This window comes from Streptomyces sp. NPDC028928, assembly GCF_055564915.1.
In genome coordinates this window covers 1,099,866-1,156,059 of record NZ_JBVHVI010000001.1, presented here as the reverse complement: position 1 = coordinate 1,156,059, position 56,194 = coordinate 1,099,866, and the positions used below count along the sequence as shown (strand labels likewise).

Annotated in this window: 54 protein-coding genes (1 of these 54 running past the window's edge); 27 read left to right on the top strand and 27 right to left on the bottom strand. The window is 73.5% G+C overall.

All coding sequences use genetic code 11. The features are described from left to right. On the top strand, positions 1 to 285 hold the final stretch of the coding sequence (locus ACZ4U1_RS05055; RefSeq protein WP_467899689.1) for an alpha-mannosidase. 2,736 nt of this gene lie to the left of the window's left edge; the window shows 285 of its 3,021 coding nt (coding positions 2,737-3,021); the start codon falls outside the window, past its left edge; the stop codon is at positions 283 to 285. Here ACZ4U1_RS05055 and ACZ4U1_RS05050 read toward each other — a convergent pair. Continuing rightward, positions 282 to 983 carry a FadR/GntR family transcriptional regulator gene (locus tag ACZ4U1_RS05050; RefSeq protein WP_467899686.1) on the bottom strand — a complete coding sequence of 234 codons (702 nt, stop codon included), beginning with the start codon at positions 981 to 983 and terminating at the stop codon, positions 282 to 284. The two genes, ACZ4U1_RS05055 and ACZ4U1_RS05050, sit on opposite strands and share 4 nt — an antisense overlap. 168 nt (positions 984 to 1,151) lie before the next feature. On the opposite strand from ACZ4U1_RS05050, the gene ACZ4U1_RS05045 reads away from it, so the two are divergent. Genes ACZ4U1_RS05045 through ACZ4U1_RS05030 form a run of 4 tightly spaced genes read left to right on the top strand, consistent with a single transcriptional unit; the run spans position 1,152 to position 5,060 of the window. Continuing rightward, a complete protein-coding gene (locus ACZ4U1_RS05045) occupies positions 1,152 to 2,492 on the top strand; it encodes an L-fuconate dehydratase (RefSeq protein ID WP_467899684.1) in 1,341 nt (446 codons plus the stop codon). After that, positions 2,489 to 3,262 carry an SDR family NAD(P)-dependent oxidoreductase gene (locus ACZ4U1_RS05040; RefSeq protein WP_467899682.1) on the top strand — a complete coding sequence of 258 codons (774 nt, stop codon included), beginning with the start codon at positions 2,489 to 2,491 and terminating at the stop codon, positions 3,260 to 3,262. Before ACZ4U1_RS05045 ends, ACZ4U1_RS05040 begins: the two co-directional genes overlap by 4 nt. Further along, a complete protein-coding gene (locus tag ACZ4U1_RS05035; RefSeq protein WP_467899680.1) occupies positions 3,259 to 4,224 on the top strand; it encodes an aldo/keto reductase in 966 nt (321 codons plus the stop codon). The genes ACZ4U1_RS05040 and ACZ4U1_RS05035 overlap by 4 nt, the downstream gene beginning before the upstream one ends. Continuing rightward, on the top strand, positions 4,221 to 5,060 hold the full coding sequence (locus tag ACZ4U1_RS05030; protein ID WP_467899678.1) for an amidohydrolase family protein: 840 nt from the start codon (positions 4,221 to 4,223) through the stop codon (positions 5,058 to 5,060). The genes ACZ4U1_RS05035 and ACZ4U1_RS05030 overlap by 4 nt, the downstream gene beginning before the upstream one ends. Here the strand turns inward: ACZ4U1_RS05030 and ACZ4U1_RS05025 are convergent. Next, positions 5,048 to 6,469 carry a lipase maturation factor family protein gene (locus ACZ4U1_RS05025; RefSeq protein WP_467899676.1) on the bottom strand — a complete coding sequence of 474 codons (1,422 nt, stop codon included), beginning with the start codon at positions 6,467 to 6,469 and terminating at the stop codon, positions 5,048 to 5,050. The genes ACZ4U1_RS05030 and ACZ4U1_RS05025 overlap by 13 nt on opposite strands. Positions 6,470 to 6,595: 126 nt before the next feature. Here ACZ4U1_RS05025 and ACZ4U1_RS05020 point away from each other — a divergent pair, with 126 nt between their 5' ends. Genes ACZ4U1_RS05020 through ACZ4U1_RS05010 form a run of 3 tightly spaced genes read left to right on the top strand, consistent with a single transcriptional unit; the run spans position 6,596 to position 10,918 of the window. Then, the gene (locus tag ACZ4U1_RS05020; protein WP_467899673.1) at positions 6,596 to 7,900 is read left to right on the top strand and encodes a DUF6777 domain-containing protein; all 1,305 of its coding nucleotides are present in this window, start codon (positions 6,596 to 6,598) and stop codon (positions 7,898 to 7,900) included. Positions 7,901 to 7,928: 28 nt separating this feature from the next. After that, on the top strand, positions 7,929 to 9,998 hold the full coding sequence (locus ACZ4U1_RS05015) for a SpoIIE family protein phosphatase (protein ID WP_467899671.1): 2,070 nt from the start codon (positions 7,929 to 7,931) through the stop codon (positions 9,996 to 9,998). Positions 9,999 to 10,054: 56 nt separating this feature from the next. Next, positions 10,055 to 10,918: an Fpg/Nei family DNA glycosylase gene (locus tag ACZ4U1_RS05010; RefSeq protein WP_467899669.1), complete on the top strand. Its 864-nt coding sequence runs from the start codon at positions 10,055 to 10,057 to the stop codon at positions 10,916 to 10,918. Between the two features lie 8 nt (positions 10,919 to 10,926). Here the strand turns inward: ACZ4U1_RS05010 and ACZ4U1_RS05005 are convergent, their stop codons facing one another. The 4 genes from ACZ4U1_RS05005 to ACZ4U1_RS04990 form a co-directional block, all read right to left on the bottom strand. Continuing rightward, positions 10,927 to 11,505 carry a hypothetical protein gene (locus ACZ4U1_RS05005; RefSeq protein ID WP_467899667.1) on the bottom strand — a complete coding sequence of 193 codons (579 nt, stop codon included), beginning with the start codon at positions 11,503 to 11,505 and terminating at the stop codon, positions 10,927 to 10,929. A 78-nt stretch (positions 11,506 to 11,583) separates the two neighbouring features. Beyond that, positions 11,584 to 12,237, bottom strand: coding sequence for a zf-HC2 domain-containing protein (locus ACZ4U1_RS05000; RefSeq protein ID WP_467899665.1), 654 nt, complete (start codon positions 12,235 to 12,237; stop codon positions 11,584 to 11,586). Between the two features lie 151 nt (positions 12,238 to 12,388). Continuing rightward, positions 12,389 to 12,901 carry a hypothetical protein gene (locus tag ACZ4U1_RS04995; RefSeq protein ID WP_467899663.1) on the bottom strand — a complete coding sequence of 171 codons (513 nt, stop codon included), beginning with the start codon at positions 12,899 to 12,901 and terminating at the stop codon, positions 12,389 to 12,391. A 150-nt stretch (positions 12,902 to 13,051) separates the two neighbouring features. After that, positions 13,052 to 13,600, bottom strand: coding sequence for a sigma-70 family RNA polymerase sigma factor (locus ACZ4U1_RS04990; protein ID WP_467899661.1), 549 nt, complete (start codon positions 13,598 to 13,600; stop codon positions 13,052 to 13,054). A 216-nt stretch (positions 13,601 to 13,816) separates the two neighbouring features. On the opposite strand from ACZ4U1_RS04990, the gene ACZ4U1_RS04985 reads away from it, so the two are divergent. Then, positions 13,817 to 14,965: a CapA family protein gene (locus ACZ4U1_RS04985; RefSeq protein WP_467899659.1), complete on the top strand. Its 1,149-nt coding sequence runs from the start codon at positions 13,817 to 13,819 to the stop codon at positions 14,963 to 14,965. A gap of 12 nt (positions 14,966 to 14,977) precedes the next feature. Here ACZ4U1_RS04985 and ACZ4U1_RS04980 read toward each other — a convergent pair whose 3' ends face one another. Continuing rightward, positions 14,978 to 16,402 carry an amino acid permease gene (locus ACZ4U1_RS04980; RefSeq protein ID WP_467899656.1) on the bottom strand — a complete coding sequence of 475 codons (1,425 nt, stop codon included), beginning with the start codon at positions 16,400 to 16,402 and terminating at the stop codon, positions 14,978 to 14,980. 140 nt (positions 16,403 to 16,542) lie between these two features. Then, positions 16,543 to 17,013 carry a universal stress protein gene (locus ACZ4U1_RS04975; protein ID WP_467899653.1) on the bottom strand — a complete coding sequence of 157 codons (471 nt, stop codon included), beginning with the start codon at positions 17,011 to 17,013 and terminating at the stop codon, positions 16,543 to 16,545. Positions 17,014 to 17,355: 342 nt separating this feature from the next. On the opposite strand from ACZ4U1_RS04975, the gene ACZ4U1_RS04970 reads away from it, so the two are divergent. Beyond that, positions 17,356 to 18,189: a polysaccharide deacetylase family protein gene (locus ACZ4U1_RS04970; RefSeq protein WP_467899651.1), complete on the top strand. Its 834-nt coding sequence runs from the start codon at positions 17,356 to 17,358 to the stop codon at positions 18,187 to 18,189. A gap of 25 nt (positions 18,190 to 18,214) precedes the next feature. Here the strand turns inward: ACZ4U1_RS04970 and ACZ4U1_RS04965 are convergent, their stop codons facing one another. Beyond that, a complete protein-coding gene (locus ACZ4U1_RS04965; RefSeq protein WP_467899648.1) occupies positions 18,215 to 18,886 on the bottom strand; it encodes a class F sortase in 672 nt (223 codons plus the stop codon). Positions 18,887 to 19,218: 332 nt separating this feature from the next. Between ACZ4U1_RS04965 and ACZ4U1_RS04960 the strand changes: the two genes are divergently transcribed. Beyond that, a complete protein-coding gene (locus ACZ4U1_RS04960) occupies positions 19,219 to 20,085 on the top strand; it encodes a hypothetical protein (RefSeq protein ID WP_467899646.1) in 867 nt (288 codons plus the stop codon). A gap of 157 nt (positions 20,086 to 20,242) precedes the next feature. Here ACZ4U1_RS04960 and ACZ4U1_RS04955 read toward each other — a convergent pair whose 3' ends face one another. Both ACZ4U1_RS04955 and ACZ4U1_RS04950 read right to left on the bottom strand, forming a co-directional pair. After that, a complete protein-coding gene (locus tag ACZ4U1_RS04955; protein WP_467899643.1) occupies positions 20,243 to 21,007 on the bottom strand; it encodes a bestrophin-like domain in 765 nt (254 codons plus the stop codon). 31 nt (positions 21,008 to 21,038) lie between these two features. Next, positions 21,039 to 21,167: a hypothetical protein gene (locus ACZ4U1_RS04950; protein WP_467899641.1), complete on the bottom strand. Its 129-nt coding sequence runs from the start codon at positions 21,165 to 21,167 to the stop codon at positions 21,039 to 21,041. 28 nt (positions 21,168 to 21,195) lie between these two features. Here ACZ4U1_RS04950 and ACZ4U1_RS04945 point away from each other — a divergent pair, with 28 nt between their 5' ends. From ACZ4U1_RS04945 to ACZ4U1_RS04930, 4 genes are all read left to right on the top strand, one after another. Continuing rightward, entirely contained in the window at positions 21,196 to 21,510 is a 315-nt protein-coding gene (locus tag ACZ4U1_RS04945) for a hypothetical protein (protein WP_467899639.1), read from the top strand. Positions 21,511 to 21,932: 422 nt separating this feature from the next. After that, entirely contained in the window at positions 21,933 to 22,898 is a 966-nt protein-coding gene (locus tag ACZ4U1_RS04940; RefSeq protein WP_467899637.1) for an SCO0930 family lipoprotein, read from the top strand. Positions 22,899 to 23,173: 275 nt separating this feature from the next. Then, positions 23,174 to 23,986: an SAM-dependent methyltransferase gene (locus tag ACZ4U1_RS04935; RefSeq protein WP_467899634.1), complete on the top strand. Its 813-nt coding sequence runs from the start codon at positions 23,174 to 23,176 to the stop codon at positions 23,984 to 23,986. Continuing rightward, positions 23,983 to 26,127, top strand: coding sequence for a putative bifunctional diguanylate cyclase/phosphodiesterase (locus ACZ4U1_RS04930; protein WP_467899632.1), 2,145 nt, complete (start codon positions 23,983 to 23,985; stop codon positions 26,125 to 26,127). Before ACZ4U1_RS04935 ends, ACZ4U1_RS04930 begins: the two co-directional genes overlap by 4 nt. On the opposite strand, the gene ACZ4U1_RS04925 is transcribed toward ACZ4U1_RS04930, so the two are convergent. Next, positions 26,064 to 26,975, bottom strand: coding sequence for a LysR family transcriptional regulator (locus ACZ4U1_RS04925; RefSeq protein ID WP_467899630.1), 912 nt, complete (start codon positions 26,973 to 26,975; stop codon positions 26,064 to 26,066). The two genes, ACZ4U1_RS04930 and ACZ4U1_RS04925, sit on opposite strands and share 64 nt — an antisense overlap. Positions 26,976 to 27,098: 123 nt before the next feature. Between ACZ4U1_RS04925 and ACZ4U1_RS04920 the strand changes: the two genes are divergently transcribed. Next, positions 27,099 to 27,989, top strand: a complete 891-nt coding sequence (locus tag ACZ4U1_RS04920) for an NAD(P)H-binding protein (RefSeq protein ID WP_467899628.1) — start codon at positions 27,099 to 27,101, stop codon at positions 27,987 to 27,989. A gap of 347 nt (positions 27,990 to 28,336) precedes the next feature. Here ACZ4U1_RS04920 and ACZ4U1_RS04915 read toward each other — a convergent pair whose 3' ends face one another. Beyond that, positions 28,337 to 29,221 (bottom strand): LysR family transcriptional regulator, encoded by an 885-nt coding sequence (locus tag ACZ4U1_RS04915; protein ID WP_467899626.1) that lies wholly within the window; start codon positions 29,219 to 29,221, stop codon positions 28,337 to 28,339. Positions 29,222 to 29,341: 120 nt separating this feature from the next. Here ACZ4U1_RS04915 and ACZ4U1_RS04910 point away from each other — a divergent pair, with 120 nt between their 5' ends. The 6 genes from ACZ4U1_RS04910 (at position 29,342) to ACZ4U1_RS04885 (ending at position 35,654) form a co-directional block, all read left to right on the top strand. Further along, entirely contained in the window at positions 29,342 to 30,013 is a 672-nt protein-coding gene (locus tag ACZ4U1_RS04910; RefSeq protein WP_467900094.1) for a succinate dehydrogenase, read from the top strand. A 1-nt stretch (position 30,014) separates the two neighbouring features. Then, positions 30,015 to 31,964: a fumarate reductase/succinate dehydrogenase flavoprotein subunit gene (locus ACZ4U1_RS04905; RefSeq protein ID WP_467899623.1), complete on the top strand. Its 1,950-nt coding sequence runs from the start codon at positions 30,015 to 30,017 to the stop codon at positions 31,962 to 31,964. Beyond that, a complete protein-coding gene (locus tag ACZ4U1_RS04900) occupies positions 31,961 to 32,710 on the top strand; it encodes a succinate dehydrogenase/fumarate reductase iron-sulfur subunit (protein WP_467899621.1) in 750 nt (249 codons plus the stop codon). Before ACZ4U1_RS04905 ends, ACZ4U1_RS04900 begins: the two co-directional genes overlap by 4 nt. Positions 32,711 to 32,814: 104 nt before the next feature. Continuing rightward, positions 32,815 to 33,843, top strand: coding sequence for a hypothetical protein (locus ACZ4U1_RS04895; protein ID WP_467899619.1), 1,029 nt, complete (start codon positions 32,815 to 32,817; stop codon positions 33,841 to 33,843). 144 nt (positions 33,844 to 33,987) lie between these two features. Further along, positions 33,988 to 34,761, top strand: coding sequence for a GNAT family N-acetyltransferase (locus tag ACZ4U1_RS04890; protein ID WP_467899617.1), 774 nt, complete (start codon positions 33,988 to 33,990; stop codon positions 34,759 to 34,761). Next, entirely contained in the window at positions 34,761 to 35,654 is an 894-nt protein-coding gene (locus ACZ4U1_RS04885; protein WP_467899615.1) for a lysophospholipid acyltransferase family protein, read from the top strand. Before ACZ4U1_RS04890 ends, ACZ4U1_RS04885 begins: the two co-directional genes overlap by 1 nt. Here the strand turns inward: ACZ4U1_RS04885 and ACZ4U1_RS04880 are convergent. From ACZ4U1_RS04880 to ACZ4U1_RS04850, 7 genes are all read right to left on the bottom strand, one after another. Then, on the bottom strand, positions 35,568 to 38,915 hold the full coding sequence (locus ACZ4U1_RS04880; RefSeq protein ID WP_467899612.1) for an SAV_2336 N-terminal domain-related protein: 3,348 nt from the start codon (positions 38,913 to 38,915) through the stop codon (positions 35,568 to 35,570). The genes ACZ4U1_RS04885 and ACZ4U1_RS04880 overlap by 87 nt on opposite strands. Beyond that, on the bottom strand, positions 38,912 to 39,862 hold the full coding sequence (locus tag ACZ4U1_RS04875) for an AAA family ATPase (RefSeq protein WP_467899610.1): 951 nt from the start codon (positions 39,860 to 39,862) through the stop codon (positions 38,912 to 38,914). Before ACZ4U1_RS04875 ends, ACZ4U1_RS04880 begins: the two co-directional genes overlap by 4 nt. Next, positions 39,859 to 42,006: a VMAP-C domain-containing protein gene (locus ACZ4U1_RS04870; RefSeq protein WP_467899608.1), complete on the bottom strand. Its 2,148-nt coding sequence runs from the start codon at positions 42,004 to 42,006 to the stop codon at positions 39,859 to 39,861. The genes ACZ4U1_RS04875 and ACZ4U1_RS04870 overlap by 4 nt, the downstream gene beginning before the upstream one ends. Before the next feature lie 3 nt (positions 42,007 to 42,009). After that, positions 42,010 to 42,417 (bottom strand): CU044_2847 family protein, encoded by a 408-nt coding sequence (locus ACZ4U1_RS04865; protein WP_467899606.1) that lies wholly within the window; start codon positions 42,415 to 42,417, stop codon positions 42,010 to 42,012. A 94-nt stretch (positions 42,418 to 42,511) separates the two neighbouring features. Then, positions 42,512 to 44,842 (bottom strand): ATP-binding cassette domain-containing protein, encoded by a 2,331-nt coding sequence (locus tag ACZ4U1_RS04860; protein WP_467899604.1) that lies wholly within the window; start codon positions 44,840 to 44,842, stop codon positions 42,512 to 42,514. A 30-nt stretch (positions 44,843 to 44,872) separates the two neighbouring features. Continuing rightward, the gene (locus ACZ4U1_RS04855; protein ID WP_467899601.1) at positions 44,873 to 45,067 is read right to left on the bottom strand and encodes an antitoxin; all 195 of its coding nucleotides are present in this window, start codon (positions 45,065 to 45,067) and stop codon (positions 44,873 to 44,875) included. Positions 45,068 to 45,142: 75 nt separating this feature from the next. After that, positions 45,143 to 46,150, bottom strand: coding sequence for an LLM class flavin-dependent oxidoreductase (locus tag ACZ4U1_RS04850; protein ID WP_467899598.1), 1,008 nt, complete (start codon positions 46,148 to 46,150; stop codon positions 45,143 to 45,145). Between the two features lie 159 nt (positions 46,151 to 46,309). Between ACZ4U1_RS04850 and ACZ4U1_RS04845 the strand changes: the two genes are divergently transcribed. Next, positions 46,310 to 46,801 carry a phosphatase domain-containing protein gene (locus tag ACZ4U1_RS04845; RefSeq protein WP_467899596.1) on the top strand — a complete coding sequence of 164 codons (492 nt, stop codon included), beginning with the start codon at positions 46,310 to 46,312 and terminating at the stop codon, positions 46,799 to 46,801. Positions 46,802 to 46,822: 21 nt separating this feature from the next. Here the strand turns inward: ACZ4U1_RS04845 and ACZ4U1_RS04840 are convergent, their stop codons facing one another. After that, complete coding sequence (locus ACZ4U1_RS04840; RefSeq protein WP_467899594.1) at positions 46,823 to 47,038, bottom strand: dodecin; 216 nt, start codon at positions 47,036 to 47,038, stop codon at positions 46,823 to 46,825. Positions 47,039 to 47,264: 226 nt separating this feature from the next. Here ACZ4U1_RS04840 and ACZ4U1_RS04835 point away from each other — a divergent pair, with 226 nt between their 5' ends. Then, positions 47,265 to 48,521, top strand: coding sequence for an extracellular solute-binding protein (locus tag ACZ4U1_RS04835; protein WP_467899591.1), 1,257 nt, complete (start codon positions 47,265 to 47,267; stop codon positions 48,519 to 48,521). Positions 48,522 to 48,535: 14 nt separating this feature from the next. Here the strand turns inward: ACZ4U1_RS04835 and egtD are convergent, their stop codons facing one another. Genes egtD through egtA form a run of 4 tightly spaced genes read right to left on the bottom strand, consistent with a single transcriptional unit; the run spans position 48,536 to position 52,945 of the window. Further along, on the bottom strand, positions 48,536 to 49,498 hold the full coding sequence (gene egtD / locus ACZ4U1_RS04830; RefSeq protein ID WP_467899589.1) for an L-histidine N(alpha)-methyltransferase: 963 nt from the start codon (positions 49,496 to 49,498) through the stop codon (positions 48,536 to 48,538). Beyond that, complete coding sequence (gene egtC, locus ACZ4U1_RS04825; RefSeq protein WP_467899586.1) at positions 49,495 to 50,274, bottom strand: ergothioneine biosynthesis protein EgtC; 780 nt, start codon at positions 50,272 to 50,274, stop codon at positions 49,495 to 49,497. Before egtC ends, egtD begins: the two co-directional genes overlap by 4 nt. Further along, positions 50,274 to 51,605, bottom strand: coding sequence for an ergothioneine biosynthesis protein EgtB (gene egtB, locus ACZ4U1_RS04820; protein WP_467899584.1), 1,332 nt, complete (start codon positions 51,603 to 51,605; stop codon positions 50,274 to 50,276). Before egtB ends, egtC begins: the two co-directional genes overlap by 1 nt. Further along, the gene (gene egtA / locus ACZ4U1_RS04815; RefSeq protein WP_467899582.1) at positions 51,602 to 52,945 is read right to left on the bottom strand and encodes an ergothioneine biosynthesis glutamate--cysteine ligase EgtA; all 1,344 of its coding nucleotides are present in this window, start codon (positions 52,943 to 52,945) and stop codon (positions 51,602 to 51,604) included. Before egtA ends, egtB begins: the two co-directional genes overlap by 4 nt. Positions 52,946 to 53,217: 272 nt before the next feature. Here egtA and ACZ4U1_RS04810 point away from each other — a divergent pair, with 272 nt between their 5' ends. After that, positions 53,218 to 54,030, top strand: coding sequence for a TIGR02452 family protein (locus tag ACZ4U1_RS04810; protein ID WP_467899580.1), 813 nt, complete (start codon positions 53,218 to 53,220; stop codon positions 54,028 to 54,030). Between the two features lie 23 nt (positions 54,031 to 54,053). Here ACZ4U1_RS04810 and ACZ4U1_RS04805 read toward each other — a convergent pair whose 3' ends face one another. Together ACZ4U1_RS04805 and ACZ4U1_RS04800 are read right to left on the bottom strand one after the other, a co-directional pair. Then, complete coding sequence (locus ACZ4U1_RS04805; protein WP_467899578.1) at positions 54,054 to 54,500, bottom strand: type II toxin-antitoxin system PemK/MazF family toxin; 447 nt, start codon at positions 54,498 to 54,500, stop codon at positions 54,054 to 54,056. A gap of 46 nt (positions 54,501 to 54,546) precedes the next feature. Then, positions 54,547 to 54,993: a cupin domain-containing protein gene (locus tag ACZ4U1_RS04800; protein WP_467899576.1), complete on the bottom strand. Its 447-nt coding sequence runs from the start codon at positions 54,991 to 54,993 to the stop codon at positions 54,547 to 54,549. Positions 54,994 to 55,107: 114 nt separating this feature from the next. Between ACZ4U1_RS04800 and ACZ4U1_RS04795 the strand changes: the two genes are divergently transcribed. Then, positions 55,108 to 55,779 carry a helix-turn-helix transcriptional regulator gene (locus tag ACZ4U1_RS04795; protein WP_467899573.1) on the top strand — a complete coding sequence of 224 codons (672 nt, stop codon included), beginning with the start codon at positions 55,108 to 55,110 and terminating at the stop codon, positions 55,777 to 55,779. Between the two features lie 12 nt (positions 55,780 to 55,791). Beyond that, a partial coding sequence (locus ACZ4U1_RS04790; RefSeq protein WP_467900092.1) for a HEAT repeat domain-containing protein occupies positions 55,792 to 56,194 on the top strand: 403 nt, incomplete at its 3' end.

Sequence of the window (56,194 nt, the reverse complement as noted above, 5' to 3'; positions counted from 1 at the left end):
CACGAGGTCGCCCCGCTGGTCACCGTCGACAACGACGCCGTCGTCGTCACCGCCGTGAAACTCGCCGACGACGGCAGCGGGGACGTGGTCGTCCGCTTCCACGAGGCCCACGGCGGCCGGGCCCGGGCCGCCCTGACGGCCGGCTTCCCGGTCGCCGGCGTCACGGTCACCGACCTGCTGGAACGCCCGCTGCCGGACGCCCCGGCGCCGCGGGCCGACGGTGAGCGCATCGGCGTACGGCTGCGGCCGTTCGAGCTGGTGACCCTGCGGCTGAGGAGGCGCTAACCGCCGAGCCGGGACCGCAGCCACTCCTCCACCTCGCCCACGTGGGCCGCTGCCGCCGCCCGCGCCGCCTCCGGGTCGCGGGCGGCGAGGGCGCGGTGGATGGCGGCGTGTTCGCGGCGGGTGCGGGCGAAGGCGCCCTCCTCCTGGTAGCCGCGCCAGACGCGGGCGCGGAAGGTGCGCGAGGACAGGCCGTCCAGAATGGCGGTCATGGTCTCGTTGCCGGCGGCGGACGCGATCTCGCGGTGGAAGGCGAGGTCGTGGGCGAGGATCTCCTCGGGGTCGTCGGTGGCGTTCATGGCTGCCAAGTGCTTTTCGACCGCGGCCAGTCGGTCGTCGGTGATGCGCGCGGCGGCCAGCGCGGTCGCCGTCGACTCCAGGATCCGGCGCACCTCCAGCAGCTCCACCAGACGCGGCCCCCGGGACAGGTCGGCGACCACCCCGAAGGTCTCCAGCAGGTCCCCGGCCTCCAGCGCGGTGACGTAGATCCCCGAGCCGTGCCGCGCCTCCAGGACACCCATGACCGTCAGAGCGCGGATCGCCTCCCGCATCGAGCTGCGGGAGATGCCCAGCCCGGCCGCCAGCTCCCGCTCGGTGGGCAGCCGCTGGCCCGGCTCCAGCCGGCCCTCGGCGATCATCGCCTTGACCTCCTCGACGGCGCGCTGGGTCACCGTGCCCTTCCGCGGGGCTGCCTCGTCCACGCCGCTCCTCCAGTCACCGGGTGCGTCGCAGTCTAGCCAGCCAAGTGGTCCGACCACTGCGGGCAGAATCCCCGATTTCTCGGTACACGGGACTGTCCCGTCGCCCGAGTGGTCTGATAAATATGCGGCGTCACGCTCCGTCAATTCCTTGCAGAGACAAGGGGATCCGTGTCCGACGCCCCAGCCCGCGTCACCGCGGTCGACACCCATGACATCCGCTTCCCCACCTCGCGCGAGCTGGACGGCTCCGACGCGATGAACCCGGACCCCGACTACTCGGCGGCCTACGTCGTGCTGCGCACCGACGCCGCCGACGGACTCCAGGGACACGGCTTCACCTTCACCATCGGGCGGGGCAACGACGTCCAGGTCGCCGCGATCGACGCGCTGCGGGGCCATGTCCTGGGCCGCGACGTCGAGGAACTGTGCGCCGACCCCGGCTCGCTCTTCCGGGACCTGGTCGCCGACAGCCAGCTGCGCTGGCTCGGCCCCGAGAAGGGGGTGATGCACATGGCGGTCGGGGCCGTCGTCAACGCCGCCTGGGACCTCGCCGCCCGGCGGGCCGGCAAGCCGCTGTGGCAGCTGCTCGCCGACGCCGAACCCGAGTGGCTGGTCCGGCAGATCGACTTCCGGTACATCACCGACGCGCTCACCCCCGAGGAGGCCCTGGCCCTGCTTCGGCACGGGCGGGCAGGCGCCGCGGAGCGCCGGGCGCGGCTGCTGGAGCGCGGCTTCCCCGCCTACACCACCTCACCGGGCTGGCTCGGTTACGACGACGACAAGCTCGGCCGGCTCGCCGCGCAGGCCGTCACCGACGGCTTCCGGCAGATCAAACTGAAGGTCGGCGCCGACCTCGCCGACGACATCCGCCGCTGCCGGACGGCCCGCGCCGTCGTCGGACCGGACATGCGCCTGGCGATCGACGCCAACCAGCGCTGGAACGTGGACGAGGCGATCCGCTGGACCAACGCCCTCGCCGAGTTCGGCCCCTACTGGATCGAGGAGCCCACCAGCCCCGACGACGTCCTCGGCCACGCCGCCATCCGCCGCGCGGTCGCCCCCGTGAAGGTGGCCACCGGCGAACACGTCCACAACCGGATCGTCTTCAAGCAGATGCTCCAGGCCGGCGCCCTCGACATCGTGCAGATCGACGCGGCCCGCGTCGGCGGGGTCAACGAGAACCTCGCCATCCTGCTCCTCGCCGCCAAGTTCGGCGTCCCCGTCTGCCCGCACGCCGGCGGGGTCGGCCTGTGCGAACTCGTCCAGCACCTGTCGATGTTCGACTACCTCGCCGTCTCCGGCAGCACCGAGGACCGGGTCATCGAGTACGTCGACCACCTCCACGAGCACTTCCTCGCCCCGGTCGTCATCCGCGACGGCCACTACACGGCCCCCACCGCGCCCGGCTTCTCTGCCGCCCTGCGCCCCGAGTCCATCGCCCGCTACACCTACCCCGGCGGCACCTACTGGGCCGCCGGCCTCGACACCCGGAAGGGACAGGCCCCATGAGCGACTTCACCGGCCTCAGGGCCCTGGTCACCGGCGGCGCGTCCGGCATCGGCCGGGCCACCGCCGGCCTCCTCGCCGAACGCGGCGCCCAGGTCGCCGTCCTCGACCTGGACCCGGCCTCCGTGGACGAACCGCTCCTCGGGCTGCGCGCCGACGTCACCGACGACACCTCGGTCCGCACGGCCGTGACCGAGGCCGCCGAGGCGCTGGGCGGGCTCGACATCCTGGTGAACAACGCGGGCATCGGCGCCCAGGGCACCGTCGAGGACAACGACGACGCCGAGTGGCGGCACGTCTTCGACGTCAACGTCCTCGGCATGGTCCGCACCGCCCGCGCCTGCCTGCCGCACCTGCGCCGCGCTGCCACTGCGCGTCCGGGCACCGCGGCCATCGTCAACACCTGCTCCATCGCGGCCACCGCGGGCCTGCCGCGGCGCGCCCTGTACAGCGCCACCAAGGGCGCCGTGTACTCCCTCACCCTCGCCATGGCCGCCGACCACGTCCGCGAGGGCATCCGCGTCAACTGCGTCAACCCCGGTACGGCGGACACCCCGTGGATCGGCCGGCTGCTGGACGCCGCCGAGGACCCGGCCGCCGAACGCGCCGCCCTGGAGGCTCGCCAGCCCACCGGACGGCTGGTCTCCGCCGCCGAGGTCGCGGGCGCCATCGCCTACCTGGCCGGCCCCCTGTCCGGCGCCACCACCGGTACCGCCCTCGCCGTCGACGGCGGCATGCAGGGCCTGCGGCTGCGGCCGGCGGCGGACCGGTGACCCCTCTGGGACGCAGCGGCGTCGAGGTCACCCCACTGGGCTTCGGCGCCGCTGCCCTCGGCAACCTCTACACCCCGGTGAGCGACGAGCAGGCCCACGCGGCGGTCCGGGCCGCCTGGCAGCGCGGCCTCCGCTACTTCGACACCGCCCTCCACTACGGCCTCGGCCTGTCCGAGCGCCGCCTGGGCGCGGCCCTGCGGGAGTACGACCGCGCCCGGTACACGCTCTCCACCAAGGTCGGCCGCCGCCTGGACCCCGCCGACGGCACCGGCGACGACCTCGCCCACGGCTTCGCCGTACCCGCCACCCACCGCCGCGTCTGGGACTTCACCGCCGACGGCGTCCGCCGCACCCTGGAGGCGAGCCTGGAGCGCCTCGGCCTCGACCGCGTCGACGTCGTCTACCTCCACGACCCCGACGACCACGCGGAACAGGCCTTCCGCGAGGGCTACCCGGCCCTGGAGAAGCTCCGCTCGGAGGGCGTGGTGGGTGCGATCGGCGCGGGCATGAACCAGACGGAGATGCTCACCCGGTTCGTCCGCGACACCGACGTCGACGTGGTGCTCTGCGCGGGCCGGTACACGCTCCTCGACCAGAGCGCGGCGGCACGACTGCTGCCCGAGGCCGCACGCCGGGGCGTGTCGGTGGTCATCGGCGGCCCCTTCAACTCCGGCCTGCTGGCCGATCCGACGCCCCGGTCGACGTACAACTACACGCGGGCGCCGCAGGAGTTGCTCCACCGGGCGCTGCGCATCAAGGGGATCGCCGAACGCCACGGCACCACGCTGCGCGCCGCCGCCCTGGCCTTCTGTTCCGCCCACCCGGCCGTGGCGAGCGTCCTGGCCGGTGCCCGCTCGGCGGCCGAAGTGCACGACTGCGCCGACCAGCTGGAGGCGGCCGTGCCGGACGCCTTCTGGCAGGAACTGCGCGACACCGGCCTGCTGCCCCCGGAGGAACGGTGACCGTGGACGCCCACCACCACGTCTGGGACCTGACCGTCCGCGACCAGGGCTGGATCCGCGGTCCCGAACTCGCGCCGCTGCGGCGGAACTTCAGCCTCGCCGACCTGGAACCGGAGGCCCGGGCCGCCGGGGTCGACCGTACCGTCCTCGTCCAGACCGTCACCGTGTCCGAGGAGACCCCCGAGTTCATCGCCCTCGCCGCCGGGCACGACCTGGTCGCCGGAGTCGTCGGCTGGACCGACCTCACCCGCGCCGACATCGCCGACGAGCTGGCCCGGCTGCGCGCGCTCCCCGGCGGCTCCTACCTCAAGGGCGTCCGGCACCAGGTGCAGGGCGAACCCGACCCCGAGTGGCTGCTGCGGCCCGACGTCCTGCGCGGCCTGGCCGCCGTGGCCGACGCCGGCCTGGTCTACGACCTCGTGGTCCTGCCCCACCAGCTCCCGGCCTGTGCCAGGGCGGCCGCGGCGCTGCCCCGGCTCACCTTCGTCCTCGATCACCTGGGCAAGCCCCCCATCGCCTCCGGGGACCACGCGTCCTGGGCCGCCGGTCTCCGTGCCCTCGCCGCCCTCCCCAACACCGTCGCCAAACTCTCCGGCCTGGTCACCGAGGCCGACCCCGCCTCCTGGACGGCCGACGACCTCCGCCCGTACACCGACACCGCCCTGGAGACCTTCGGCCCCGGCCGTCTGATGTTCGGCTCCGACTGGCCCGTGTGCACCCCGGCCGCCACCTACACGCAGGTGCACGAGGCGGCAGTGGAGGTCACCAGGGCGCTCGGCCCGGCCGAACGCACCGCGCTGTTCGAGACCACCGCGACCCGCGTCTACGACCTCTGAGCCACCCCCGCCAGCCGCGTCGGCGGAAGATACTCCCGCACGAACGTCCGCTCCCAGCACGCCCCCGTCTCCCGCAGCTCCCGCCAGCTCGTGTACCGGTACCGGAACAGCCGGGCCCGGACATAGCGGGGCGGGGTGTCCGGCGGGAACGGGGAGCGGCGCAGCAGCCTGAGCGTGTCCCGGTCGTTCTCCAGCAGGCGTTCCACCAGGGCCCCGAACCATTCCCCCGCATAGCCGGGCGACAGCGCGGCGAACCACATCAGCCAGTCCAGGCGCAGGTGGTAGGGGGCGAACTGGCGCGGCCAGTGCCGGGGATCGCCGGGCTTGCCCTTGAACGCGTACTCCCGCCAGTCCGAGTCCGCGCGCGGGGTGTCGTCCAGCGTGCCCTCGACCACCACCTCGTAGCGGATCCGGCTGACGCTGCCGAACGCGCCGTAGGTGTTCACCAGGTGCAGCGGGTCGAAGGAGCGGTTCATCACCTGGCGGCGGGAGACCATGTTCGCCACCGGGCGGTAGCTCAGGAAGACCAGCAGCGCGGCCACCGCGAGCACCAGCACTTCGTACCACAGCGGCGCCGCCGGCACCGGGGGCGCGGTCGCCGGCAGCCGGAGCGCGGACAGGGCCAGCACGATCGTGATCCAGTTCAGCCAGGAGAAGTTCCCGGAGAGCACCAGCCACAGCTGGGTGACGATCATCACGGCGGCGGCGGCCGAGGCGATCGGCTGCGGCGTGAACAGCAGGACCGGCACGGCCAGCTGGGTGACGTGGTTGGCGGCCACCTCCACCCGGTGCAGCGGCTTCGGCAGATGGTGGAAGAACCAGCTCAGCGGGCCCGGCATCGGCTGGGTCTCGTGGTGGTAGTCGAGGCAGGTCAGCTTCCGCCAGCAGGCGTCGCCCCGCAGCTTGATCAGCCCGGCGCCGAACTCGACCCGGAACAGGATCCAGCGCAGCAGGAACAGCACGACGACCGGCGGCGCCACCTCCCCGTTGCCGAGGAACGCGGCGAGGAAACCCGTCTCCAGCAGCAGTGACTCCCAGCCGAACGAGTACCACGTCTGGCCCACGTTGACGATCGACAGGTACAGCGCCCACGGCACCAGCCACAGCAGGATCCCCGCCCACAGCGGCAGCGCGGAGTCCGCACCGGCCAGCAGGGCCGCCGACACCGCGCAGCCCGCCCAGGCGCAGGCCGCGAAGAAGCGGTCGGAGTAGTGCAGATGGAACAGGCTGGGCGCGTGCCGGAACCGTACCCGGGCGGTGAAGCGGGGGATCGGCAGCATCCCGCGCTCGCCCAGCAGGGCCCGGAACTGCAGGGCCGCCGTCAGGAACGCGACCAGGTACACGGCCGCCAGAGCCCGCTGCAGAACCAGCCGGCTCAGCCAGTAGTCGGGTGCGGTGAACCAGTCCACGGCTGTGCGTGCCTCCTGTGCGGGTACACCGGCGCCGCTGTCGTCACGACGTTCCCCGAGTTGCCAGGCAAACCTGGGCAATGCCAACAATAGGGCGTAATCACCCACAGTGATGCGGAGTGTGCGGTGCGGATACCCACCCGATCCATCGTCACGGCCTGCGCGCTCATGGGGGCGCTGCTGGCCACGGGCTGCGCCGGCACCGGCGTCAAGCAGACCAGGGCGGGGGAGCTGGTCCTGCTGCAGGCCGCCGGCGAGCGAGGGCCCGAGCCCTTCACCGAACCCGCGGACACCGGCACCCCGAAGGCCGAGTCCCCCCGGGTCACCGCCCGGGTCCAGCCCGGTGACGTCGAGGCGCCCCTGCGCGCGACCCGCAGCATGTCCGGCGCGACACCCGGCCTGTACCGGGGCACCGCGCGCGTCGCCGGCTGCGACGTCGAGCGGCACATGAGGTATCTGGCGGCGAACGAGGCCAAGGCCGAGGCCTTCGCCCGGGTGGCCGGGGTCACCCGGGCGGCGCTCCCCGGCTATCTGCGCGGCCTGACCCCGGTCGTGCTCGGCGCCGACACCCGCGTCACCAGCCACGCCTACCGCGACGGCCGGGCGGCCCGCTACCAGGCCGTACTACAGGCCGGGACCGCCGTCCTGGTCGACACCCGGGGCATGCCCCGGGTGCGTTGTGCCTGCGGCAACCCGCTGAAATCGCCCGCGCCCACCCGCGGCGGGGCGGGCGCCCGCGGCACCCCCTGGGCCGGCTACCGGCCGAACCAGGTGGTCGTGGTGACCCCGGCGCCCCGGCCGGTCACCAGCATCACCCTCGTCGACACCGCGACCCGCACCTGGATCGAGCGCCGGGTCGGCCCCGACGTGCGCCGCGACCGGGTCGTACCCCCGCCCGCGTGGGCCACCGCCGGCCCGGCCACCGTCAGCCCCACCCCGTCCGGCCCGGCGGACGCCGGGCCGCCGGTGACCGGACGGCCCAGCCCCGAGGAGAGCACGCCGCCCGTCTCCCCGGGCCGGACCGGCACCCCGCCGTCCCCCAGCGCACCGGACCGCCCCGGTGATCCCCCGGACGGTGCGACCGGCCTCGCGACGGGCAGCACCGCGAGCACCTCACAGCTGCCGCCGCCTCTCGATCCCGCCCTCGATCTCCCTCCCGGCCCGTCCCTGGGCCCCACCGACGAGTTCGGCCCGCCCGGGCTCCCGGACCTCGCCGACGGCGGCGACCCCCTCCCGGCCGATCCGCCCGCCGCCGGATCCGCCATCACCCCCGGCCCGACCGGCACCGGCACCGGCACCACGGCCACCGGCCCGACCGGCACCGCCGCCCCTGGCCGAGTCCGGCGCCCGATGCCGCACCGCCGCCGGGACGACCCGCCGCAGCCCCCACCGCAGCCCCCCGCGGACCAGCGCGCCGATCAGGTCGAATAATCGGCCGGATGCTGGCAATCTGGGCCCCATGGCCCATCAGGGAGCGAGCGCCGCCCTGTCACTCCCGGAGGACTGGCCGGCACACCCGGACCCGATCCTCGCGCTCAACCGCATGGGCAGCTTCGACTGGGACCTGGACGCCGGTCTCTTCCACATGGACGCCCAGGCCTTCGAGGTGTTCGACCTGCGGCCCGAGGAATACGACGGGCGCCCCGAGACCCTGGCCGTCCGGGTGCCGCCGCCGGAGTCCGCCCGGCTGGACGCGGCGGTCGCCCGGGCGATCAAGGACGGCAGCGAGAACTACGGCGCCTACTTCCGCATCCGCTGCCGCGACGGCACCATGCGCTGGACCCACACCCAGGGCTACATCCGGCGCGACGACACCGGCCGCCCGCGCCGCGTCGTGGGCATCGTCCGCGACGCCACCGAGGAACTGGCCGACACCTCGGCCCGCAGCCTGAGGGCCGCCCAGGAGGAGGCCTTCCGGCAGCAGACCGGCGTCGTCCAGGTGATCTCCGCCGCCCTCGCCCACGCCCGCAGCGTCCAAGACGTCATCGACGTCCTCAAGGACACCCACGGCGTCCGCCATCTGGGCGCGGCCAGCCTGGTGATGGGCCTGGTGGAGGCGGGCCGGATCCGGCTGGTGGCCGAGGGGCCCGCGGGTGCCTCCGTCCCCGGCACCAGCGTCACCCGGATCGACGAGCCGTACCCGATGAGCGAGGTCGTCCGCACGCTCACCCCGCGGTTCATCGAGTCACCGGAGGAGTTCGCCGCGGGCTACCCGATCCTCTGGCCGCACATCACCGACCTGCACATCACCTCGGCCGCCTATCTGCCCCTGATCGCCCAGGCCCGGCCGATCGGCGCGATGGGGCTGCTCTACGACGACCGGCGCGGCTTCTCCGCCGAGGAGCGCGCCGTCCTGGTCGCGCTGGGCAGCAGCATCGCGCAGAGCCTGATGCGGGCCATGCTCTACGAACAGGAGAAAGACCTCGCCCAGGGCCTCCAGCAGGCCATGCTGCCCCGCACCATCCCCAGCGTCCGCGGCGCCGACGTCGCGGTCCGCTACCGTTCGGCGGCGCTCGGCCGGGACATCGGGGGCGACTGGTACGACCTGATCCCGCTGCCCGGCGGCCGGGTCGGCGCGGTCATCGGGGACGTCCAGGGCCACGACACGCACGCGGCGGCCGTCATGGGCCAGCTGCGGATCGTGCTGCGCGCCTACGCCGCCGAGGGCCACACCCCGGCCACCGTGATGGCCCGCGCCTCGGTCTTCCTCCACGAACTCGACACCGACCGGTTCGCCACCTGCCTGTACGCCGAGGCCGACCTGTCCACCGGAGTCGTCCAGATGGTCCGCGCCGGCCACATCGACCCGTTGGTCCGGCACGGCGACGGCAACTGCGTCCGGATCCCCGTCGAGGGCGGGCTGCCGCTCGGCCTGTCCGCCGAGTTCGGCCGGCTGGAGTACCCGGTCGCCACCCTCGAACTCGACCCCGGGCACACCCTGCTGCTGTGCACCGACGGGCTCGTCGAGCAGCCCGGGACCGATCTCGACGACGGCATGCGCAGCCTCGCCGCGCTCATCGGGGACGGCCCGGACGACGTGTGCGAGCTGGCCGACCGGCTGATCCAGCGGTCCGAGGAGCAGGGCGGCGACGACGACGTGGCCCTGCTCCTGCTGCGCCGCAGCGCCCCCGGGACCGCGCGCGCCACGGGCCGGCTCCAGCAGCACGTCGCGCCCGGCGACCCCGAGGCCCTCATCCACGCCCGGCACATGATCCGCGCCGCGGTCCGCGCCTGGGGCGCCCGTGACCGCGCCGACGAGATCGAGCTGGCCGCCGACGAGCTGATCACCAACGCGCTGCTGCACACCGAGGGCTCCGCGATCGTCACCCTGCGGTCCCTGGTCGGCAGCGACCGCCGGCTGCGCATCGAGGTCGAGGACTCCTCCAGCGCCCTGCCGCGCCGCCGTGACGCGGGGGAGGACGGCGTCTCCGGCCGCGGTCTGCTCCTCGTGGACCGGCTCGCCGACGTCTGGGGCGTGGAGGCCCGCGGCGGCGGCAAGGCGGTGTGGTGCGAGTTCCGGGTGCCGTAGCCACCGCCCGGGCGGGGCCGCGGGGCGTTGTCGGTGCCGGATGGCACTCTGGACGTATGCCGGAACTGCCCGAGGTAGAAGCGCTGACGGACTTCCTGAGCGAGCACCTGGTCGGACGGCGGCTGGTGCGGGTGCTGCCGGTCGCCGTCAGTGTCCTGAAGACCTACGACCCCCCGGTCACCGCCGTCGAGGGCGGGGAGGTCACGGCCGTGCGCCGGCACGGCAAGTTCCTGGACATCGAGACGGACACCGGGCTGCACTTCGTGGCCCATCTGGCCCGCGCGGGCTGGCTCCAGTGGAAGGACCGGCTGCCGGACGGCCCGCCCAGACCCGGCAAGGGCCCGCTGGCGCTGCGCGTGGCCCTGGAGACCGGTGAGGGCTTCGACCTGACCGAGGCCGGCACCCAGAAACGCCTCGCCGTGTACGTCGTCCGGGACCCGCGGGAGGTCCCGGGCGTCGCCCGCCTCGGTCCCGACCCGCTCGCCGCCGACTTCGACGAGGACCGCTTCGCCGCCCTGCTCCGGGAGGAGCGGCGGCAGCTGAAGGGCGCCCTGCGAGACCAGTCGCTGATCGCGGGCGTCGGCAACGCCTACAGCGACGAGATCCTGCACGCCGCCAGGATGTCCCCGTTCAAGCTCGCCGCCTCCCTGACCCCGGAGGAGACCCACCGGCTGTACACGGCGCTGCGCGACACGCTCGCCGAGGCGGTCGAGCGGTCCCGGGGGGTGGCGGCCGGCCGGCTGAAGGCGGAGAAGAAGAGCGGCCTGCGTGTCCACGGCCGTACCGGCGAGCCCTGCCCGGTGTGCGGCGACACCATCCGCGAGGTCTCCTTCAGCGACTCCTCGCTCCAGTACTGCCCGACCTGCCAGACGGGTGGCAAGCCGCTGGCCGACCGCAGGCTGTCCCGCCTGCTGAAGTGAGCCCGGGCTCAGCGCTGGCTGTTGCGGAACCCGATGAGGACCGCTCCCCACCAGCACACCTGGGACACGACCGCCGTCCCGGCGCCCCGGACCAGCAGCCGCGGCGCCACGGTCCCGTCCTGTCGCGCCCGCATGCGCCGGGCGAGCAGTCCGGCCTGCAGGCCGTTGAGGGTGAGCCCGAGGACGAGGGCGAGCTTGATCCGGGTGAGGGGCGCGTCGAGGTCGGGGTGGAGCAGGACCCCGCTGGCCACCAGTCCGGCGAGCCCGGCCCAGATCGGCACGTGCAGCCGGTGGGTGCCGTCCAGGGCCTCGGCCAGGGAGCAGCGGCCGGTCAGCCAGAGCACGGCGTGGTAGTCGGCGGCCAGTACGGCACCGAAGCCGAGCACCAGGGAGGCGAGGTGGGCGAAGAGCGCCGCGGTGTGCAGGGTGGCGTCCACGCGCAGGTGCGCGGAGACCCAGGCACAGGCCGCGAGGCCCAGACAGACGCCCACCGCCGCCGCGCCGACGGTCCACCAGGTGTCATACAGGCCCAGCCGGGGCGCGGAGCGCGCCCGGGGGGACGGGGAGGGCTCGGGGCGTACGGACACAGACTGCTCCTGGAAGACTCACAGCAAAACTCAGGCAAGGCTTACCTAATGTGAATCTTGGGTCAAGTCCTGGTGTCGTTACCGTGCCCCTACTGTGACCAGCAGCTTTCCCTCCGCCGTCCGGACCTCGTAGCGGGCGATCTGCTCCGGGTGCATCGAGGCGGCGCCCATCGTGGTGGTGGGTCGGGCGCCCTCGCCCGGGTTGGTCCAGCCCGCGACGACCTGCTCCGTGCCGTCGCGGCCGACCGCGACCAGCCGGCAGGTGTGCGCCCCGGAGCCGTCCTTGACCTCCAGGCGCAGATCGCTGCCCCAGTCCTGGTCGGCGGAGGTGACCCGCGCCCACACCCCGGTGTGCGGATCGGTCGCCGCCGTGACCCGGGCGGCCGGCTCCTCATGGCCGGCGAAGGCCACGATCCCGGGACCGGCCACGGCCAGGACCACCGAGGCGGCCAGCCCGTACAGCAGCCGGCGGCGCCGCGCCCGCTGCCGGTGCGCCAGGTCGCCGAGCAGCCGGTCCAGCAGCCGGGGACCGGGCTGTGCCATGGGGTGCACGAAACGCGGCGTGGCCCGGCGGTACAGCATCAACTGCCGGGTCGTGGGCCCGAACTCGGTCACGTGTGCCGCGCACTGAGGGCACTCCATGAGGTGGTCCTCGAAGCGGAAGGCCTCCGCCTCGTCCAGCACGCCGAGCGCGTACGCGCCGACGTCGCGATGCCTTTCCAGGGACCTCATGCCGAATCCTCGTGCCGAAGGGTGGGGGAAGGGTTACTCCTTGCTCCCACCCGTACGCAGCCGACCGCCGAATCACTCAAGCCGCGCACAGAATCACGGACAAGAGATTCGGAGCGGCCCGGCCCGCGGATTGGTGTGAATTCCGGAAGGTTCAGAAGAGGTGGATCGCGAGGTGGCCGAGGGGCAGGCCGAGCCGCCAGGCCGGTGTCCACACCTTCGGCCCGTCGTCCTCCCCGAGCGCCCCGCCGCCCGGCACCGCGTCCAGGTCCGGTGCGAGCAGCTCGGTCTCCTCCAGCCACCGCCAGGCGTCCTCCGCCAGTGCCAGGTCGGGACTGGGCGTGCCCGAGCCGGCCGCCCGATCCGTCAGCTCGGCCATCCGCTCACGGACCCAGTCCCGCCACGGCTGGTCGTAGGCGGTCAGGGACAGCCAGTTCTCCAGCTGGGAGATCACCCGGATGCCGGACAGCTCCCCGTCGGTGTCCGACAGGAACACGGTCAGCGCCAGCGCGTCCCGGCCGGCCCGGAACTCGAAGGACGTCGGCGGCATCAGATCGCCGGTGCGCAGCAGCTCGTCGGCGATGTACTCGGCGTACAACCAGGCCATCGGGACGGCCAGTTCACCGCCGTCGGTGCCGTCCGTGCTCTCGTGACCTCTGTGCAGCATGCCTTCCTGCCCTTCCTCCGGTACCTGCGCGTCGCCCGCCCTGTCGGGTCGCGGCCCCGGCCCCCGACCGGAACGCGGATGAGGACAGCCCATTGCCCGAACGGGGGTGGCAGCAAGGCGCTTTACCGAGGTTTGACCAGGCTTCCGGTTTCACCGCAGGTCGGCCGCGTAACCGGGAAGGACCCGGCGCAGGGCGCGCAGCGCGTAGTACGCGCGCGACTTCACGGTACCGGGTGGAATTCCCAGGGTCTGCGCCGCTTCCGCCACACTGGCCCCGAGGAAATACACGAGTACCAGGACGTCACGGTGTTCCGGCGTGAGTGTCTTCACAGCCTCCCGGACATCGAGCATCGCCGCGGCCCGTTCCGCGTGGTCGGCGGTCACCCGCGCGTTCTCCGGGACCTCGTCGCCGGTCTCGGGCGGCCGCGCCTGCCGGGCCCGCCGGGCGTCGATGGCGAGCCGCCGGGCCACGGTGAGCAGCCAGGGCCGGACGGAGTCGAAGTCGTCGGCGCGCAGTGCCTCGGGATGCTGCCAGGCGCGCACCAGGGTCTCCTGCACGAGGTCCTCGGCACGCTGCCGGTCCCCGTCGCAGAGCCTGAACAGCAGGGCGAACAGGAATCCGCCGTGCTCGCGCTGGAGCGCGGCCAGCTCGTGCTCGGCGGTCGTCTCCTGGCGGGTGAGTGAGGTTCCGGCCGTCATGGCCGTATCGCAGCGCAGGGCGCGGCCGGCGGACAGGGGGCGGGCCCGGCCCTGCGACGGACGGTCGATCGCGTCGGCGAACGGTCGGACAATCGGGACAGCAGGACACCGGACGGGCTAATGACCCCACCCGGTCTGTTTATCCGGCACATCAGCTTCATACCCATATGCCCGTCACGGCTTCGTCTGTATATACGACAATCCTGGGGTGAGTTGATGATCGGACGCAGACAGCAGGTGGCCCTGGCCCTGACCGCCGTTCTCGCGGCCGGGGCGGCCTGCCAGAACCAGCACCGGGACTCCGGCGCCCAGGGACGCTCGGCGCCCACCGCGGCCCGAGGCTTCACCCTCGTCGCCTCCGGAGACGTCCTGCCGCACACCTCCGTCATCGAACGGGCCGCCTACGACGCCGACGGCGGCGGCCACGACTTCCGACCCATGCTGGCCGGCGTCCAACCGGTCGTCTCTCGGGCCGACCTGGCACTGTGTCACATGGAGACCGTCTACGGCGCCGACGGCGACTACGCCGGCTACCCCGTCTTCAAGTCCCCGCCGCAGATCGCCGACGGCCTCGCCGCCACCGGCTACGACGGCTGCTCCACCGCCTCCAACCACGCCCTCGACGACGGCACCGCCGGCATCCGGCGCACCCTCGACGCCATGGACAAGGCCGGCCTCCGGCACGCCGGTACCGCCCGCGACGAGGCGGAGGCCCGCACGGTCACGATCCTGCGGGCCGGCTCGGCCAAGGTCGCCCACCTGTCGTACACCTTCGGCACCAACGGCAACCCGCTGCCCCCCAAACAGCCCTGGGCGGTCAACCTGATCGACGCCGACCGGATGATCGCCGACGCCCGCGCCGCCCGGAAGGCCGGCGCCGACGTGGTCGTGCTCTCCGTGCACTGGGGCACCGAATGGCAGGACCAGCCCGACCGGCTGCAGCTCGGCCTCGCCCAGCGGCTCACCGCCTCGGCCACCGACGGCCACCCGGACATCGACCTCGTCCTCGGCACCCACGCCCACGTCCCGCAGGCGTACGAGAAGGTCAACGGCACCTGGGTGATCTACGGGATGGGCGACCAGATCGCCGGCGAGATGTACAACGGCGAGGGCGCCCAGGACCCGCGGGGCAACGAGTCCACCCTCGGCCGCTTCACCTTCGCCCCGCCCGCCCGGCCCGGCGAGGCCTGGCGGGTCACCAAGGCCGAGTTCGTCCCGCAGCTGTACGACCTCGACGCCGGCCGGGTCGTCAACCTCAACCAGGCCATCGCCCGGGGCGCCGAACTGGAGGCCCGGCGCGACCGGATCAGGGACGTCGTGCTCAGCCGCGGGGCCGCCCAGGACGGCCTGGTGATGGGGGAGTGACCGGTGTCCCGGTCACCCGGCGGGCTGCCGGGCGGCCAGCACCGAGCGCCGGTAGGAGTAGCCGAAGTAGATCAGGCAGCCGATCGCGAACCACACCGCGAACCGCGCCCAGGTCTGCCACTGCAGGAACGTGATCAGCCAGATCGAGAAGACGATGCCCAGCGCGGGCACGACCGGCATCCACGGCGTCCGGAAGGTGCGCGGCAGCTCCGGCTGCTGGTAGCGCAGCACGATCACCGCCGCGCACACCACCACGAACGCCAGGAGGATGCCGATGTTGGTCAGCTGCGCCGCCTCGCCGATCGGGACGAAACCGGCGATGACTGCCGAGGCCACCCCGACGATCCAGGTCACCCGGGTCGGCACGTGCCGCGTCGGGTGCGTCTTGGCGAACCACGGGGGCAGCAGCCCGTCCCGGGACATCGCGAACCACACCCGGGTCACGCCCAGCATGAACGTGAACATCACCGTGAGGATGCCGATGATCGCCCCGACCGCGATCACGTCCGCCAGCGCGTCGAGCCCGACCGACTTGAACGCCGTCGAGAAGCCGCTCTCCTTGTCGATGTCCTTGTAGTTCTGCATGCCCGTCAGCACCAGACAGGCCGCCACGTACAGCACCATGGAGATCACCAGCGAGTAGACGATCGCCTTCGGCATGTGCCGCTGGGCGTCCTTCGACTCCTCGGCCGCCGTCGACATCGCGTCGTAGCCGAACACCGCGAAGAACACCGTCGCGGCGCCGGTGAACGCCCCGCCGATGCCGAACGGGAAGAACGGCTGGTAGTTCCCGCTGTTGATGTGGAACACGCCCACCCCGATCACCAGCAGCACCACCAGCACCTTCAGCCCGACCACGAACGTCTCGAAGCGGGCCGCGCTGCGGATGCCCAGGTTCAGCAGCCAGGCGATCAGCAGACACAGCACGGCCGCGAACAGGTCGACCCGGTGTCCCGGCCCGGTACCGGGCGCGCCCAGCATCCACTGCGGCAGGCCGGCGCCCAGCTCCTCGATCAGGAAGCTGAAGTAGCCGGAGATGCCGATGGCCACCACGGCCACGATCGCCGTGTACTCCAGCAGCAGGTCCCAGCCGATGAACCAGCCCGCGAACTCGCCGAGCACCGCGTACCCGTACGTGTAGGCCGATCCCGCCTTGGGGATCAGCCCCGCGAACTCGGCGTACGACAGCGCCGCGCAGGCGCTCGCGACACCGGCGATCAGGAAGGACACCAGCACCGCGGGCCCGGCCGTACCGTTCGCCACCGTGCCGGCCAGCGTGAAGATGCCCGCCCCGATGATGCCGCCCACGCCGATGGCGGTGAGCTGCCAGAGCCCCAGCGACTTGTCCAGCCGGGTGCCCTCGCCGACCTCGGTCTCCTCGATGTGTTCGATGGGTTTGCGGCGGAGAATTCCCTCACCCGCCCGGATCCTGGCCATGCGTCTCACCTCTTCGCCTGCGGCAACGGCTGACGGCCGATCATGATGTCTCAGGGTCGCCGCCCAGGGAAGACGCCACGCACGGCCGGGGCCGGGGTCCGGGTAGGTGCCGCCGCCCGCCCCGCTGCCGCCGTGGCGCCCTACGGTACGACCGTCACCGGCCAGCGCCCCGCCTTCACCAGCCGGACCGCCACCGAGCCGATGATCCGGTGCCCCGCCTGCTCCGAGGCGCCCACCACCACCGCGTCCGCCTTCAGCTCGTCCGCCGCCTGCACCAGCCCGTTGTAGGGATCCCCGCGGAAGGTGTGGAACTCCCAGCGCACCTCGAAGATCCCCTTGACCCGCTCGGCCGCCTCCCGGATCTGCGCGACCAGGTCCTCGGCGATCTCGTCGGTGGTCTCCGCCACCGGCGCCCCGAGCGCCGCCCCTGCCGCGAGCACCGGCTGCACGTACACCACCGCCAGCAGCGCGTGCTGGCGCCGGGCCAGACCGCTCGCGTAGGCGGCGGCGCGCATCGAGGAGTCGGATCCGTCCACGCCGACCACGATGACCTTCGGCCCGTCCGTGCCCCGTTCGAACCGGTGCGAGTGCTGCTCGTGCTGTTCCGTCACGGCCGTGAGGCTATCGGAACCAGCGGTTCCCGTGGCCGTGCGGGCTCCCCGGACCTGATGCACCGTGACCGGCCCGCTCCGGTCCGGTGAGTTCATGGACGCCGATGGGGCACCCGGAGACCGGACGGCGGCCCGTCACCACGGCGGACCCGCCGTCCGTGCCGGTGTCCGGCCTCGCCGGAGGGGACGGGGCCGGGCCCGCGCGAGGACGGGTCCGGAACCCGCGGCCGGCCGGCCCCGTCGCCGCCGGAACCCGCGTCCACTGCGCTGTCCGGGTGCATTCCCGCAGCCGCACCGGTGTCGTTGGGGTGCGCCGGAGTCCGGCGGGGCGACTGATGGGTCATGCAGAAGGATCAGTTGTTCACGCGCCGCCGGATGCTCCTCGCCGGCGGCGCCGTCCTGGGAGCCGCGGGCACCGCCGGAGCCATCCTGGCCGGCGCCGAGGAGACCGCCCGGACCGCGGCGGCGCCCGTCGCCGGCCCGCAGGCCCGTCAGGCGCTGGCGCCCTCCGCCTTCCGGCTCCAGCCGCTCACCGGATACGGCCCGCCGCGCACCGCGCCCCGCAAGGTGAAGGTGCGTCAGGAACCCATTCTGCGGATCACCGGGCGCGGCCGGCGCATGGTGCTGACCTTCGACGACGGCCCCCACCCGGAGTACACCCCGCACATCCTGGACACCCTCGCCCGCTACGGCGCACGGGCGATGTTCTTCGTGTGCGGCGAGTGCGTGGTCGAGAACAAGGAACTGCTGGCCCGGATGGCCGACGAGGGCCATGTCGTCGGCAACCACACCTGGACGCACCCGCTGCTGACCGACCTCGACCGGGGCGAGATCCGCGACGAGATGGAGAGCACCAGCGACGCCATCGAGGACGCCTACGGCGAGCGCCCGCAGTGGTTCCGCGCCCCCTACGGCGCCTGGAACCGCGCCGCCTTCCAACTGGGTGCCGAGATGGGCATGGAGCCGATGGCGTGGACCGTGGACACCACCGACTGGATGGAGCCGGGCACCGACACCATCGTGGACCGGGTCGAGGAGGGGGCCGCCCCCGGGGTCGTGGTGCTCTCCCACGACGCCGGGGGCGACCGTTCGCAGACCGTCCACGCCATCCGTGAATGGCTGCCCTATCTGATCGACTCCGGATACCACCTCACCGTGCCGCGACGGCGCGTGTGACGGTCACCGTCCTGGCCGCGGTGGTTCAGACGACCGCGGCCAGGCGGGCGAAGACGACGACATTCCCTTCGTAGCCGTTCTGCTTCGAGAATCCGCCTCCGCAGGTGATGACCCGCAGTTCCGGTGTCCCTTTCGAGCCGTACACGCGGTCGCCGGGGAAATTGTTCTTCGCGAAGACCTCGACCCCGTAGATCTCGAACACCGCGGTCTTTCCGTCCTGGCGCAGGACCTCGACCTGATTTCCCTTCTGCAGCGCCCCGAGGCCGTAGAACACGGCGGGCCCCTGCTTGTTGTCGACATGCCCGACGACGACCGCGGTGCCCTTCTCCCCCGGGGAGACGGCGCCGGTGAACCAGCCGGCCAGGTTGGGGTTGTCCGGCGGGGGTGCGGCGACCCAGCCGTCCGCGTCCAGACCGACCTGCACCACGGGCGCGTCCACCCGGATCGCCGGGATCCGCACCCGCTGCACGGGGGAGAACGGCAGCGCGGTGGGCGCGGGCGCGAGGGAGCCCAGGGTGGCGCGGGTGTCCGGGGCCGCCGCCGAGGCGGGCTGCGGCGGGCCGACGTCGAACTCTCCGGAACCGTTCCGGATGAGCGCCAGGCCGGAAAGCAGAGCAAGCGCTATGACGCCCCACGGGGCGCGTTTCCTCCGCCGCGCTTCCTCCTCGGCAAGCTCGGACAGCTTGGACGCAGACATTCGCCATCCCCTCTCGACGCGGTCGTCACCACGTCCGTCGCGCATGGGAAAACGCTAAATCCCGCGCGGGCCAGGGGCGACGGGGCGATCGGCGAACGGGTGGCGGGCCGCCCGTTCGGTGAGCCATCCGAGTTGCCGTTCCCAGGAATTTTCTGACGGTCCGTGACCTGCGGCAATATCAGATTGTGTGGTTGTCCGTCGGCGTGTCGGATCACCGGGACGGACCATTCTCGACATGCGGGCGTGTTCCGCGCGTCCGAGGGTCTTCCCTGGGAGGTGTTTCTCGCCGATCCACCGGGGACGGGACCCGGTGACCTCCCGCGGAGGATCACATGCGCAACCAACGTGCCCTGGCGGCGGCGTGCACCACAGTCGCCGTGCTCGGGCTCGCCGCCCCGGTGGCCGTCGCGGACGGCATGGGCAACGGGGGCGGACCGAGCGGCACCGACAACACCACCGTCATCGTCCCCGGCACCGGCAACATCGGCACCTTCAGCGGGAACGGCGTCTTGCCGGGGACCGGCAACGTGAACGGGAACGGCCACTTCAACGGGAACGGGAACGGCAACTTCAACGGAAACGGCAACGGAAACGGGAACGGCCGTGGTGGCGACGGCTTCGGGAACGGCAACGGCAACGGCCGCGGAGGCGAGGGGAACGGCCGTGGAGGCGAGGGGAACGGCCGCGGCGGCGAGGGGTTCGGGAACGGGAACGGCCGCGGGGGTGAAGGCGGCGGAGGCCGAGGAGGGGACTTCGGCCGCGGGAACGGCTTCGGCGGGGAGGGCGAAGGCCGTGGTGACGGCGTGAACTCGCGCGACATCTTCGTCACGCCCGACGTCCTGCCCGCCGGAGGCCGCCTCACCATCATCGTGAACGGCTGCACGTCCGGCACGGCGAGCTCCGACGCCTTCGGCACCATCCGGCTGGAGCCGTTCCGCGACGACACCGCGCGGGGTGTCGCCACCGTCGACCGCGACGCCCGCCGCGGCCGCTACGACGTCACCGTGCGCTGTGACGGCCGCACCCTGACCCGCCGGGACGCCTTCACCGTGCTCGGCGGTGTCAACGGCGGCCTCGGCGGAAGCAGGACCACCGGTGCGACACCGGCCGACGTGGCCATCGGCGGCGGGCTGGTGACCGCGGCCCTGGTCGGCGGTGGTGCCTTCTGGCTGCACCGGCGGCACGAGAAGCGCGTCTGAGCGCCCCGGTGCGCCGCCGGGGCCACCGGGAGCCGTCCCCGCGCCCGAGCCCTCGCACACCGACAGGCCTTCGCCCCGATTCCGCACGGAAGCGGGGGCGAAGGCCTGTCGTGGCGGCCGTCCCAACGGGACGCCGGGCGCCGGTGCGGCGGCAAAGTCATCCGCCGGCGCCCGGGAACAGGCTCAGGAACGGCTCCGCGGTCACCGCGATGCCCCGGCTGTAGGGCGCGTCGAAGTCCCAGATGAGGAACAGCATGAAGGCGATGGTCGCGGAGAACAGCCCGGCCAGGATCAGCTCGCGTCCGGTGCGCCGGATCTGGAGCGCGAACACCATGCCGATGGTGATCAGGGCCCCGGTGAGCAGCCCCCACCACACCACCGGCGGCATGGTCGGCCCGGTGGAGTCGGCCCGCGCGTTGCGCGCCTGGTCGGCGGCGGCGAGCTGGTCCAGCAGCGGCTGGTAGGCCTGTGCCTCGAAGTCGTTCTTCGGACGGTAGTCGGTGACGTCCGCCCGGACCTGCCGCAGCAGTCGGGCGCCGCGGTCCGTGACGCGCTCCTCGTGCGCCATCGTCCGCCACTCGGTGTGGACGACGTACGTCACGTAGGCGTCCACGTCCGCGCGGATGCCGTTCCGGACGTCGGGCGGGTAGACCCGGACCCGCTCGGAGATCTCGTGCAGCGCCTGGGCCTCGGACTGCACATAGTCCTCGGCGGCGTTGCGGGCCTCCCACACGCCCGCGATGGCGAGGCCCAGCACAATGGCGTAGATGACGCCGATCCACATCGTCATGTACTCGATGACGTCCGGGGTCTCGCTCGGATCCTCGTCCTCGGCGGCCGTCCGGTGCCGTAGCAGCGTGATGACGACCACCACGCCACAGGCCCCCAGCATCGCGAGGACGAGAACAAGCCAATCCGACAACTGGTGCCTCCAGAGGTGAGCGGGCCGCGCGTCAGCGCGGGCGCAGCGCCGCGACAGCGACGATCGCGGGGACGGTGATGAGCAGGACGTAGGTGACGGGCGTGGTGCGGCCGCGCTTGGGGTGGCTGATGACGTGGGGGTGGTACGCCGGGTAGCCCACCGGGGTCACGGAGGGGCGCGGGGCGGGCTTGGGCGTCGGCTTCGGCCGGGGTGGCGGCTCGGGGGCCGGCGGCGGGGTGGGCGTGGGCGTCGGCCGGGGCGCCGGGGGTGCCGGAGCGGGCCGGGCGGGCGGCCGCGGTGTGGGCGTCGGCTTCGGCGTCGGCTTCGGTGTGGGCGTCGGCTTCGGCGTCGGTCTGGGGGTGGGCGTCGGCTTCGGTGTCGGCTTCGGCGGTGGCGTCGGCTTCGGCGGTGGCGGGGGTGTCGGCGTCGGTGTGGGCGGACACGGGGGAGGAGGCGGCGGCTTCGGGCAGGGCGGGTCGGGCCAGTGGTGGCCGCCGGCGTAGGCCACCGCCACCGTGCCGTCCGGGCCCGTCGAGGCGGACGCGCAGGCGTCGGCCGACGCGCTGCCGGCCGGGCAGCCCACCAGGGCCCAGGTCAGCGTCAACAGGGCCACGACCCTGGTGGCGGGCGCGCATCGGGTCACTTCGGGTCCATGCACGACGAAGATCATGAGGCGCGCAGGGCCGCCGCGCGCCGTAGTGCGCCGAGATTGCTCCGAACGAGGGAGATGGTGCGGTCGGAGGTTTGACGAGCGGAAGAGCCGCCACCGGCCCCCTCTGTCCCCTCTTCCCCTGTGCACCCGCGCAGGACCCGGAAAGAAATTCCGGCCGCCGTTGAACACCGTGACCCCTGCGGTGCGTACCCATGACCGTGCGGCGGCGCAGCAGGGCGCTGCAATATCCAGGCGATAATGGGGAGTTAGACGATGAAGACCTCCTGGCGGACCGCCTCACTGGTGGCCACAGCCGCTTCGGTGCTGGCGCTGACGACGGCGTGCGGTCAGGACAACACCACCACTCCCGCGTCGGCGGCCCAGAACGTCGGGGCCACGGCCGCGGCCGGGGACTACGGCAACCCGGGCAGCGGGACCGCGACCGGCGCCGGCAACGGCTACGGCGCCGACGGCAACAAGAGTTCCGCCTCCCCGGCCGAGGTCGCCCCCGCGGGCAAGCTCTCCGTGGCCGGCAACCCCGAACTGGGCAACGTCCTGACCGACGGCTCCGGCCTCACCCTCTACCGGTTCGACAAGGACACCGCCAACCCGCCCAAGTCCAACTGTGACGGCGACTGCGCCACCACCTGGCCCCCGGTCCCCGCCGACGACGCCACCGCCGGCGCCGGTATCGACAAGGCGCTGCTCGGCGAGGTCACCCGCGCCGACGGCACCAAGCAGCTCACCATCGGCGGCTGGCCCGCCTACCGCTACGCCAAGGACGTCAACGCCGGTGACGTCAACGGCCAGGGCGTGGGCGGCAAGTGGTTCGCGCTCGCCCCCGACGGCAAGAAGGCCAAGCTGTCCGACCTGCCCGGTCTGTCCGTCCGCAAGGACCCCAAACTGGGTGACGTCGTCGTGGACAGGAACGGCATGACGGTCTACCGCTTCATGAAGGACGAGGCCTGGCCGAAGCCCGTCTCCAACTGCACCGGGGCCTGCCTGGAGAAGTGGCCGGCCGTCGCCCCGGTGAACGCGGACGACACCGAGGGTGTGAAGAAGAAGGGCCTGATGTCCTTCGACCGCCCCGACGGCGGCAAGCAGATGACCGTCAACTGCTGGCCGATCTACACCTTCTCCGGGGACAAGGCCCCCGGCGACACCAACGGTCAGGGCGTCGGCGGCACGTGGTACGCCGTCTCGCCCGACGGCAAGCCGGTCGGCGCGCCGGGCGAATAGATCACCTCCCCAGGGTCGATCGCCCCGCCCGACCCGGCGCGCACGGCCGAAGATCCGCCCCCTCCGCACCGCACGGAGGGGGCGGATCGTTGTGCGCGGCGGGCGCGCACACGGCCGCACAGCCGTCACACAGCGGGGTCATACGGGCACTTGCCGCAGGCAGTGACCGGGAACGGACGGTCAATTTCCGGTTCAGGTCGCCCCTTTGGCGAGCGATCAGTAGCCTCAGCTCGAACACCGGATCGCCTACACCTGTCCACGCCTTGGAGAGTCACATGGAGCGTCCCGCCTGGGCCCCACGGAGCATCGACATCTCGGTGCCCAGCGTCTCGCGGATCTACGACTACTACCTGGGCGGTTCGCACAACTTCGAGGTCGACCGGGAAGCGGCCCGCAAGGCCATGGAGTTCATGCCGGGCCTGCCGAAGATCATGCAGGCCAACCGGGCGTTCATGCGCCGGGCCGTGCGGTACGCGGCCGACGAGGGCATCACCCAGTTCCTCGACATCGGCTCCGGCATCCCGACCTTCGGCAATGTCCACGAGGTGGCCCAGGCGGCCGTACCGGGCGCCCGCGTGGTCTACGTCGACCACGACCCGGTCGCGGTGGCCCACAGCCAGGCGGTGCTGGCGGGAAACGACGACGCGGACGTGGTCGCGGCCGACCTCCGCAAGCCCCATGAGATCCTCGCAAGCCCCCAACTGGAGCGGCTGATCGACCTGAATCGGCCAGTGGCCCTGCTTCTCGTTGCCATACTGCACTTCGTGGAAGACGCGGACGACCCGTACGCTGCGGTGGCCGAGCTGCGCAAGGCGCTCGCGCCCGGCAGCGTGCTGATCCTCACCCATGCCTCGTACGAGGGAATCCCGCTGCCCGCCGAACGGGCCGAGGGCGCGGTGGACGTGTACAAGGACATTCGCAACCCGCTGATCATGCGCTCGCGCGACGAGATCGCGCGGTTCTTCGAGGGGTACGACATGGTGGAACCCGGACTGGTGCCGATGCCGCACTGGCGCCCGGAATCGGCACCGGAGGACGAGGATCCGTATGCCTTCTCCGGCTTCGCCGGCGTGGGGCGTACGGCGTGATCGCGGAGCCGGACGGGCCGGAGGACAGACTGCGCCGGCTGACGACGATCTGGAGCCGGGCCCTCTTCCCGGTGACCTCCACGTCGCTGACCCGCGCCGAGTTCGAGGAACAACTCCTCCCGCTCGCACGCCGGTTGAGCGAGCTGCTGCGCGCCCGCAGCTTCGACGCGGACGCGGCGAAGGCCGTGGGCGCCGCCCTGGTCGGGGCGCACTGCACCGACCCCGAGGCGCTGGCCCGCACCCTGGACTGCGTCGACGCCTACCTGGTCCTCTACTGCGGCGAGGACGGCCCCCAGGACGAACTGCGCATGCGCTCCTCGCGCCTGCAGCACGCGATGGCCGCCGGCTACGCCCAGGCGCTGCGCGAGCGCACCCTCGCCGAGCAGGAGGCCATCGCCCAGGCCGCGTTGCAGGCCCAGGGCGTGGTGGCCCAGGCGCTGCACGCGAGCGAAGCCCGCTTCCGCGCGGTCTTCGAGGGCGCGGCGATAGGGATCGGCATCGCCGACCTCGACGGTAACGTCCTCCAGGTCAACGAGGCGCTGCTGCGCATGTTCGGCCTCTCCGAGCAGGCCCTGCGCGGCCGGCGCGTCCAGGACTGGGTCCACCCCGAGGACGCCCCGCAGACCTGGCGGCTCTACGACGAACTCGTGCGCGGCGAGCGCGAGCACTACCACGTGGAGAAGGCCTTCAACCGCACCGACGGCACGGTCCTGTGGACCAACCTGACGGTCTCCCTGCTGCGCGACGCCGACGGCACCCCGCAGTACCAGCTCGCCCTCATGGAGGACACCACCGAGCGCCGGCTGCTCAACCTCCGGCTGCGCTACGAGGCCACGCACGACGCCCTCACCGGCCTGCCCAACCGCTCGCTGTTCTTCGAACGGCTGGAGAAGGCCCTGAACGCGGGTGAGGGCCAGCGCTTCGGCCTGTGCTACCTCGACCTGGACGGCTTCAAGACCGTCAACGACAGCCTCGGCCACGCGGCCGGCGACCGGCTGCTGGTGGAGGTCGCCGACCGGCTCCAGTCCTGCGCGACCGCGCCCGGCGAGATGGTCGCCCGGCTCGGCGGGGACGAGTTCGTGGCCCTGACCACCGGACCCGGCACCGAACGCAAGGTGGACGAACTCGCCGACCGCATCATGAACGCGCTGGTCACCCCCATCAGCATCGACGGCCGCGACCTCATGGTGCGCGGCAGCCTCGGCATCGTGGAGGGCCCGGCCGGCGAACGCACCGCGGCGGAGGTGCTGCGCAGCGCCGACATCACCATGTACCGGGCCAAGTCGGCGGGCGGCAACCGCTCCGAACTCGCCGATCCCGAGGCCGACGCCCGCGCCATCACCCGCCACGGCCTGACCACGGCCCTGCCCACCGCCCTGGAACGCGGCGAGTTCTTCATCGAGTACCAGCCCCTGGTCCACCTCGGCGACGGCAGCGTGCGCGGCGCCGAGGCCCTGGTGCGCTGGCTGCACCCGCAGCACGGCGTCCTCGGTCCCGACCGCTTCATCCCGCTCGCCGAGCACACCGGCCTGATCGTGCCGCTCGGCCGCTGGGTCCTGGAGGAGTCGATCCGCCAGGCCCGCGCCTGGCGCGAGTGCTACGGCGAGGAGACCGCCGCCGGCCCGCTGCGCATCAACGTCAACCTGTCCCCGTGCCAGCTCAGCCACCCCGGCCTGGTGCAGGACACGGTCGACATCCTCGAACGGTCGGGCGTCACCCCGGACGCCCTCTGCCTGGAGGTCACCGAGTCCGCGCTCATCGGCGCCGACGACGACCTGCTCAAACCCCTGCGCCGGCTGGCCGAGATGGGCGTCGACATCGCCCTGGACGACTTCGGCACCGGCTACTCCAACCTCGCCAACCTGCGCCGCCTGCCGGTGAGCATCCTCAAACTCGACCGCTCCTTCACCCAGGGCATGCAGCAGTTCCCCGCCGACCCCGTCGATCTCAAGATCGTGGAGGGCATCGTCTCCCTGGCCCACAGCCTCGACCTGGCGGTCACGGTCGAGGGCGTGGAGACCGGCGCCCAGGCCGAACAACTGCGGGTACTGGGCTGCGACACGGCCCAGGGCTGGTACTACGCCCGCCCGGGCCCACCGGAGAGACTCCACGACCTGGCCCTGGTGGACGCCACGGGCTGACCGGCCGGAGCCGCGCCGTCGCGGGCGGCCGCGGCCATGGCGGCGGCCGCCCGGACCAGAGCCGCGGTGGCCGTGGAGCGGGACTGCTGCGGCCAGGCGACCGCCAGCAGCGAGGGCGGCGCGTCCGGGACGGCCCGGTAGACGACGCCCGGACGCGGGTAGCGGTCGGCGACGGACGCCGGCAGCAGGGTGACCAGTTCGCCGAGGGCGACACGGGTGAGCAACTGGGCGAGATCGCGGCCCCCGTGCCGCATCTCCTCCAGGAACCGGTGCAGATCCCCGGGGCGCAGCCCCAGGTCGGCGAGCAGGACGTGGTCGCGGGCGGCGAGCGGGTGGGCCGTGCCGAGCACCGCGACCCGCGGCTCGGCGACCAGGGTCTCGCTGTCCAGGCCGGTGCGGTCGAAGGGTTCGTGGACCAGCGCGGCGTCGGCCTCCCCGCGCCGCAGCAGCCGCGGCTGTTCCAGCCAGCCGCACAGCCGGACCGTCACCGGCACGGCGGCGGGGTCGGTGGCGTAGCGCTCCAGGATCCCCTCCAGCAGGCCCGCGTCGCCGTCGGCCTTGACCGCCAGGACCAGCTTCCGCTCCGGGCCTGCCGCGCGTTGTGCCCGCCGCCCGGCCGCCTCCAGGGCGTCCAGCGCGAACCGCGCCTCGGCGAGGAGCACCTCGCCCGCCCGGGTCAGGGCGACGCTGTGGGTGGTCCGTTCGAAGAGGGTGACCCCGAGATCCGTCTCCAGCCGGCGGATCGCCCGGGACAGGGGCGGGGCGGAGATGCCCAGCCGTTCGGCCGCGCGGGCGAAGTTCAGTTCCTCGGCGACGGCGACGAAGTAGCGCAGCGGGCGGGACTCCACGGTGTCGCCCTCCCTTCGGTATTGCCCTGAGGGTAACAACCGGGAGCGAAGCGGTCCTTCAGTTGCCGGCGGCCGGACGGCAGGCTCGACCACGCCCCCTTCCCTTCCCTTCTGGAGCCTTCCATGATCCTTGTCACCACCCCGACCGGCCAGATCGGCAGCCAGGTCCTCGACTCCCTCCTCGACGCCGGGGACGCGGCGGGAGAGGTCCGCGTGATCGTCCGGGACCCGGCGCGCCTGTCCCCGCGCGTGCGCGCCCGCGTCGAGGCCGTCACCGGCTCGCACGCCGACCCCGATGTCACCGCCAAGGCGTGCGCGGGCGTCGACCGCGTGTTCTGGCTGGTGCCGCCGACGCCCACCGCCGACAGCGTCGATGGTCACTTCCGTGCCTTCACCCGGCCCCTGGTCGACGCGATCCGCACCGAGGGCGTCGAGCGGGTCGTCGCCGTCTCCACCCTGGGCCGGGGTGCCGCCCGGAACGCCGGACAGATCTCGGCCTCGCTGGCCATGGACGACGTGATCCGGGCCACCGGCGTCCACCACCGGGCGCTGTGCCCGCCCTACCTCATGGAGAACCTGCTCCACCAGGCGGCGGCGATCCGCGACAGCGGTGTGATCGCCATGGCGACGTACGGCGACCGGGTGCTGCGCACCTGCACCACCCGTGACGTCGGAGTCACAGCGGCACGGCTGCTGCTCGACGGTTCCTGGACCGGCCAGGAGGACGTCCCGGTGGTCGGTCCCGACGCGCTGACGCCCGAGGACATGGCGCGCGTCGTCTCCGAGGTGCTGGACCGGCCGGTGCGCTTCCAGCGGCTCACCGGGGCGGAGTACAAGGCGACGCTGCTGCGGCACGGGGCGAGCGAGGACTGGGCGCGGGCCGTGACCGACCTCGCGACCGCCACCGCCGAGCAGGGCTTCTACGGCAGCACGGCACCCACCACGCCCGACACCGCGCCCACCTCCTTCCGCCGCTGGTGCGAGGAGACACTCAAACCGACCGTCCTGGGCTGACGCCGCCTACGGCTGGGCTGGTGCCGTCTGCGGCTGGGCCGGGGTTGCCTACGGTTGGGCTGGTGCCGTCTACGGTCGGGCCGGCGCTGTCTGCGGTTGGTCCGGGGTTGCCTGTTGGGCTGGAGCGGCACGGTCCACGGCTGCCCCGGCGTCGTTTGCGGCCGGATCGGCGTCGTCTGCGGCTGGTCCGGCGTTGCCTGTTGGGCTGGAGCGGCACGGTCTACGGCTGCCCCGGCGTCGTCCACGGCTGGATCGGCGTCGTCTGCGGGTGGTCCCGTGCCTTCTGCGGCTGCTCCGGCATCGCCTGCCGCTGCGCCGGCATGGCCCACCGCTCCTCCACGCACCGCCTACCGCTCCAGCAGCATCCGCTGGAGTTCCCGGGCCGCACGTGGTGGGGCCACGTCGCTGCGGTGGGCGAGTGCGATGGTGCGGTGCAGGCCGGGGCGGGCCAGTGGGGTGACGCGCAGGCCCCGGCCCGCCCGAGCTGCCACCATCCGGGGGACGACGGCCACGCCGAGCCCTGCCCGGACGAACCCCAGCACCGCGTCCATCTCGCCGCCCTCCACGGCGAAGTCCGGCTCGAAGCCGGCGGAGCGGCACGCGGCGACGGTCAGTTCCCGCAGGTCGTAGCCGTGCCGGAACATCACCAGTCGTTCCCCCTCCAGATCGGGGATCTCGACTGCCCGCCCGCCCCGGCCGGGGACCGGCGCCTCCGGTGAGGACACCACCACCAGGTCCTCCCGCAACAGCTCCACCGTCGTCAGCGCGGGCGCCGGCGTCGGCAGCGGCAGCACGACCAGAGCGAGATCGAGCGCACCGCGCGCCAGCTCCCGTACCAGGTCGTGCGAGCCGCCCTCCTCGATCAGCAGCCGGATCCCCGGGTACCGGTCGTGGAAGGCGCGCAGCACATCCGGCAGCAGCCCCGTGCACAGACTCGGCGTCGCCCCCAGCCGTACCCGCCCCCGCCGCAGCTGGACCAGCTCCTGCACCTCGTGCCGGGCGGTGTCCGCGTCGGCGAGGATGCGCCGGGCCAGCGGCAGCAGCGCCTCCCCGGCGTCGGTGAGCGTGATGTTGCCCCGGGCGCGCAGGAAGAGATCCGCGCCCAGCTCCCGCTCCAGCGCCCTGATCTGCTGGGACAGTGACGGCTGGGCGACATGGACCCGTTCGGCGGCCCGGGTGAAGTGCCGGGTCTCGGCGACGGCCACGAAGTACTGGAGCTGCTGGAACTGCATGGTGCCACGATAGCTTCCGCCTATGGAATCCAGCCGTACCATGTCTTGGACCGATTGGCCCGTTCGGCCCTAGCGTCTTGTGCCATGGCTCTGGCAACGCGGACGGACCGACGGCCGTCCATGGCGCGCACGATGTGGGACTCCTCCGTCGGCAAGAAGACCGTGATGGCCGTCAGCGGCGTGATCATGCTGCTGTACCTGGTCGCCCACGTCATCGGGAACCTGAAGATCTTCTTCGGCGCGGGGGAGTTCAACCACTACGGGCACTGGCTGCGCACCGTCGGCGAACCCTTCATGCACTACGCGTGGACGCTGTGGCTCATCAGGGTCGTCCTCCTCGTCGCCGTGGTCGCCCACGCCACGTCCGCCTACCAGCTCAGCCGCCGCGACATCAAGGCACGGCCCAGCAAGTACGTGCACAAGAAGCCGCGGGCGAGCTACGCGACCCGCACCATGCGCTGGGGCGGCGTCATCCTCGGCCTGTTCATCGTCTGGCACGTCCTCGACCTGACCACCGGCACCGTGCACTCCGGCGGCTTCCAGGAGGGCCACCCGTACCAGAACGTCGTGGACACCTTTTCCACCTGGTACGGCAACGTCATCTACATCGTCGCGATGCTGGCGCTCGGCCTGCACATCCGGCACGGCTTCTGGAGCGCCGCCCAGACCCTCGGCGTCGGCAGCCGCACCCGCGACCGCGCCCTGAAGACCCTCGCGAACGTCCTCGCGCTGCTGCTCACGGCCGGCTTCATCGCCGTACCCGTGGGCGTGATGACCGGAGTGGTGAGCTGACATGACTACCTACGCCGACTACACGACCGGCGCGCCGGTCGCCGACACCAAGGCCCCCGCCGGCCCGATCCACGAGCGCTGGGACAAGCGCCGCTTCGAGGCCAAGCTGGTCAACCCCGCCAACCGCCGCAAGCACACGATCATCGTCGTCGGCACCGGCCTGGCCGGCGGCTCCGCGGGCGCCACGCTCGCCGAACAGGGCTACCACGTCGTCCAGTTCTGCTACCAGGACTCCCCGCGCCGCGCCCACTCCATCGCCGCGCAGGGCGGCATCAACGCGGCGAAGAACTACCGCAACGACGGCGACTCCATCCACCGCCTGTTCTACGACACCGTCAAGGGCGGCGACTTCCGGGCCCGCGAGTCCAACGTGCACCGGCTCGCGCAGATCTCGGTCGAGATCATCGACCAGTGCGTGGCCCAGGGCGTGCCGTTCGCCCGCGAGTACGGCGGCCTGCTCGACACCCGCTCCTTCGGCGGCGTCCAGGTCTCCCGCACCTTCTACGCCCGCGGCCAGACGGGCCAGCAGCTGCTCCTCGGCGCCTACCAGGCCCTCAGCAGGCAGATCGCCGCGGGCAACGTGGAGATGCACCCGCGCACCGAGATGCTCGACCTGATCGTGGTCGACGGGCGGGCCCGCGGGATCGTCGCCCGGGACCTGATCACCGGGAAGATCGACACCTACTTCGCGGACGCCGTCGTACTCGCCAGCGGCGGCTACGGCAACGTCTTCTACCTCTCCACCAACGCCATGAACTCCAACGCGACCGCCGTCTGGCGGGCGCACCGGCGCGGCGCGTACTTCGCCAACCCCTGCTTCACCCAGATCCACCCGACCTGCATCCCGCGCACCGGCGACCACCAGTCCAAGCTCACGCTGATGAGCGAGTCGCTGCGCAACGACGGCCGGATCTGGGTACCGAAGGCCCAGGGCGACACCCGCCCGCCGAACGAGATCCCCGAGGACGAGCGCGACTACTACCTGGAGCGCATCTACCCGTCCTTCGGCAACCTCGTGCCCCGCGACATCGCCTCCCGCGCCGCGAAGAACGTCTGCGACGAGGGCAGGGGGGTGGGCCCCGGCGGCCAGGGCGTCTACCTGGACTTCGCCGACGCCATCCAGCGGATGGGCCGCAAGGCGGTCGAGGCCAAGTACGGCAACCTCTTCGACATGTACCAGCGGATCACCGACGAGGATCCGTACGAGGTGCCGATGCGGATCTACCCGGCCGTGCACTACACGATGGGCGGCCTGTGGGTCGACTACGACCTCCAGACGACCGTCCCCGGCCTGTTCGCGATCGGCGAGGCCAACTTCTCCGACCACGGCGCCAACCGGCTCGGTGCCTCCGCGCTGATGCAGGGCCTCGCCGACGGCTACTTCGTGCTGCCGGCCACCATCAACGACTACCTGGCCCGCAACCCGCACCAGGAACCGGTCACCGACGAACACCCCGTCGTCCAGGAGGTGCTGGCCGAGACCGAGGACCGGATCAACCTGCTGCTGGCCGTCGACGGCGACCGCACCCCCGACTCCTTCCACCGTGAACTCGGCGAGCTGATGTGGGAGTTCTGCGGCATGGCCCGCTCCGACACGGGGCTGCGCAAGGCCCTGGAGCGCATCCCGCAGATCCGCGAGGAGTTCTGGCGGCGGATCAAGGTGCCCGGCACCGGGGAGGAGTTCAACCAGTCGCTGGAGAAGGCCAACCGCATCGTCGACTACCTGGAACTCGCCGAGCTGATGTGCCTCGACGCGCTCCACCGCACCGAGTCCTGCGGCGGCCACTTCCGCGAGGAGTCCCAGACCCCGGACGGCGAGGCCGCCCGCAAGGACGACGCGTTCTCCTACGCCGCCGCCTGGGAGTTCACCGGCACCGGCGAGGCGCCCGTCCTGCACAAGGAAGACCTGGTCTTCGAGTACGTCCACCCCACCCAGCGGAGCTACGCATGAAGCTCACCCTGCGCGTCTGGCGGCAGAAGAACGCCGACGCCGAAGGAGCGATGTCCACCTACGAGGTGGACGACATCTCGCCCGACATGTCCTTCCTGGAGATGCTGGACGTCCTCAACGAGCAGCTCATTCTCGCCGGGGAGGAGCCGGTCGCCTTCGACCACGACTGCCGCGAGGGCATCTGCGGCGCGTGCAGCCTGGTCATCAACGGCGACGCGCACGGGCCGGAGCGCACCACCACCTGCCAGCTGCACATGCGGTCCTTCCGGGACGGCGACACGATCGACATCGAGCCGTGGCGGGCGTCCGCGTTCCCGGTGATCAAGGACCTGGTGGTGGACCGGACGGCGTTCGACCGGATCATCCAGGCCGGCGGCTACATCACCGCCCCGACCGGGTCCGCGCCGGAGGCCCACGCCACGCCGGTGCCGAAGGCCGACGCCGACTTCGCGTTCGAGCACGCGGAGTGCATCGGCTGTGGGGCGTGTGTGGCCGCGTGTCCCAACGGGGCGGCGATGCTGTTCACCTCCGCCAAGGTCAACCATCTCAACGTGCTGCCCCAGGGGGCGCCCGAGCGGGAGACGCGGGTGCTGGACATGGTGGAGCAGATGGACGCGGAGGGGTTCGGCGGGTGCACGCTGACCGGTGAGTGCGCCACCGCCTGCCCCAAGGGCATTCCGCTGGTGTCGATCACGAGCATGAACAAGGAGTGGCTGCGGGCCGCCCGGAAGGCGGGGAAACGGTAGCGGTCACCACCTGAGGACGTTCGCCGGACGGAGGCGGGCGGGCGGGGCCGGGAGTGGTGCTCCCCGGCCCCGTCTGGTTTCCCGGGCCCTTGTAGGCTCCGCGCATGATCTTCGGAAACAAGGGGAGGGAGCGGTTCCTCGACGCCGTAGCCGGTTTCGAGGCCGCTGTCCGCGAGCAGGACGCCGACCGCTCGCAGCAGTACTTCCAGGACCTGCACCAGTACTTCGGTGAGGCGGACGACCAGGAGTTCCGGCAGGCCGGGCCACGCCTCGCCGGAATACTCGACGAGGTGCCGCCCGGCCCCCGCGCCACCGTCGCCGTGATCGTCGGCGCCTGCGTCGAGCGCGGCGCCGACGCCGCCGCCTGCGGACCGCGCATCCTCGCCGGGCTCGCCGAGGCGCTCGACGGCGCGCGGGAAGCCTGCGAACGGTGGGAGGCGACCGGCGGCGGCGATCTCCCCGCCCCGACCATCGAGGAGGAGCACCCGGACCTCTTCGACCGGGTCGGGGACGACGCGGCCGTGGCCTGGCTCACCCTGCACCACTGGGAGATGGCCTCCGTCGCCATGCTCAACCACGCCGCCGTCCGCACCGCCCTCGACACCGACACGCGCACCGGCCTCTTCCGGACCCTGCGCTCGGTGGAGGAGGCCTCCGGGCACGACTTCAAGTGCCTGGCCTACGCCCTGCTCGTCCTGGACGACGAACCGCTGGTCGTGCTGCACCGCCCCACCGGCACCGGCTACGCCATGCGCATGACCGGCATCGGCGACAACTTCCAGCTGCACACGCTGCTCGCCGACGTCCTCATCGGCGGCGGCCACCTGCCCGGCCGCGCCCCCTCAGCCGAGGAGGCGGCCGTCTGCCGCGACCAGCCCGGACAGGTGGACACCATCGGCTCCTTCAACCTCGTCACCCCCTCCGGCGACTGGGTGTGGAACGAGGGCACCCCCTCGGACATCCCCGTGGTGGACGGCGTCCGCCTGCTCGTCCTGGACCCGCCGCCGTACGACCGGGGCTGGCCCGCGGGCCGCTTCTTCCCGCACATGAAGGGTGACCTCGTCCTGGAGCGGGTGCTGGACGAGGACGAGGCCGGGCGGCTGCTCGCCGGATGCCTCACCAAGGACGGCTGACCCCGGCGTTCACCACCCCCACATCCGCTCTCCCGGCACCCGTCACGCGCACGCCAACCGGCCTCGGAAGAACAGGAGCGGCGGGCCGTACGCACCAGGCCCGCCGCCCCCGTCGCCCACCCGGCCCGTGCCCAGGAGAGAGCCATGACCGGCGTGTCCACCACCCTCGACCGTCCCCCGCACCCCGCGGCACCCACCCGCTACACCGTCACCCTCGCCCGCGACGAGGCCGACGTGCGTGCCGCGCAGCGGCTGCGGCACGACGTCTTCGCCGGGGAGATGGGGGCCCTGCCGGCCACCGCCGAGCCGGGGCACGACGTCGACGCCTTCGACGCCTACTGCGACCACCTCCTCGTCCGCGAGGAGGTGACCGGGCAGGTCGTCGGCACCTACCGGCTGCTGCCCCCGGAGCGGGCCGCGGTCGCCGGCCGGCTCTACTCCGAGGGCGAGTTCGACCTCGCCGCGCTCGACGCGATCCGGCCCGGCCTGGTCGAGGTCGGCCGCTCCTGCGTCCACCCCGACCACCGCGACGGCGCCGTCATCGGCCTGATCTGGGCCGGGATAGCCCGCTACATGACCGACCGGGGCCACGAGTGGCTGGCGGGCTGCTGCTCCGTGCCGCTCACCGACGGCGGCGCCCTCGCCACGGGCGCCTGGGAGCGGGTGCGGGCGCGGCACCTGGCGCCCGAGGAGTTCCGGGTCCGGCCGCTGCTGCCGTGGACCCCGAACGCCGAGGTCCCGCCCGCCCGCACCGAGCTGCCCGCCCTGCTGCGCGGCTACCTCCGGCTGGGCGCCTGGGTGTGCGGGGAGCCCGCGCACGACCCCGACTTCGGGGTGGCCGACCTGTACGTCCTGCTGTCGATGCGCCGGGTCGACCCGCGCTACCTGCGGCACTTCCTCTCCCTCGTCCCGGCCTGATGAGCGTCTGGCTGCCCACCGCACCCTGCACCCCGGGCGCCTGCGTGGCTCCGGTCCGGGCCGCCGCGGCCGTACCCCGTGCCGTGCTGCGGCTCACCGCGGTCGCGGCCCTGCTGCTGGCCGGGGTCGCGCTGTCCCCGCTCGGCGGGAGGGTCCCCGCCGACTGGGTCAGGCGCTGGTGCCGGATGATCGTGCGGGCCGTCGGGGTCCGGGTCCGCATCACCGGCGCCGCCCCGCCGACGGGCGGATTGCTGCTGGTCGCGAACCACGTCTCGTGGCTGGACATCCCGCTGCTCACCGCCGTACGCCCGGCCCGGATGCTGGCCAAGACCGAGGTCCGGCAGTGGCCCGTGGCGGGCCCGCTCGCGGCGCGCGGGGCCCTGTTCATCGAACGGGACCGGCTGCGCGCCCTGCCGGGCACGGTCGCCGAGATCGCCGGCGCCCTCGGCGCGGGCGCCGCCGTGACCGCCTTCCCCGAGGGCAGCACCTGGTGCGGGCGCGCCCACGGCCGCTTCCGCCGGGCCGTGTTCCAGGCCGCGCTCGACGCGGGCGTGCCCGTCCAGCCGGTCGCCCTGCGCTACCGGCAGCTGGGCGGCGGGCCCGGCACCGCGGCGGCCTTCGTCGGCGACGACACCCTGCCGGCCTCGCTGTGGCGGGTGGCCCGGGCCCGGGGCCTGGTCGCCGAGGTGGAGGTCCGCCCGGTGATCGACCCGGGCACCCACCCCGACCGCCGCTCCCTCGCCCACGCGGCCCAGCCGACCGCCCCGGAGCCGGCCTGGACCCATGCCGCCCTGGTCGCGAGCGCGCTACAGGGGCCGCACGACCAGCTCGGCCAGCCGCACACAGGCCTGCACGGTGGCCGGACGCAGGTCCTTCAGCTCCCAGTGCGCTGACTGGAGCGCGGTGTCGAACGGCACCTGCACGATCTGGTCCAGCTGGACGCCCAGGCTCCAGTGCAGGTTGTCGGGGAGACCGCGGCGGTGCGAGCCGTCGGTGCGGGTGGCCACGACGACCGCCTGGTCCGCCAGCCGGTGCCGGCCGGACTCCCGGATCCGGTCCAGCGTGCGCGCCGCGGCGTCGAGGAACCAGTCGGCGGTGCCGCAGCACACGATCAGCTGGTCCGTGTGGTCCAGCACCACGTCCGCCGTCCGGTCCAGCCGCACCGGCGCCCAGTCCGTCAGCAGGAACGGGTAGTACGGGGCCGTGTGCGCCAGCACCCGCAGGTACTCCTGCGCGTGCGCGGAGTTGGGCCCGTAGTGCCCCGCCCGGTGCGCGACCACTTCGAGGCCCGAGGGCAGCCGGGTGGTGAGGGCCCGGACGTCCTCGTACGCCGGACCGAGCGGCAGCGCGGCCAGGTCCCGGGGGACGGCACTGTTGCGGCCCGGCGGCAGGAAGAAACCGAGGGCGCCCTCGGTGGCGGCGCCGTCCACGGCGAGGACCGGTTCGGCGCGTACGGCGGCCAGCAGGGAGCCCAGGGCGACCGTCACGGTGGCCCGGCCGCTGTAGTGGAAGGCGCTGACCAGTGTCACCCGCCTGCTGTGCGGCAGCGGGGCGCGCAGCCGGTCCAGGCGCTGCCGGAACTCGGCGCGGGCCGGACCGAAGCGGGGCTGGGGCAGCAGCCGCTCGGCCGGCGGGGCCGCCTCCGGCGGGTCCGGCGGGGCGAGCGGCACGGGGTCGGGCGGCCGGGCGGCCACCGGCGGGACCGGCGAGCGGCCCTCGTCGTCGTACCGCAGCCGGGCCAGCGCGATGTACTTGGCGAGGGCGTCCGCGACCTCGCTGGCGGAGGGGCGGCGGTCCGGGTCGTCGTCCAGGCAGCGCAGCACCAGGCCCCGCAGCTTCTCCCAGCCGTCGCCCTGCCACAGATGCATGCCCTCCGGCAGGTTCGGCACCTCCACGCCCGCCTTGCTGCTGATGAGCTGGAGCATCGCCCCCAGCGCGCGCATGCTGTCCGCGACGGTCGGCGCCGGCCCGGACCCCAGGTACCGGCCGTCCACGGCGTAGTCGGACAGGTCGCCGAGGACGATGGTGCGGCGCAGCACGTACACGCTGTCCATGCCGAAGTCGGCGGGCACCAGACCGGCGGCGTGACTCAGGGCGAGCGCGTTCGCCAGATGCCACGACACCAGCAGCCCCCGCACCAGGTCGAAGGGGGCGGTGCCGTGCTGGAGGGAGCGGGCGAACACCTCCGACAGCCGGGGCGGCTGCCCGTCCGGGGTGTCCCCGTCGCTGATCGGGGTCATCGCCAGCCACGGCGGGGAGTCGTCCAGCCCGGTGCCGCGCAGCGCGGGCGCGTACTGGCCCTGCAGCCGGCCCAGCACCTCCGCCTCCACGGCGATCAACTGGGCGTTGGCCGCGGGCAGGTCGGGCCGGGGCGTGCGCAGCACCGCGTCCGTGCCCCGCGCGTCCACTCCCCGGTACAGCACGGTACGGCGGCCCCGGCGCCGGTCGCGCAGGGTGTACCCGCCGAGCCGCTCCGGGTCGGCGTCGGTCAGCGGCTCCCAGCCGTCGGCGGGCGCGGCGGGCCGGTCCGGTTCCGAGCGGGGCAGGCCCGGCACCCGGTCGAAGGACACCCCGAACCGGGTGAGCAGCCGGCGCTCGACGCTGGTGAACGGCTGGTGCGAGCCGGGCAGCTGGGCAGAGCCGTCCGGATGGGCCAGCCAGGCCGGGAAGTCCGGCGAGTTGCCGGCGAGTTCCTCCAGATGGCGGCCGATACGGCGGCTGGTGCGCAGGAGTTCCGCCTGGGGAACCGAGTCCAGCAGGACCGCCTTGGACTCCTCGGAGAAGTCGAACACCCGGTGCTTGGCGGGCAGCGGGCCGGGCACCGGCGCCGGATGCGGCCGGACCAGGCCGCCCAGGAACACCTCGGCCAGGTGGGAGGTCGTCGCCGGCCACGGCACCGCCGACTGCACCAGCCGCATCACCGGTACCGACAGCGGGGAGACCGCCGCCAGATGCGCCGCCAGCCGGTACGCCTCCGGGGTCGCCGCGTCCCGGAAGTGCTGGGCGCTGGTCAGGTCCCGGGCGGCGGTCACACTGCCGTACGGGTCGGGACCGGACAGCAGCGGCAGCTCCGCGGTGGTGCCGGGGGAGGCCAGCAGCCGTGCCCAGTCCCGCAGGGACCGAGGGGTCGGCTCCAGGACGGGCACCGGCACCCCCTCGAACGCGGCCAGCTCCGGCGGCAGCAACGGATCACCCACCTCCCAGGCCGCGTTGGCGCCGCCGATCCGCCGCGTGGTGACCTGCCAGCGCTCCGCGGCGATACCGGACGCCTCCCACATGTCCGGCGGCAGCGTCTGCAGCACCGCGACCGGGCCGCGGGAGCCCCACTCCGCCAGCAGCCGGTGCAGCGCGCCGGACCGCCAGGCCGCGCCCATACCGTCGCTGACGACGAGGACGAGGGTGCGGCCCGAGGGGTCGCTGACCGTGCTCAGCGGCAGCGTGCCGCTCTCCGGCCGGAACGGCCGGGCGCGCAACCGGGGATCGCGGGCACCGCGGGTGTCGAGGCCGAGGACGCGGGTGGTGGAGAAGGCACCCAACCGCTCCAGCAGCGTCCGCAGTTCGGCGCCGAGCCGGTGCCACAACAGCATCGACAGACCGTCGTCCACGAGCAGCGCCAGATTCAGCCAGCGCTCCCGCACCGGCCGCTCCACCACGTCGGGCAGGCTGGTCTCGGCGAGCTGCGCGGCGGTGCGCTCCTCGTCGATCTCCGTGCGGTGACGGCTGTCCAGGCGGCGGCGCAACGGCCTGAGCGCCCGGCCCAGTTCCAGTTCGTCGGCGAGCGCCTTGTCCTCGGGCACCCGCACCGGCAGCGCCCGCCGCGGCTCGGGGGCGGCCGGGGCGAGCCGTACCTCCGGCACCGGGGCCTGCCGGGCCGCCGCGTACAGGGAGGGGGCGGTGAGGTCCGGCAGGTCCGGGTCGTCGGGCTCCGGCGACGGGTGCCGCGGTTCCGTCCGGCCGGGCTCCGGGGAGGGGTCCGGCGCCGGGCGGCCGGGCGGCGGCGACGGCTCGCGCAGCAGCGGCGCACCGGCGTCCGCGGGCAGCCGGCGGGCGAGCCACAGCACGTCCAGGATCTGGTCCGCGTCCAGCTCGTGCCCGCAGGCCGCCAGCACCCGCAGCACCTCCGCCAGCCGCTCGCCCCCGCCCGGCACGGTCACATCGCCCCGGTGAGCTGGTGCAGTACGGCGTCCAGCAGACCGTCCGCGTCCAGGTCGACCCCCCCGGCACGCAGGAACACGGCGTTCAGCAGCTGGTCGGTGGCCAGCTCGCCCAGGGCACGGCGGCGCAGGAAGGCGTCGATCAGGTCGTCCGCCTCCCGCAGCGCCTCCTCGCCCAGGTGGGCGGCGACGATGTCGCGCAGCCGCTCCTCGTCCGGCACCGGCAGTTCCAGCCGGAGGCAGCGGCGCAGGAACGCGGGCGGGAAATCCCGCTCCCCGTTGCTGGTGATGATCACCACGGGGAACTCGGCGCACTGCACGAGCCCCTGGTGCACCCGGACGGTGCCCCGGTGGTCGGAGGTCTGCACCTCCACGTCAGCCGTGCCCTCGGGCAGCCGGACCAGCTCCTTGATCTCGAAGTAACCCTCCTCGAACACGGTGAGCAGGTCGTTGGGCAGGTCGACGTCGCCCTTGTCCATCTCGTCGACGAGCAGACAGCGCGGCGCGGCCGACGCCACCAGCGCCGTGCCGAGCGGGCCGAGCCGGATGAACTGGCCGATGGCCGGCTCGCCCTCGCCGCGGTCCCGGCTCAGCGTGGTCTCCCGCAGCCGGCCGATGGCGTCGTACACGTACAGCGCGTCCGGCACGGTGGAGCGGCTGGTGACCGACCAGCGCAGCAGTTCGCCCAGGCACAGTTCGTGCGCGACGGCGCGGGCGAGGGACGACTTGCCGGTGCCGGCGGGCCCGGTCACCAGCAGCGGCCGGCGCAGGTGCAGGGCCGCGTTGACGATGTCGGCGTGCCGCGGGTCGATGACGTACGGCAGCTCGGGGCGGGTTCTGCGGGCCGGGGTGAAGCGCCGCCAGGGCGGGGCGGCGGGGAGGCTCACGGCCCGGGGCACGCCGTCGCCTCGGAACAGGCGCCAGTCGGCGCCGGCGGCGGATGTCATGGGCCCTCCTGGGGTTCGGACAGATGCAGACGAGGGACGGTGCGGTCGGCGTCGGCCCAGGCGAGGACCGGCCGGCCGGGGAACTCCGGTGCGTTGGTCAGGGCGTTGGCCCGGTAGTGGTGGACGCCGTCGGGCAGTTCCCGGGTGGCGACCTCCGCCATGTGCCGGACACTGTGCGAGGATCCTTCCTCGCGCCGGTCCCACATCACCACAGGTATGCCCAGTGCCAGGCAGGTCTGCACGATGCGGTCCCGGGGCGGTCCGGGTGGTACGTCCACGGAGACGCGCACGGTGTCGAGTTGGTTGACCAGCCGCGAGTAGAGCGTGTCCCGGTCCGTGGGTTCGGAGACGACGAGCGTCCTGCCCTCGTCCAGCCGGTTCCACCGGGTGCGCCACCGGGAGACGAAACGCCCGTTGCGGCGCAGCAGTTCGGGGCAGTGCACGACCAGCGGGAACTCCACCCCGAGCACGCCCGGCACCAGCTCGGCCGGGTCCCGGGCCGCCCACTCGTCGACGGGCAGGTTGAGACCGCCGCGGTCCACGAGCACCTCCACCAGCGGCGGGCGCTCGTCCCCGGCTGGGGGAGTGAGCGAGTCCAGGGCGCGCAGCACCTCGCGCGCGGCCTCCGAGGAGGTGTACGACCTCATGCTCTCGGCGGACACCTGCCGCGGCCCGGTCCCCTCGTCGCACCAGATCCGCAGCCGGTGCCGGCCGCGTCCGGCCTTGGTCACCTGCACCAGGACCCGCACCCGGCCGGCCCGGGCCCGTGCCGCGCGCGCCCACTCCTGCGCGTCGAAACGGCGTTCGCCCAGCGCCGACCGCTGGATGCCCAGCCGCTGGGCCACCCCGTCCGCCCACAGCCGCAGCCGCCCCCGCTGGGTGTCGGGGCACAGGGCACCGACGTACTCCAGCACCCGCAGCAGGGCCGGCACCCGGCGCTCGTCACCACTCGCACGGCCGTCTCCGCTCAGCCCCTCCAGGTGGTCGAGCAGCGCGTCCACGGTGTCGCCGCCCGGCCGGGCCGCGAGGTGCGGCAACGCGGCCCGCACCGCCTCCGGGAACCGGCCCAGCACGGCCGGGTCGATGGCGCGCAGCAGTCCCCGCAGCTCGGTGTACTCCGCCGCGGACAGCAGCCGGGGCGTGCGGGACAGGGCGCCCACGGCCAGGATCCGGTCGGCGGCGCGCGGGTCGTCCCGGCGCAGGATCCCGGTCAGCGCGGCCAGGGCGCGCGGATGGGCCAGCACGAACGCGGCGAACTCCTCCGGGGACGGCGGGACCACATCGCTGCCCGGTTCGACCCCGCACTGCCGGGCCAGCCGGCGCGCGCAGTCGCCCCGCCCGCTGGGTGAGGGCAGCGCGTCCTCGATCGCCTCCACCAGCAGCCCGAAGGCCGGGTCGTCCGGGTCGGCCGGCGCGGGCCGGGCGCCGTCCAGCACACCGAGCGGGCGCAGTTCCGCCTCCACGGCCTGCCAGGGAATGGCCCAGCTGCGCCGCACCATGCTCTGGAAACCGAGCGCGAGCGGTTTCACCGCGCCGTCCACCGGTATGAAGTGCCCGACGACCAGCCCGACCACGGCCCGTTCCTCCCCGCACCACAGCGGGCTGCCGCTGTAGCCGGGGCCGACCGCCATGCCGGTGGGGGCACCGTCCAGGTAGGCGAGGGGGCCGTGCAGCGCGGTGACGGTGAGTCGGGCGATGGTGGCGGCATGGCCGCCGCCGTGCCAGGCGTCCGTCTTGTGGCCGACCGTCATGGCGGCCTGGCCGGGCCCGGGCGGGAGACCTCCCGCGGGGGCGTCGACGCGCAGGACGGCGAGGTCACCGAGCCAGTCGGTACTGCCCGCGCGGACCGCCCCGCCGTCCCGGGTGCGGGGCGGTATCCAGTGCGCCACGCGCGCCGGGTACCGCCGGCTGCCGATCAGATCGGCCTCGGGTACCTCGACGGGAACCTCCTCCACGCCCGGGGCCCGCGGGTCCAGTTTCTTCCTGCCCAGCGCGGCGTTGACGACGTGCGCGCAGGTCAGCACCGTGTCGGGGCCGAGGACGAAACCGGCGCCGGCGGCCTTGCCGTCCTCGGTGCGCAGCACGGACACGACATACCGGGACGGGTCGTCGGAGCTGTCCCACCGGTTCCGGAACCATCCCACGCGTCACTCCGCGCCGGATGCCGCGCCGGATGCCGCGCCGGTTGCCGGGGCGGGCTTCCAGGCGGCGGTCACGGTGAGATGCGCCTGCCCGGCCGCGCCGACGATGCCGAACTTCAGGTCCTGGCCGACCTGCACCCCGAAGGTCACGGTCAGCTCGGTGGGCGGGTCGGGCACCGCGGTGGCGGCGTCGTGGACCTCCTGCAGCAGCGGGCCGATCGGCCGCAGCGCCCCGCGGAGCGCCTCGGCCGCGAAGTTCGCGACGGCCCGGCCGCCCGCGCCGACCGGCTCGGCCCGGCCCATGCCCTCCGGCAGGTCGTCGTCCGCCGGAGCGGGTTCCGCGTCCGGGCCGGGCGTGAGCAGGAACCGGACGGGAGTGCCGTCGGCGAGCGCGAGATCGGGTGAAGTGGACACGCTCGTATTATCGGCGGGGAGCGCCGGGGAGCCGCCGGACTTGCACAACTCGTTTACCGCATCGATGCCTTGGCCGCGGTGGACCACCCGGGGCTCAGGGCATGACCCGCGCCAGATAAGGCGCCGTGGCGCTGCCCTCCGTGCGGGCCACCCGGTCCGGCGGGCCGGCCGCCACGATCCTGCCGCCCCGGTCGCCGCCGCCCGGGCCCAGGTCGATCACCCAGTCGGCGCCCGCCACCACCGTCATGTCGTGCTCCACCACGACGACGGTGTGCCCGGCGTCGACCAGCCCGTGCAGCCGGTCCATCAGCACCTCCACATCGGCGGGGTGCAGTCCGGTCGTCGGCTCGTCCAGCAGGTACACGGTGTGGCCCCGGCGCCCGCGCTGGAGTTCGCTCGCCAGCTTGATCCGCTGCGCCTCCCCACCGGACAGCTCGGTCGCCGGCTGGCCGAGCCGCAGATAGCCGAGGCCCACGTCGAGCAGGGTGCCGAGGCTGCGGGCGGCGGCGGGGGTGTCCGCGAAGAACTCCGCGGCGGCCTCCACGGTCAGGTCCAGCACGTCGGCGATGCTCCGTCCCCGGTACGCCACCTGGAGCGTCTCGGGGTTGTAGCGGGCGCCGCCGCAGTCCGGGCACGGCGCGTAGGTGCTGGGCAGGAACAGCAGCTCCACGCTGACGAACCCCTCGCCCTGGCAGGTCTCGCAGCGACCCCCGGCCACGTTGAAGGAGAACCGCCCGACCCCGTACCCGCGCGCCCGCGCCTCCTCCGTGCCGGCGAACACCTTCCGCACGACGTCGAACAGGCCCGTGTAGGTGGCCAGATTGGACCGCGGGGTGCGGCCGATCGGCTTCTGGTCGACCCGGACCAGCCGCTCGACACCCGGCACATCCTCGGTCAACTCGCCGATGAGCGTCGACTTTCCGGAGCCGGAGACACCGGTGACCGCGGTGAACGCGCCGATGGGGAACCCGGCCGTCACCCCGCGCAGGTTGTGCCGGGTCACCGGACCCACCGTCAGCCAGCCGCGCGGCTCGCGGACCTCGCGGGCCGGACCGGGGGACTCGTCGAAGAGGAACACGGCCGTCGCCGACTCCTCCACCGAGGCCAGCTCGGCCGGCGGCCCGCTGTACAGCACTCGCCCGCCGTGCTCGCCCGCCCCGGGGCCCACGTCGACCACCCAGTCCGCGCCACGCACCACCTCCAGGTGGTGCTCCACCACGAACACCGAGTTCCCGGCCGCCTTGAGCCGCTCCAGCACGGTCAGCAGCGCCTCGGTGTCCGCCGGGTGCAGTCCGGCGGACGGCTCGTCCAGCACGTACACCACGCCGAACAGCCCGGACCGCAACTGGGTGGCCAGCCGCAGCCGTTGCAGCTCGCCCGCCGAGAGGGTGGGGGCGGCCCGGTCCAGGCTGAGGTAGCCGAGGCCCAGTTCGACCACCGGCGCGATCCGGGACTTCAGATCGGCCGTGAGCACCCGGGCCGTCTCGGATCCGCCGTCGAGCAGCCCTGCGAGGTCGGTCAGCGGCAGCGCGGCCAGCTCGGCGATGGTCCGGCCGCCGAAGGTCACCGCGAGCGCCTCGGGCCGCAGCCGGCTGCCCCCGCAGGCCGGGCAGGGCGCGCTGGTCAGGAACCGTTCCGCCTTCGCCCTGAGGGTGGGCGACCTGGTGTCGGAGAACGTCTTCAGCACGTACCGGCGGGCGCTCATGTAGGTGCCCTGGTACGGCCGTTGGATGCGGTCCGCGTCCCGGACCGGGTGCACGGTGACGACCGGCTGCTCGTCGGTGAACAGGATCCACTCGCGCTGCTCGGCGGGCAGTTCGCGCCAGGGCCGGTCCACGTCGTACCCGAGCGTGTCCAGGATGTCCCGCAGGTTCTTGCCCTGCCAGGCGCCCGGCCAGGCGGCGATGGCGCCCTCGCGGACGGACAGCGAGGGATCGGGGACCAGCAGCTCCTCGGTGGTCTCGTGCACCCGCCCGAGGCCGTGGCATCCGGGGCAGGCGCCGGCGGCCGTGTTCGGCGAGAACGCGTCCGAATCGAGCCGTTCGGCGCCGGACGGGTAGGTGCCGGCGCGCGAGAACAGCATGCGCAGCGAGTTGGAGAGGTTGGTGACCGTGCCCACCGAGGAACGCGAGGTGGGGGCCGCGCGGCGCTGTTGGAGCGAGACCGCGGGCGGCAGGCCGGTGATCTCACCGACCTTGGGGGCCCCGACCTGGTGGATCAGACGGCGCGCGTACGGCGCGACCGACTCGAAGTACCGCCGCTGGGCCTCGGCGTAGACCGTGCCGAACGCCAGGGAGGACTTGCCCGAGCCGGAGACGCCGGTGAACACGGCCAGTACATCGCGGGGGATGTCCACGTCGACGCCCTTGAGGTTGTGCTCACGGGCGCCGCGGACACGGACGTAGGGGTCGTGGGGGCTGTGCATCGGGGGAACTCTATCCGCCCCCGAGCGCCGCTACCGCGGAGGGTTGTCGCGGTCCTGCGGCCGGGTGCCGAGCTCGTCCCTCAGCTTGTCCTGGCCGGTGTCGACCTGCGACCGGTACTTGTTGCCGGTGCGCTGGTCGAGGTAGTCCCCGCCCTTGTCGATGCCCTTGTCGGCCGTGCTCTCATGGCCCTTGATCATCTGCTTGAGCTTGTCCAGCACGGACATGGCAGCCCTCCTCGTCGCTTCCAGGCTTGCCCTCCCAGGGTCACCGTCCCGGGCGGGGTTCGCATCTCGAGCCGCTCACCGGCCGGGCGCGAAGAGCCCGGCGAGCCGCCGGTAGGAGTCCAGCAGGGCCGTACGGTCGTAGGTGCTGGTGGTGACGAGGACCTCCTCGGCGCCCGTCTCCTTCAGCACCGTCTCCAGCTCGTGGGCGACCTGCTCCGCGGTGCCGGCGATGTGCCCGGCGAGACCGGACTCGTAGAGGTCCCGCTCCCTGGCGGTCATCGCGCGGGCCTCGACCGCCTCGGCGGGGGCGAGCGGCGGGAAGGTGCCGTGCGTGCGGGAGTACGCCATCGACCAGGCCTCGGGGACCAGCAGCCGGCGCGCCTCGGCCGCGGTGCCGGCGACCGCGACCGTCCCGGAGATCACCACGTACGGCTCGGACGCCCAGCGGGACGGGCGGAACAGGGAGCGGTACCGGTCGATGCCGCGCAGCAGTTTCTCGCGGCTGCGCAGGTCACCGATGACCATGGGCAGGCCCGCGCGGGCCGCGATCCGCGCGCCCTCGCCCATGGCCAGCACGAACGGCGGCACGGTCAGGCCCTCCGCGGGGCGGGCGTGCACCCCGGCCGGGGAGCCGCCGGTGAACCAGTCCAGCAGCTCCCCGAGCTGCGCCGCGAAGTCCTCGGCGTCCCCCTTGTCCCGGCCGAGCGCCCTGCGCACCCCGTCCGTGAAGCCGACGGAACGGCCGAGCCCCATGTCGACGCGCCCCGGGAACAGCGCCTCCAGCACCCCGAACTGCTCGGCGACGACCAGGGGTCGGTGGTTGGGCAGCATGACCCCGCCGGTGCCGACCCGGATGGTGCGGGTGGCCGCGGCGACGGCGGGGGCGAGCACGGTCGGCGCGGAGCCGGCCACGCCCGGCACCCCGTGGTGCTCGGACACCCAGAACCGGTGGTAGCCGAGCGCCTCCGCCTCGCGGGCCAGCGCGACGGTGTCCCGCAGCGCCTCGGCGGGCGGGTGGCCCTCGCGGGTGCGGGAGCGGTCGAGGACGGAGAACCGGGTCCGGCTGATCACTGAGCTGCTCACGCAGGGTTCAACGCCCTGGCGGGCGCGGGATTCCCGCGAGGGTCCATATCGAGGTGTTGTGCATCAGGTCTCCCGGGTGTCCGCCGGCTCCGTCGTACCCCGGTCGCCGCCGGCGGCACGGAGGTTGCCGGGGCCGGCGCGCTGGCTAGGGTGGCCGGTGTGACAGACAGCAGCAAGCGCCCGCTGGCCGTGTTCGACCTCGACAACACGCTGGCCGACACCGCCCACCGCCAGCACTTCCTGGAGAGCCGGCCGCGGAACTGGGACGCGTTCTTCGCCGCTGCGCCCCAGGACCCGCCGCTCGCCGAGGGCGTGGCGCTGGCCGTGGAGAGCGCCCGCGGGTGCGAGGTCCTCTACCTCACCGGCCGTCCCGAGCGGTGCCGCCGGGACACGCTGGACTGGCTCGCGGCCCACGGGCTGCCCGAGGGGCGCGTGTTCATGCGGAGCAACGCCGACCGCAGGCCGGCCCGGTTCACCAAGCTGGAGATCCTGCGCCGGCTCGCCCGTGACCGGGAGATCCGGGTGCTCGTGGACGACGACGAGCTGGTCTGCGACGACGCCGAACGCGCCGGGTTCACCGTCGTACGGGCCCGCTGGGCCGCGAAGTCGGCGGCGCTCCAGGAGGCGCAGGAGCGCGAGGGGCGTACCTGAGAAGGGCGTACGCGGTCCGGCTCAGGCGGTGTCCTCCAGGCGGAAGCCGACCTTCAGACCCACCTGGTAGTGCTCGACCCGGCCGTTCTCGATCTGGCCGCGGATCTGGGTGACCTCGAACCAGTCCAGGTTGCGCAGCGTCTGGTCGGCGCGGGCGATGCCGTTGCGGATGGCCTGGTCGACGCCCTCGTGCGAGGTGCCGACGATCTCGGTGACCCGGTAGGTGTGGTTCGACATGCGGGTGCTCCTCTCGTGTCACGCCGTACTCCACCGTGCCGTATCCGCGCCCCGTCCGCACGGCGTCGCGGTCGTAGCGCGTCACAGCCGAACCCCCGGTAGCCCTTGACCTCCGCATTGGTCCATACCAAAATCCAGCACACCCGTACGAGCCCCCGCGCTCGTCCCCCCACGTCGGGCCGCCTTCCCTGTCCCAGCAGCACTGCCAGACAGAACAGGACCCCTCGTGAGACGTCGTCTGCTCGCCCTCGTCTGTGTCACCGGAACCCTCGTCGGCGGCTGCGGGATGCTCCCCGGCGACCACGAGCGGAAGACCGTCACCGTGTGGCTGATGAAGGACAGCGCCTCCACGGAGTTCCTGCAGCGGTTCACCGAGGACTTCGAACGCACCCACGAGGACCTGCGCCTCGACATCCGCATCCAGCACTGGACCGGCATCGTCGAGAAGGTCCGCACCGCGCTCGAGGGGGACTCCGGCGACGGCCCGGACGTCATCGAGGTCGGCAACACCCAGGTGCCGCTGTACGCGGACGGCGGCCGGCTCGTGGACCTCACCCTGGAGTCGATGCGGGACTGGGGCAAGGAGAAGTGGCTGCCCGGCCTCGCCCAGCCCGGCAAGGACGGCAACAAGCAGTACGGCATCCCCTGGTACGCGGCCAACCGGGTCGTCATCTACCGCAAGGACCTGTTCCAGCAGGCCGGCATCACCCGCCCGCCAAAGACCCGCGACGCATGGCTCACCGCCACCGAGAAGCTGAACTCCGGCGACACCCAGGGCATTTACCTCGCCGGACAGGACTGGTACACGCTCTCCGGCTTCATCTGGGACGAGGGCGGCGACCTCGCCCGGGAGAAGGACTACGCCTGGCAGGGCACCCTGGACACCCCGGCCGCCCTGCGCGGCATGGACTTCTACCGCCGGCTCCAGGCGCTCGGCGAGGGACCCGCGGACGCCGACGAGGAACACCCGCCCCAGGCCGGGGTGTTCGCCGGAGGCAAGGTCGCTCAGATCATCGCCGTACCCGGACTCGCCCAGTCCATCGTCCGGAAGAACCCGGAGCTGAAGGGCAAGCTCGGCTTCTTCCCCGTGCCCGGCAGGACCGCCGGGCGGCCCGGAGCCGTCTTCACCGGCGGTTCCGACCTGGTCGTCCCGCGCAACACCGACGACCAGTTCGCCGCGACCGCCGTCGTCGAGGCGCTCACCGGAGCCAAGTGGGACACCGAACTCGCCCGCACCATGAACTACGTGCCCAACAAGACCACACTGGCCGGCGCGGTCGCGGGGGAGGAGGGGGTCGCCGCCATGGCCGCGGGCGCGGCGCACGGACGGGCGACCCCCCACACCCCTCAGTGGGCCGACGTGGAGGCCGACAACCCGATCAAGGAGTACATGACCCGGGTGCTGAACGGCGCGGACCCGGCGACCGAGGCCCGCCGCGCCTCACGGAAGATCACCGAGGCGCTCGCCCCGAACGTGGGCTGAGCGCACGGAGTCACTCACCGGGCCACACTCAGCGACAGCGCGAAGCGGCCCTCCGCGTCCGTCCACCAGTGCGTCAACTCCAGGCCGACGGCGGCCAGTTCCCCGGTCACACCCTCCTTCCGGAACTTCGCCGACACCTCGGTGCGCAGCTCCTCGCCCGCCGCGAAGTCCACGGCGAGATCCAGCGCGGGCACCTTCACGGTCTGTGCGGTACGCGAGCGCAGCCGCATCTCGATCCACTCCCGCTCGGCGTCCCACAGGGCCACGTGGTCGAAGGCGTCCGGGTCGAAGTCGGCGCCCAGTTCGCGGTCGACCACGGCCAGCACGTTCTTGTTGAACGCGGCCGTCACCCCGGCCGCGTCGTCGTATGCACGGACCAGCACCCGCTCGTCCTTGACCAGGTCCGTGCCGAGCAGCAGCCCGTCTCCCGGGGCGAGCAGCGTGCGCACGGAGGCCAGGAACTCGGCGCGTTCGGCGGGCAGCAGGTTGCCGATCGTGCCGCCGAGGAACGCCACCAGCCGGGGCCCCGGCGTGGCGGGCAGGGTCAGCGGGGCGGTGAAGTCGGCGATCAGCGCGTGGACGTCGAGGTCCGGGCGCTCCCCGATCAGGGCCTGTCCGGCCTGGACGAGGGCGCTCTCGCTGACGTCGACCGGGACGTAGACGGCGAGCGAGGGGAGCGCCTCGATCAGATAGCGGGTCTTCTCCGAGGAGCCCGAGCCCAGTTCGACCAGGGTACGGGCCCCGCTCGCCGCGGCGATCTCACCGGACCGGGCGGCGAGGATCTCCCGTTCGGCGCGCGTGGGGTAGTACTCGGGCAGTTCGGTGATCCGCTCGAACAGCTCGCTGCCGCGGGCGTCGTAGAACCACTTGGGCGGCAGCCACTTCGGGGTGACGGTGAGGCCGTGCAGGACGTCGGCGCGCAGCGCGGCGTCCGTCGCGTCCTCGGGGAGGGTGCGGGTGACGTGCAGGGGGCTCAACGGCAGGGCTCCTTCGGGGTTGCGGCCGCCGGTTCCTCCAGCGGGGCGAGCAGCACGCCGGCGCGGCTCGCGGTGAGCACGGTGCGGTCCGGGACCTCCTGCCAGAGCGGGTCGTCGTCGTACGGCTCCGAGGCGACGACGGTGCTCCGGCCGGGCTCCGTGCGGTACCAGAGCGAGTCGCCCCAGGCGGTGGCGGCGATCGTGGTTCCGTCGGTCAGCAGCAGGTTGAGACGGGATGCGGGGGCGGCCCCGGCCACTTGGCGAACCGTTTCGCCCAAGGCCTGGTCGGGTTCGTCACCGCCGCGCAGCCGGTGCAGGACCAGCGCCCATACGAACGCCGAGTCGGTGCGGGCCTGGAGCGACAGCAGCTCGACCGGCGGCAGCGCGGAGACCAGGGGCGCGGCCGAGTCCGGCCAGCCCGCGACCGCACCGTTGTGGCTGAACAGCCACCGCCCGGCCGCGAACGGCGCCGCAGCGGCCTCGGCGTCCGCCCCCGCGAGGGTCGCGTCCCGGACGGCCGCGAGCACGGCACCCGAGCGCACGACCCGGGCCAGGTCGGCGAAGGACAGGTCGGCCCAGACCGGCCCGGCCCGCCGGTAGCGGGCCGGGACGGGGTCCTCGGAGGTGTACCAGCCCACGCCGAAACCATCGGCGTTGACCGTCCCGTACCGCTGCCGGCGGGGCGCCCAGGACTGGCGGACCAGACTGTGCGGGGGCTCCACGAGGACCCGGCCGAGCGGCTCCTCGGGTCCCAGGTAGGCGAGGTGACGGCACATCAGACCGCCTCCGAGCGGGCGGTGCGGAACCCGGAGAAGATCTGCCGGCGGATCGGGTAGTCCCAGTTGCGGAACGTGCCCCGGCAGGCCACCGGGTCCACGGCGAACGAACCGCCGCGCAGCACCTTGTACTCCGGGCCGAAGAACACCTCCGAGTACTCCTTGTACGGGAAGGCCGTAAAGCCCGGGTACGGCAGGAAGTCGCTCGCCGTCCACTCCCACACGTCACCGATCAACTGGCGTACCCCGAGCGGCGATGCACCGGCGGGGTAGCTGCCGGCCGGAGCGGGCCTGAGGTGGCGCTGGCCCAGGTTGGCGTGTTCGGGCGCCGGGTCGGCGTCGCCCCAGGGGTAACGCCGCGAGCGGCCGGTCGCCGGGTCGAAGCGGGCCGCCTTCTCCCACTCCGTCTCGGTGGGCAGCCGCCGTCCGGCCCAGCGGGCGTAGGCGTCCGCCTCGTACCAGCACACGTGCAGCACCGGCTCGTCCGGCGGGACCGGCTCGGTGATCCCGAACCGGCGCCGCAGCCACTGGCCGCCGTCCCGCCGCCAGAACAGCGGGCCCGTGATGGAGTGCTGCCTGATGTGCGCCCAGCCCTCCGGGGACCACCAGCGCTCGGTGTCGTAGCCGCCGTCCTCGATGAACGCCTGGTACGCCGCGTTCGTCACCGGGGTCGTGTCGATCCAGAACGGCGCCACCTCGCGCGGGTGGGCCGGGCGTTCGTTGTCGAGCGCCCAGGGTTCACTGGAGGTGCCCATGGTGAACGGGCCGCCGGGGACGAGGACTTCGGCCGGTCCGGTGAACAGCGGGACCGGCTCCGGGTCCGGGGCGGTCAGGGCCTGCGGCCCCTTGCGGAGCTGATGGGTGATCAGCATCGTCTCGTCGTGCTGCTGTTCGTGCTGGGCGATCATGCCGAAGGCGAAGCCGGCCTCGGTCAGCCGGGTGCCGTGGAAGTCCGCCGCCTCCAGCAGATCGAGTGCCCGGCCGCGCACCTCGGCCGCGTACCGGCGGGCCTCGGCGGGCGGCAGCAGCGGCAGCGAGGGCCGCTCGGCGCGCGGATGCTCGAAGGCGTCGTACAGGCTGTCTATCTCGGGACGCATCGCCTCCCGGCCGCCGACCGCCCGCAGCAGCCACAGCTCCTCCTGGTTGCCGATGTGCGCCAGGTCCCACACCAGCGGGGACATCAGCGGGGAGTGCTGGGCGGTGAGGTCCGGCTCGTCGACGCAGGAGGTCAGCAGCGTGGTGCGGTCACGCGCGGTGGTGAGGGAGGCCAGCGCGCGCTCCCGCAGCGCTTCGGTGTCCGTCGGGGCGGTCTCCGTCTCGGGGGCGGTCATGTACGGATGTCCTTCCTCCGGTGGGCGGTGGGGGTGCCCCCGGCGGGGCGTGAACGGGGCGGGTCCGTGGCGGGCAGCCGGTCCAGCAGGTCGTCGGCCGGACAGCGGCCCCGGGCGACATAGCGGTCCTGGTAGTCCGCCACGGCGTCGGCGACCCGGGCGGTGGCGCCCAGCCGGGGCAGCGCCTCCAGGGCCGCCGCGAAACAGAGGTCGGCGGCCTCGCGCAGCTCCGGGTCGGCGAGCCCGCGCCGGGCCGCGTCGACCCACAGCGGGTTGTGCGGGGCGGGCAGGTTCAGGGCCCGTTCCGCCAGCGGTTTCACGGCGCGGTAGGCGGTCTCGGCGGCCTGCGGGTCGTCGAACAGCGCCGCCGTCACCGCGAGCGGCACGAGCCAGCCGTCCTCGCCGGGCTGCGCGTCGATCATCCGCAGTTCCAGGTGGCCGCGCGGCCGGACCGGCGGGAACAGGGTCGTCAGGTGGTAGTCGAGGTCCTCCCGGGTGGGCGGCCGGGGCCCGCCGGAACGGGTCCACTCCCGGAAGGTGAGCCCCTCGGGCACCTCCCAGGGCCCGCTGTCCCGGCGGACGCACATCACCGGCGAGTCCAGCACATGCCGGGCCCAGGCGGCCCGCGGCTCGCCGTTCAGCGGGGGAGCGCCGGCCCGGCCGGCACCGATCTCCGTCCACATCAGCTGCCGGGTGGACTGCCAGCCCGTGGGCCTCCGGCCGAGCAGCGGCGAGTTGGCGAACGCGGCCACCAGCACCGCGCCCAGCTGGTGCGCCAGCCACCAGCGCCGGACGTGCCCCAGCGGGCCGGGCTCCTCGTGACCGGCGTCCACACAGACCTGGACGGAGGCCGAGGTGCACATCATGTGCCGGCCGGCCGGACCGGTGCGGTCCAGGCAGGCCTCCATGGCGTCGTAGCGGGGCTCGCGCAGGAATCTGCGCGGCGTGTGCCAGGGGTCGTGGCCGATGCCCGCGAGGCCGAGACCGTCCTCGGCCAGCACGGCCCGGACGGTGTCCAGGTCGGCGGAGACGGTGTCGACGCACTCCATCAGGGAGGCGGCGGGCGGCGAACTCAGCTCCAGCTGGCCTCCGGGTTCGACGGTGAGCGCCGAACCGAGGGGTACGGCCCGCAGGGTGGCGTAGGCCGCTTCGAGTCGTTCGGGTGTGACCGGGAGCTGGGGCAGCTCCAGCGAGTGGACCAGCCACTCCAGCTCGACACCGAGGGTGCGGGGCGGTCCGGTCTTGAAGCAGATGCCCCGGACCAGGGCCTCCACCTCGGCCTCGGTGACGGCGGTGCGGTGCTCCGTACAGTCACCACCGTCGCGCTGTGTATCGGACATGTCGGGATCCTCCTGAGGTTCCACCATGCCACCGGCCCGGAGTGTGGGCCGGGCAAGCACTCGTCCCACCCAAAACCCTCGAGCCGATTCGCACAAGGGTGCCAACCCGGACGTTCCGGATCCGTCACCTCCGTTTCCTTGGGCGTTCGCGGACCGTTCCGGGCGCGGGAAACTCCGTTGCACCGCATCACCAGCATCACCCAGGATGCGTGCATGAGCACGACGGGGGAGACCGCGCGGGCCGCGGTCGCGGCGCCCACGGGGGTGGCGCCGTGAGCGCGCGCCTGCGCGGGGTCGCAGTGGAGACGGAACGCATCGTGGCCGCGGGCCGGTACCGGGCGCCGGACGGCCGGGAGGTGTCGGTCGCGGAGGCCGTCGAGGCCGCGCGGGCGGCCACCCGGATGTTCGGGCCCGCACCGGTGCCGGTGCCGGCGGCGCCGCCCGTGGGCGACACGGTCCTCGAGGTCACCGGCGAGAGCAGCCTGGAGGCGGCCCGCCGACTGGCCGGTGCCCCCGTCGCCGTCCTGAACTTCGCCTCGGCGCGGAACCCGGGCGGCGGCTACCTCAACGGCGCGCAGGCCCAGGAGGAGGCCCTGTGCCGCGCCTCCGCGCTGCACACCTGCCTGCTGACGGCCCGTGCCTTCTACGACCACCACCGCGCCGACCGCGACCCGTTCTACACGGACCGGGTGATCCACTCCCCGGCGGTCCCCGTCTTCCGCGACGACCGGGGCCGGCTGCTCGCCGAGCCGTACCTCGCCGGCTTCCTGACGGCCGCCGCCCCCAACGCGGGCGTGATCCGGCGTACGGCACCGGAGCGGGCCGCCGGCATCCCCGGCGCCCTGGCCGCACGCGCCGAACGCGTCCTGGAGACGGCCGCGGCCCAGGGCTACCGGCGACTGGTCCTCGGCGCCTGGGGATGCGGCGTCTTCCAGAACGACCCGGCGCAGGTCGCGGGCGCCTTCCGGGCGCTGCTGGCCCCCGGCGGGCGGTTCGCCCGCTCCTTCGAGCACGTGGTGTTCGGGGTGCTGGACCGGACGCCGGGTGCCGTCGTACGGGAGGCGTTCGTGCGGGCCTTCGCGTAGCGTCCGGCCGATGGCCGGGCCGGTCAGGTCCAGCCGTAGCGCTCGTGCAGGCTCCTGCGGACCAGGTTGAAGCGCATGCGGTCCAGCGCGCACGCCTCCCGGCGCATGCCCTCCTCGTGCAGCCGCAGCACCCGGTCCACGTCCACCCACGAGTCCCGGCCCGACCGGTCCCACGGCCCGCTCCCGATCGCCACCCACTCACGGTCGTGGTCGTGCCGCTTGCTGGAGAGCTGCACGGCGAGGAACGTGCCCGCCGCCTCCCGGGCCACGACCAGCACCGGCCGGTCCTTGCCCCGGCCGTCGTTCTCCTCGAAGGGCACCCAGGTCCACACGATCTCCCCGGGGTCCGGGTCGCCGTCGTGGGCGGGGGAGTACTCGGTGCGCACCCGGCCCACCTGGCGCGGGTCGGCCTCGGTGGTGGCGTGCGGGCCGCGGCGGCCGGGGGCGTTCTCTTCGGTAAACGTGCTCACGGGGGCACCCTAGTGGTCCGCGTAAGTCCCGTCGGGCGCCCGTACGTTACCCGGGGGCGGCGCCGGTGTGCCGGACCGGTGCCATGCCGGGGCGTGCGCCGATCCGCATGCCCGGACGCCGGCCGTGCACGGTCACGTACGTCAGTCCGGCCGGACCGGCGGTGATGCTGCGGGCGGCGCCGTGCGGGAGCCAGACCAGGGCGCCCTCGGCGAGCGGCTCCACCGCGTCCGCGCTGCCGTCGCCGAGCGTTCCGTCCCCGGCGACGACCAGGACCAGCACGTCCAGCTGCGCCTCGGTGTGCGCCGTGATCCGCCCGCCCGGTGCCAGCCGGACCACGTTCGCGTCGAGCTGACGTCCGCTCTCCGCCAGCTTCCACAGCACGCCGGACGCCACCGGCGGTGCCTCGGCCAGCGCGCGGATGTCGCACAGGACCCGCGGGTCCGACGCCCGGTGCTCAGCCGTCATGGTGTCCATCGCGGACGGCGACGTCATCTGGTGTTCCTCTCGGCTCTTCCCTGTCCCCCGCCCCACACTGCCCACCCACTTTACAATTAATACATGTAGGATTCGTGAAAAATGGGCGCAGGGGAGAGAGGGGTGCCGGACGTGACCACGCGGGAGAGCCCGCGCCGACGGGAAGTGCTGGACGTGCTGCGCGCCGCGCCCGCGCCGCTCGGTGTCGCGGAGACCGCCGAGCGGATGGGGCTCCACCCCAACAGCGTGCGGTTCCACCTGGACGCCCTGGTGACCGACGGCCTGGTGGAGCGCCGTACCGAGGCGCCCTCGGGGCGCGGCCGGCCCCGCACCGTCTACACCGCGCGGCCCGGCATGGACCGCGGAGGTCTCCGCGACTACCGGCTGCTCGCCCGCATGCTGCTCAGCCGGTGGGCCGCCGCCGACCCGGCCGAGGCCCGGGCGGAGCTGACGGAGACGGGCCGCGCCTGGGGTCGTTTCCTGACGGATCCGCTCCCGCCGGACGAACCGCCGACGCCCGAGCGGTCGGTCGGTCACCTGCTCGCCCTGCTGGACGGCCTGGGCTTCGCCCCGCGGCCGGAAGGAGGCGAGGAGTCCGGCGGGGCGCCCGAGCGGATCCGGCTGCGGCACTGCCCCTTCCTCGAACTCGCCGAGGAGCGCAGCCGCTTGGTGTGTCCCCTTCACCTGGGCCTGATGCAGGGGGCGTTGGCACGGCTGGGCGCACCGGTGACGGCCACCGCGCTGGAACCGTTCGCCGAACCCGACTCCTGCGTGGCCCACTTGGCCGGGGCACCGGGCGACTGATCCACCGCCGAAGTGATCCCCCCGAAGTACACCGGCCGGGAACGCGACCGCCTCCCCACCCTGCCGAACTTCCCGCGCACCGGGCTCGCCCAGCTCGCCGAGCACGCCGACCCCCGCGTCCGCGCTCTGGCCGCCCGGGACCCGGACACCGGGCCGGCCCTCGCCGAACGGCTCACCCGTGACCCCGACCCCGAGGTCCGGGCGGCCCTGGCCCGCCACCCGAACCTCCCGGCCCCCCGGCTCGCGGAACTCCTCGCCGACCCGGAACTCGCCCACGCCGCCGCCGCGAACCCGGCCCTGGCCCCGGAGACGGTCGACCGGCTCGTGCAGACGTGGGGGGGGGGGGGGGGGGGGGGGGGGGGGGGGGGGGGGGGGGGGGGGGGGGGGGGGGGGGGGCTATGCTCGCCAAGATCCG

Coding starts and splice junctions, on each gene's coding strand:
- ACZ4U1_RS04885 (WP_467899615.1), top strand. CDS start 34,761: ATGAGCGTCTGGCTGCCCACCGCACCCTGCACCCCGGGCGCCTGCGTG.
- ACZ4U1_RS05010 (WP_467899669.1), top strand. CDS start 10,055: ATGCCGGAACTGCCCGAGGTAGAAGCGCTGACGGACTTCCTGAGCGAG.
- ACZ4U1_RS04860 (WP_467899604.1), bottom strand. CDS start 44,842: ATGCACAGCCCCCACGACCCCTACGTCCGTGTCCGCGGCGCCCGTGAG.
- ACZ4U1_RS04985 (WP_467899659.1), top strand. CDS start 13,817: ATGATCGGACGCAGACAGCAGGTGGCCCTGGCCCTGACCGCCGTTCTC.
- ACZ4U1_RS04905 (WP_467899623.1), top strand. CDS start 30,015: ATGACTACCTACGCCGACTACACGACCGGCGCGCCGGTCGCCGACACC.
- ACZ4U1_RS04995 (WP_467899663.1), bottom strand. CDS start 12,901: ATGCTGCACAGAGGTCACGAGAGCACGGACGGCACCGACGGCGGTGAA.
- egtC (WP_467899586.1), bottom strand. CDS start 50,274: ATGTGCCGTCACCTCGCCTACCTGGGACCCGAGGAGCCGCTCGGCCGG.
- egtB (WP_467899584.1), bottom strand. CDS start 51,605: ATGACCGCCCCCGAGACGGAGACCGCCCCGACGGACACCGAAGCGCTG.
- ACZ4U1_RS04990 (WP_467899661.1), bottom strand. CDS start 13,600: ATGACGGCCGGAACCTCACTCACCCGCCAGGAGACGACCGCCGAGCAC.
- ACZ4U1_RS04965 (WP_467899648.1), bottom strand. CDS start 18,886: ATGTCTGCGTCCAAGCTGTCCGAGCTTGCCGAGGAGGAAGCGCGGCGG.
- ACZ4U1_RS04855 (WP_467899601.1), bottom strand. CDS start 45,067: ATGTCCGTGCTGGACAAGCTCAAGCAGATGATCAAGGGCCATGAGAGC.
- ACZ4U1_RS04980 (WP_467899656.1), bottom strand. CDS start 16,402: ATGGCCAGGATCCGGGCGGGTGAGGGAATTCTCCGCCGCAAACCCATC.
- ACZ4U1_RS04800 (WP_467899576.1), bottom strand. CDS start 54,993: ATGACGTCGCCGTCCGCGATGGACACCATGACGGCTGAGCACCGGGCG.
- ACZ4U1_RS04895 (WP_467899619.1), top strand. CDS start 32,815: ATGATCTTCGGAAACAAGGGGAGGGAGCGGTTCCTCGACGCCGTAGCC.
- ACZ4U1_RS05015 (WP_467899671.1), top strand. CDS start 7,929: ATGGCCCATCAGGGAGCGAGCGCCGCCCTGTCACTCCCGGAGGACTGG.
- ACZ4U1_RS04935 (WP_467899634.1), top strand. CDS start 23,174: ATGGAGCGTCCCGCCTGGGCCCCACGGAGCATCGACATCTCGGTGCCC.
- ACZ4U1_RS04915 (WP_467899626.1), bottom strand. CDS start 29,221: ATGCAGTTCCAGCAGCTCCAGTACTTCGTGGCCGTCGCCGAGACCCGG.
- ACZ4U1_RS04875 (WP_467899610.1), bottom strand. CDS start 39,862: ATGACATCCGCCGCCGGCGCCGACTGGCGCCTGTTCCGAGGCGACGGC.
- egtA (WP_467899582.1), bottom strand. CDS start 52,945: ATGTCCGATACACAGCGCGACGGTGGTGACTGTACGGAGCACCGCACC.
- ACZ4U1_RS04940 (WP_467899637.1), top strand. CDS start 21,933: ATGAAGACCTCCTGGCGGACCGCCTCACTGGTGGCCACAGCCGCTTCG.
- ACZ4U1_RS04960 (WP_467899646.1), top strand. CDS start 19,219: ATGCGCAACCAACGTGCCCTGGCGGCGGCGTGCACCACAGTCGCCGTG.
- ACZ4U1_RS04920 (WP_467899628.1), top strand. CDS start 27,099: ATGATCCTTGTCACCACCCCGACCGGCCAGATCGGCAGCCAGGTCCTC.
- ACZ4U1_RS04910 (WP_467900094.1), top strand. CDS start 29,342: ATGGCGCGCACGATGTGGGACTCCTCCGTCGGCAAGAAGACCGTGATG.
- ACZ4U1_RS04890 (WP_467899617.1), top strand. CDS start 33,988: ATGACCGGCGTGTCCACCACCCTCGACCGTCCCCCGCACCCCGCGGCA.
- ACZ4U1_RS05040 (WP_467899682.1), top strand. CDS start 2,489: ATGAGCGACTTCACCGGCCTCAGGGCCCTGGTCACCGGCGGCGCGTCC.
- ACZ4U1_RS04970 (WP_467899651.1), top strand. CDS start 17,356: ATGCAGAAGGATCAGTTGTTCACGCGCCGCCGGATGCTCCTCGCCGGC.
- ACZ4U1_RS04900 (WP_467899621.1), top strand. CDS start 31,961: ATGAAGCTCACCCTGCGCGTCTGGCGGCAGAAGAACGCCGACGCCGAA.
- ACZ4U1_RS04840 (WP_467899594.1), bottom strand. CDS start 47,038: ATGTCGAACCACACCTACCGGGTCACCGAGATCGTCGGCACCTCGCAC.
- ACZ4U1_RS05000 (WP_467899665.1), bottom strand. CDS start 12,237: ATGAGGTCCCTGGAAAGGCATCGCGACGTCGGCGCGTACGCGCTCGGC.